Annotated in this window: 52 protein-coding genes (1 of these 52 running past the window's edge); 27 read left to right on the top strand and 25 right to left on the bottom strand. The window is 68.6% G+C overall.

The window, feature by feature from the left end:
* The 3 genes from holB to hemJ form a co-directional block, all read left to right on the top strand.
* Nucleotides 1–909, top strand: partial view of a DNA polymerase III subunit delta' gene (holB, locus tag D6682_04265; protein ID RMH51605.1) — the 3' portion only. It extends 24 nt beyond the left edge of the window; 909 of the gene's 933 nt are visible here — the last part of the coding sequence; its start codon lies off the left edge, out of view; it ends in the stop codon at nt 907–909.
* A 243-nt stretch (nt 910–1,152) separates the two neighbouring features.
* Nucleotides 1,153–1,977 carry a hypothetical protein gene (locus tag D6682_04260; GenBank protein RMH51604.1) on the top strand — a complete coding sequence of 275 codons (825 nt, stop codon included), beginning with the start codon at nt 1,153–1,155 and terminating at the stop codon, nt 1,975–1,977.
* 313 nt (nt 1,978–2,290) lie between these two features.
* Nucleotides 2,291–2,716: a protoporphyrinogen oxidase HemJ gene (gene hemJ / locus D6682_04255; protein RMH51603.1), complete on the top strand. Its 426-nt coding sequence runs from the start codon at nt 2,291–2,293 to the stop codon at nt 2,714–2,716.
* A gap of 97 nt (nt 2,717–2,813) precedes the next feature.
* On the opposite strand, the gene phoU is transcribed toward hemJ, so the two are convergent.
* Together phoU and D6682_04245 are read right to left on the bottom strand one after the other, a co-directional pair.
* Nucleotides 2,814–3,563 carry a phosphate transport system regulatory protein PhoU gene (gene phoU, locus D6682_04250; GenBank protein ID RMH51602.1) on the bottom strand — a complete coding sequence of 250 codons (750 nt, stop codon included), beginning with the start codon at nt 3,561–3,563 and terminating at the stop codon, nt 2,814–2,816.
* Entirely contained in the window at nt 3,547–6,315 is a 2,769-nt protein-coding gene (locus D6682_04245) for a bifunctional [glutamate--ammonia ligase]-adenylyl-L-tyrosine phosphorylase/[glutamate--ammonia-ligase] adenylyltransferase (protein ID RMH51601.1), read from the bottom strand. The genes phoU and D6682_04245 overlap by 17 nt, the downstream gene beginning before the upstream one ends.
* A 93-nt stretch (nt 6,316–6,408) precedes the next feature.
* Here D6682_04245 and D6682_04240 point away from each other — a divergent pair, with 93 nt between their 5' ends.
* Nucleotides 6,409–7,779 (top strand): cysteine--tRNA ligase, encoded by a 1,371-nt coding sequence (locus D6682_04240; GenBank protein RMH51600.1) that lies wholly within the window; start codon nt 6,409–6,411, stop codon nt 7,777–7,779.
* Nucleotides 7,780–7,787: 8 nt separating this feature from the next.
* Here the strand turns inward: D6682_04240 and D6682_04235 are convergent, their stop codons facing one another.
* The 11 genes from D6682_04235 to erpA all read right to left on the bottom strand — a co-directional run bounded on the left by D6682_04235 (nt 7,788) and on the right by erpA (nt 18,910).
* Nucleotides 7,788–8,120, bottom strand: a complete 333-nt coding sequence (locus D6682_04235; GenBank protein RMH51599.1) for a hypothetical protein — start codon at nt 8,118–8,120, stop codon at nt 7,788–7,790.
* 202 nt (nt 8,121–8,322) lie between these two features.
* Complete coding sequence (gene hisB / locus D6682_04230) at nt 8,323–8,919, bottom strand: imidazoleglycerol-phosphate dehydratase HisB (protein RMH51598.1); 597 nt, start codon at nt 8,917–8,919, stop codon at nt 8,323–8,325.
* 173 nt (nt 8,920–9,092) lie between these two features.
* Complete coding sequence (locus D6682_04225) at nt 9,093–10,124, bottom strand: histidinol-phosphate transaminase (GenBank protein ID RMH51597.1); 1,032 nt, start codon at nt 10,122–10,124, stop codon at nt 9,093–9,095.
* Nucleotides 10,121–11,446 carry a histidinol dehydrogenase gene (gene hisD, locus D6682_04220; GenBank protein RMH51612.1) on the bottom strand — a complete coding sequence of 442 codons (1,326 nt, stop codon included), beginning with the start codon at nt 11,444–11,446 and terminating at the stop codon, nt 10,121–10,123. Before hisD ends, D6682_04225 begins: the two co-directional genes overlap by 4 nt.
* A gap of 192 nt (nt 11,447–11,638) precedes the next feature.
* A complete protein-coding gene (locus D6682_04215) occupies nt 11,639–12,289 on the bottom strand; it encodes an ATP phosphoribosyltransferase (GenBank protein RMH51596.1) in 651 nt (216 codons plus the stop codon).
* On the bottom strand, nt 12,282–13,574 hold the full coding sequence (gene murA, locus D6682_04210; protein ID RMH51595.1) for a UDP-N-acetylglucosamine 1-carboxyvinyltransferase: 1,293 nt from the start codon (nt 13,572–13,574) through the stop codon (nt 12,282–12,284). The genes D6682_04215 and murA overlap by 8 nt, the downstream gene beginning before the upstream one ends.
* 3 nt (nt 13,575–13,577) lie before the next feature.
* The gene (locus tag D6682_04205) at nt 13,578–15,803 is read right to left on the bottom strand and encodes a PAS domain-containing sensor histidine kinase (protein ID RMH51594.1); all 2,226 of its coding nucleotides are present in this window, start codon (nt 15,801–15,803) and stop codon (nt 13,578–13,580) included.
* Nucleotides 15,800–16,300, bottom strand: a complete 501-nt coding sequence (locus D6682_04200) for a hypothetical protein (GenBank protein ID RMH51593.1) — start codon at nt 16,298–16,300, stop codon at nt 15,800–15,802. The genes D6682_04205 and D6682_04200 overlap by 4 nt, the downstream gene beginning before the upstream one ends.
* 260 nt (nt 16,301–16,560) lie before the next feature.
* The gene (leuD, locus tag D6682_04195) at nt 16,561–17,208 is read right to left on the bottom strand and encodes a 3-isopropylmalate dehydratase small subunit (protein ID RMH51592.1); all 648 of its coding nucleotides are present in this window, start codon (nt 17,206–17,208) and stop codon (nt 16,561–16,563) included.
* Between the two features lie 385 nt (nt 17,209–17,593).
* Nucleotides 17,594–18,514: an ABC transporter ATP-binding protein gene (locus tag D6682_04190; protein RMH51591.1), complete on the bottom strand. Its 921-nt coding sequence runs from the start codon at nt 18,512–18,514 to the stop codon at nt 17,594–17,596.
* A gap of 42 nt (nt 18,515–18,556) precedes the next feature.
* Entirely contained in the window at nt 18,557–18,910 is a 354-nt protein-coding gene (gene erpA, locus D6682_04185) for an iron-sulfur cluster insertion protein ErpA (protein RMH51590.1), read from the bottom strand.
* Between the two features lie 168 nt (nt 18,911–19,078).
* Here erpA and D6682_04180 point away from each other — a divergent pair, with 168 nt between their 5' ends.
* From D6682_04180 to prmC, 18 genes are all read left to right on the top strand, one after another.
* The gene (locus tag D6682_04180; protein ID RMH51611.1) at nt 19,079–20,074 is read left to right on the top strand and encodes an FAD:protein FMN transferase; all 996 of its coding nucleotides are present in this window, start codon (nt 19,079–19,081) and stop codon (nt 20,072–20,074) included.
* Nucleotides 19,998–20,753: a DNA repair protein RadC gene (radC, locus tag D6682_04175; GenBank protein RMH51589.1), complete on the top strand. Its 756-nt coding sequence runs from the start codon at nt 19,998–20,000 to the stop codon at nt 20,751–20,753. The genes D6682_04180 and radC overlap by 77 nt, the downstream gene beginning before the upstream one ends.
* Nucleotides 20,738–21,214, top strand: coding sequence for a hypothetical protein (locus D6682_04170; GenBank protein ID RMH51610.1), 477 nt, complete (start codon nt 20,738–20,740; stop codon nt 21,212–21,214). Before radC ends, D6682_04170 begins: the two co-directional genes overlap by 16 nt.
* 58 nt (nt 21,215–21,272) lie before the next feature.
* Nucleotides 21,273–22,661 carry a DegQ family serine endoprotease gene (locus D6682_04165; GenBank protein RMH51588.1) on the top strand — a complete coding sequence of 463 codons (1,389 nt, stop codon included), beginning with the start codon at nt 21,273–21,275 and terminating at the stop codon, nt 22,659–22,661.
* A 25-nt stretch (nt 22,662–22,686) separates the two neighbouring features.
* Nucleotides 22,687–24,705 (top strand): NAD-dependent DNA ligase LigA, encoded by a 2,019-nt coding sequence (gene ligA, locus D6682_04160; protein RMH51587.1) that lies wholly within the window; start codon nt 22,687–22,689, stop codon nt 24,703–24,705.
* Between the two features lie 6 nt (nt 24,706–24,711).
* Nucleotides 24,712–25,404 (top strand): PAS domain S-box protein, encoded by a 693-nt coding sequence (locus tag D6682_04155; protein ID RMH51586.1) that lies wholly within the window; start codon nt 24,712–24,714, stop codon nt 25,402–25,404.
* 28 nt (nt 25,405–25,432) lie between these two features.
* Nucleotides 25,433–27,271, top strand: coding sequence for a hypothetical protein (locus tag D6682_04150; protein RMH51585.1), 1,839 nt, complete (start codon nt 25,433–25,435; stop codon nt 27,269–27,271).
* A 16-nt stretch (nt 27,272–27,287) separates the two neighbouring features.
* Complete coding sequence (locus tag D6682_04145; protein ID RMH51584.1) at nt 27,288–27,596, top strand: DUF4398 domain-containing protein; 309 nt, start codon at nt 27,288–27,290, stop codon at nt 27,594–27,596.
* A 182-nt stretch (nt 27,597–27,778) separates the two neighbouring features.
* A complete protein-coding gene (locus D6682_04140) occupies nt 27,779–29,032 on the top strand; it encodes an NADP-dependent isocitrate dehydrogenase (GenBank protein RMH51583.1) in 1,254 nt (417 codons plus the stop codon).
* A 144-nt stretch (nt 29,033–29,176) separates the two neighbouring features.
* Complete coding sequence (locus tag D6682_04135) at nt 29,177–31,180, top strand: sodium-translocating pyrophosphatase (GenBank protein RMH51582.1); 2,004 nt, start codon at nt 29,177–29,179, stop codon at nt 31,178–31,180.
* Nucleotides 31,177–31,611 (top strand): hypothetical protein, encoded by a 435-nt coding sequence (locus D6682_04130; protein ID RMH51581.1) that lies wholly within the window; start codon nt 31,177–31,179, stop codon nt 31,609–31,611. The genes D6682_04135 and D6682_04130 overlap by 4 nt, the downstream gene beginning before the upstream one ends.
* The gene (locus D6682_04125) at nt 31,595–32,125 is read left to right on the top strand and encodes a hypothetical protein (GenBank protein ID RMH51580.1); all 531 of its coding nucleotides are present in this window, start codon (nt 31,595–31,597) and stop codon (nt 32,123–32,125) included. The genes D6682_04130 and D6682_04125 overlap by 17 nt, the downstream gene beginning before the upstream one ends.
* Nucleotides 32,126–32,174: 49 nt before the next feature.
* A complete protein-coding gene (locus D6682_04120; protein RMH51579.1) occupies nt 32,175–33,119 on the top strand; it encodes a TonB C-terminal domain-containing protein in 945 nt (314 codons plus the stop codon).
* 158 nt (nt 33,120–33,277) lie between these two features.
* Nucleotides 33,278–34,120: an A/G-specific adenine glycosylase gene (locus D6682_04115; GenBank protein ID RMH51609.1), complete on the top strand. Its 843-nt coding sequence runs from the start codon at nt 33,278–33,280 to the stop codon at nt 34,118–34,120.
* A 98-nt stretch (nt 34,121–34,218) separates the two neighbouring features.
* The gene (locus tag D6682_04110; protein ID RMH51578.1) at nt 34,219–34,566 is read left to right on the top strand and encodes a hypothetical protein; all 348 of its coding nucleotides are present in this window, start codon (nt 34,219–34,221) and stop codon (nt 34,564–34,566) included.
* A gap of 4 nt (nt 34,567–34,570) precedes the next feature.
* Nucleotides 34,571–35,941 carry a glutamyl-tRNA reductase gene (locus tag D6682_04105; protein RMH51577.1) on the top strand — a complete coding sequence of 457 codons (1,371 nt, stop codon included), beginning with the start codon at nt 34,571–34,573 and terminating at the stop codon, nt 35,939–35,941.
* Nucleotides 35,919–37,001, top strand: a complete 1,083-nt coding sequence (gene prfA / locus D6682_04100; protein RMH51576.1) for a peptide chain release factor 1 — start codon at nt 35,919–35,921, stop codon at nt 36,999–37,001. Before D6682_04105 ends, prfA begins: the two co-directional genes overlap by 23 nt.
* On the top strand, nt 36,982–37,917 hold the full coding sequence (prmC, locus tag D6682_04095; GenBank protein ID RMH51575.1) for a peptide chain release factor N(5)-glutamine methyltransferase: 936 nt from the start codon (nt 36,982–36,984) through the stop codon (nt 37,915–37,917). Before prfA ends, prmC begins: the two co-directional genes overlap by 20 nt.
* Here the strand turns inward: prmC and D6682_04090 are convergent.
* The 4 genes from D6682_04090 to D6682_04075 all read right to left on the bottom strand — a co-directional run bounded on the left by D6682_04090 (nt 37,875) and on the right by D6682_04075 (nt 43,538).
* Entirely contained in the window at nt 37,875–39,263 is a 1,389-nt protein-coding gene (locus tag D6682_04090) for a peptidylprolyl isomerase (GenBank protein ID RMH51574.1), read from the bottom strand. The two genes, prmC and D6682_04090, sit on opposite strands and share 43 nt — an antisense overlap.
* On the bottom strand, nt 39,254–40,792 hold the full coding sequence (locus D6682_04085; GenBank protein RMH51573.1) for a glutamine-hydrolyzing GMP synthase: 1,539 nt from the start codon (nt 40,790–40,792) through the stop codon (nt 39,254–39,256). Before D6682_04085 ends, D6682_04090 begins: the two co-directional genes overlap by 10 nt.
* 4 nt (nt 40,793–40,796) lie before the next feature.
* Nucleotides 40,797–42,269 (bottom strand): IMP dehydrogenase, encoded by a 1,473-nt coding sequence (gene guaB, locus D6682_04080; GenBank protein RMH51572.1) that lies wholly within the window; start codon nt 42,267–42,269, stop codon nt 40,797–40,799.
* A gap of 330 nt (nt 42,270–42,599) precedes the next feature.
* Nucleotides 42,600–43,538, bottom strand: coding sequence for a potassium channel protein (locus tag D6682_04075; GenBank protein ID RMH51571.1), 939 nt, complete (start codon nt 43,536–43,538; stop codon nt 42,600–42,602).
* Nucleotides 43,539–43,794: 256 nt separating this feature from the next.
* On the opposite strand from D6682_04075, the gene D6682_04070 reads away from it, so the two are divergent.
* The 3 genes from D6682_04070 to D6682_04060 all read left to right on the top strand — a co-directional run bounded on the left by D6682_04070 (nt 43,795) and on the right by D6682_04060 (nt 45,338).
* Complete coding sequence (locus D6682_04070; GenBank protein ID RMH51570.1) at nt 43,795–44,322, top strand: glycine zipper 2TM domain-containing protein; 528 nt, start codon at nt 43,795–43,797, stop codon at nt 44,320–44,322.
* A gap of 5 nt (nt 44,323–44,327) precedes the next feature.
* On the top strand, nt 44,328–44,984 hold the full coding sequence (locus D6682_04065) for an electron transport complex subunit E (GenBank protein ID RMH51569.1): 657 nt from the start codon (nt 44,328–44,330) through the stop codon (nt 44,982–44,984).
* Between the two features lie 159 nt (nt 44,985–45,143).
* Nucleotides 45,144–45,338, top strand: a complete 195-nt coding sequence (locus D6682_04060) for a hypothetical protein (GenBank protein ID RMH51568.1) — start codon at nt 45,144–45,146, stop codon at nt 45,336–45,338.
* Nucleotides 45,339–45,552: 214 nt separating this feature from the next.
* On the opposite strand, the gene D6682_04055 is transcribed toward D6682_04060, so the two are convergent.
* From D6682_04055 to ppk1, 8 genes are all read right to left on the bottom strand, one after another.
* Entirely contained in the window at nt 45,553–46,620 is a 1,068-nt protein-coding gene (locus D6682_04055; protein ID RMH51567.1) for an LptF/LptG family permease, read from the bottom strand.
* Nucleotides 46,621–46,670: 50 nt separating this feature from the next.
* Nucleotides 46,671–46,958, bottom strand: a complete 288-nt coding sequence (locus D6682_04050; GenBank protein RMH51566.1) for a ferredoxin — start codon at nt 46,956–46,958, stop codon at nt 46,671–46,673.
* 3 nt (nt 46,959–46,961) lie between these two features.
* The gene (locus D6682_04045) at nt 46,962–47,972 is read right to left on the bottom strand and encodes a fructosamine kinase family protein (protein RMH51565.1); all 1,011 of its coding nucleotides are present in this window, start codon (nt 47,970–47,972) and stop codon (nt 46,962–46,964) included.
* Nucleotides 47,870–48,379, bottom strand: a complete 510-nt coding sequence (locus tag D6682_04040) for a DUF2062 domain-containing protein (protein RMH51564.1) — start codon at nt 48,377–48,379, stop codon at nt 47,870–47,872. The genes D6682_04045 and D6682_04040 overlap by 103 nt, the downstream gene beginning before the upstream one ends.
* 10 nt (nt 48,380–48,389) lie before the next feature.
* Complete coding sequence (gene metG, locus D6682_04035) at nt 48,390–49,928, bottom strand: methionine--tRNA ligase (GenBank protein RMH51563.1); 1,539 nt, start codon at nt 49,926–49,928, stop codon at nt 48,390–48,392.
* Nucleotides 49,925–51,214, bottom strand: coding sequence for a serine--tRNA ligase (locus D6682_04030; protein RMH51562.1), 1,290 nt, complete (start codon nt 51,212–51,214; stop codon nt 49,925–49,927). The genes metG and D6682_04030 overlap by 4 nt, the downstream gene beginning before the upstream one ends.
* Nucleotides 51,211–53,769 (bottom strand): DNA gyrase subunit A, encoded by a 2,559-nt coding sequence (gene gyrA, locus D6682_04025; protein ID RMH51561.1) that lies wholly within the window; start codon nt 53,767–53,769, stop codon nt 51,211–51,213. The genes D6682_04030 and gyrA overlap by 4 nt, the downstream gene beginning before the upstream one ends.
* Before the next feature lie 161 nt (nt 53,770–53,930).
* On the bottom strand, nt 53,931–55,952 hold the full coding sequence (gene ppk1, locus D6682_04020) for a polyphosphate kinase 1 (GenBank protein ID RMH51608.1): 2,022 nt from the start codon (nt 55,950–55,952) through the stop codon (nt 53,931–53,933).
* Nucleotides 55,953–56,158: 206 nt separating this feature from the next.
* Between ppk1 and D6682_04015 the strand changes: the two genes are divergently transcribed.
* Nucleotides 56,159–57,118 (top strand): transcriptional regulator, encoded by a 960-nt coding sequence (locus D6682_04015; protein ID RMH51560.1) that lies wholly within the window; start codon nt 56,159–56,161, stop codon nt 57,116–57,118.
* A gap of 151 nt (nt 57,119–57,269) precedes the next feature.
* Nucleotides 57,270–57,668 carry an HIRAN protein gene (locus D6682_04010; GenBank protein RMH51559.1) on the top strand — a complete coding sequence of 133 codons (399 nt, stop codon included), beginning with the start codon at nt 57,270–57,272 and terminating at the stop codon, nt 57,666–57,668.
* The last annotated feature ends 3 nt before the right edge of the window (nt 57,669–57,671 follow it).

Raw genomic sequence — 57,671 nt, 5'->3', positions numbered from 1 at the left:
GGCCACACGGCGGTGCGCGACACGCTGTGCAACGGGCTGGGTGCGCGGGAAGGAGGCCACCACGCCTGGCTCCTCTACGGCCCCTCGGGCATCGGCAAGGCGTTGCTCGCCCGAGAGGCGGCCTCCGCCTTCCTCTGCCGCGGCGCCGCCCCCCCATGCGGCGCGTGCCACAGCTGTCGACTGGTGCACGCCGGAACCCATCCTGACCTCCGGCTGTTGCAGCGCCCGGAGGGCAAGCGCGACCTTCCGGTGGAGGCGGTACGGGAAGCGCTCGCCTTCCTCAGCCTCACCGGTCATGAGAGCAGCCGACGGGTGCTGATCATCGATGATGCCGAAACGATGAACCGGTCGGCGGCCAACGCCCTGCTCAAGGGGCTGGAAGAGCCGCAGGAGGGGGCGGCGATCCTCCTGGTCTGTGGCGAACCGAACCGGTTGCCGGCCACCATCCGTTCCCGCTGTCTGCTGCAGCCGTGCCACGCCCTCGGCGAAGAGGAGTGTCGGCAGGTGCTGCAGCGCATGGGGATCGCGGAGGCAGCCCTGCCGCTGGCCCTGCGGCTGGCCCGCGGCAGACCGGGACGGGTGGCGCTGCTGCGGGATGAGGGGTGGTGCCGGTCGTTGCAGCAGTGGGAGCGGCTGCTCGAAGACCTCCCCCGCTGTGACCTCGCCGAGGCGCGCCGCCTGAGCGGAGGGAAGTGGAACGCGGCGGCACTGCAACTGGTGGTCGAGCTGGCGGTCGAGGCCGCCTGCCGGCGGATTTCCAGGCTCGATTTCGCACGCGGCGAAGCGCTGCTCGACGGCTGCCGCCGGCTGGCCGAGCTGCCCCGCCGGGCGGAACGGCAGACGCTGCGCGCCGATCTCGCCCTCTTCGGCGCGGTGGTCGAACTGCGCCGGCTGTCGGCAGGACGTTGAACCGGCCATACGATCCCTGATGCTCTTTTTGTGAGGGGAGTATTCTCAATCGAATCGCAAAACGTCCGTCCATGGACGTTTTGCTTGAAGGCAATCGAAGAGCGCGCTCTTCGATTGCCCTACAAATCGATCGCTTGCTTCGCAAGCTCTTGATTTGCGCGGCACGCCAACGCCGCGGATGCCACCTTCTTGCGAAGCCGTCATCCTTGATGCCGGTTGCGCGATCCGCGATCATCGCGACCGATGTCCGCCACCCTGATCCTCTTCCCGCTGGCCGGCGCCGTCTCGCTGGTCGCCGCATGGCTGCTCTGGGCCCGCGCGCTCGATCGTCCCTTGCCGACCAAAGAGCCGCAGCCGCTGATCGCCACCTGTGTTTCGATCTCGCTCTTCTTCACCCTGATCGGGGCGATCGGAGCCGCACCGAGCAGCCCGCTCGGCATTCGTTTCACCCTGATCGATGCCGCGGCCAGCGCCTCATTCCTGGTGCAGTTGATCTACCTGATCGGGCTGCTGCGCCATGGCATCCACGGGCTGGGCATGATCCTGCTGCCGGTGACCGGCCTCGCCCTGATCCTGACGCCGCTGCTCCCCACCGGCCACCGGGGAAGCTGGCTGGAGACCGACTCCTGGCTGGAGGCCAGCCACCTGGCGCTGTCGATGAGCGCCTATGCGGTGGCGACCCTGTCGGCGCTCCATGCGGTGATGCATCTACTGCTCGACCGGGCGCTGAAAGCGAAACGGATCCATCCGCTCATCCGTGCCATGCCGCCGTTGACCGACATCGAACGGCACATGTTCGCCCAGGTACGCGGTGCGCTGTGGCTGCTGGGGGCGGGCATCCTCACCGGCCTGAGCTGGCAGTGGGTGGCATGGGGGCACTTCGCCCTGCTCAGCCACAAGGTACTGCTCTCCTTCCTCGCATGGATCCTGTTGCTGATCATCGCGTTGGCGCACCGCCGGGGATCGTGGCGCAACAAGACCTCGAGCTACCTGGTGATCGGCACCTACCTCACCATGCTGCTCGCCTACTTCGGCTCGCGCTTCATCATGGCCGAACTGCATCCATGACGGCCGCCTGCGGAGCCGACATCGCGACCAGGACGGCCGCGCGAATCCGGAGGTTGCAGACGCAACCGACGGATTTGTAAGGGGATCTAAGACCGCGCTCTTCGATCCCCGTGAAGCCAAAACGTCCACGGACGGACGTTTTGCGGTCGAATCGATGCTGGCTTCGCAAGAAACCAGCATCGCGGCCATGGACGGCCGCGCAAATCCGGAGGTGGCAGATGCAACCGACGGATTTGTAAGGGGATCGAAGACCGCGCTCTTCGATCCCCGTCAAGCAAAACGTCCACGGACGGACGTTTTGCGGTCGAACAATATGTATCTCTGGATCAAGGCGCTGCACATCATCGCGCTGGTGGCCTGGTTCGCCGGCCTCTTCTATCTGCCGCGCCTCTTCGTCTACCACAGCCGCCACCCCGAAGGGGTGTTGCACGAGCAGTTCTGCATCATGGAACGCAGGCTCCACCGCTTCATCATGTGGCCTGCGATGGTGATCACCCTGATCTGCGGCGCCACCATGGCGTCGATGAACTGGGCGTGGCTGGTGGATGCGGGCTGGTTCCACGCCAAGATGGCGGTGGTGCTGGGGCTGATCGTCTTCCATCTGCACTGCGGTCGGATGACGACCGGCTTCGCCCGGGGCGCACCGCCCCACAGCGAGCGCTTCTTCCGCATCTACAACGAACTGCCGACGCTCGGGCTGATCCTGGCGGTGGTGTTGGTGGTGGTGCGCCCCTTCTGACTCTCTCCTTCCGGCCGACTCTCCTTCCGGCCGACTCCCATCCGGACCGAACCCATCTCGGGCCGCCGCGGCCGGCCCGGTCAGCCCCCGACCCCTCCTACCAGCTGGTCGGCGGGCTCCACTCCCCCTCCTTCAGATCGAGCATCTTCAACGCCTCCTCCTGGCTGACATGGCGGATGTCGTGGCCGAGATGGATGTAGATCACCATCTCGCAGATGTTGGTGGCGTGGTCGGAGATGCGCTCCAGCGCCTGCGCCACATTCATCAGCGCCAACGCCGGCGTGATCAGCCGCTGATCCTCCATGATCACGGTGAGCATGTTGCGCTCGTAGTTGCGGCAGAGGGTATCGACATGCTTGTCGAGGTCGATCACGGTCAGCGCGCGGCGGTGGTCGCGGCTGGAGTAGGCGTCGAGCGCCTGGGTCACCTGCCGTCGCACATGGTCGGCCATCACCTCGAGGTAGTTCTCGAACTTGCGCGTGCGCACCTCCATCTCGAGGCTCTGGCGACAGATCTCCGCCGCGCGGTCGCCGATCCGCTCCAGGTCGGTGACGATCTTGAGCGCCCCGGTGATGGCCCGCAGATCGCTGCCCACCGGCTGGCGGCGGATGATGGTGGTGCGGGCGAAGGTGTCGGTCTCGATCTCCATGCGGTTGATCTCGCCGTCGCGCTCGATGGTCAGCCGGGCAAGCTCCTCGTCGCACTCGATCAGGGCGCGGATGGCGTCGCGGATCGCCCGCTCCACCCAGCCGCCCATCACCAGGATCAGGTCGCGCAGCCTGGCCAAATCGTGGTCGAGCGGCCGGAAGTGCTTCCCTCCGATGGTTCCTTCAGCGGTCTGCAGCATGGTGTTCCGGCGCGACGAGACCCTCCATGGCCTCGTGCGCAGCAGCGGGCGATCCACCCACGGTACCCTCCTCCCGGCCGGAGGAGCCGCCCGCCTCCGACAACAGCAGCTCGAACGCCCGCCGCACCGCCGTCATCGTCCGCCGCAGCTCCTCCGGCCCGTCGAACACCCCGTGGCGGCGCAGCGTCTCCCACTCGGGCCGCGCCGGATCCCACGCAAGTGTGGTGATCGCACAGGAGAGTTCCACCCGCAGCAGCAGATCGGCCGTCCGGTAGCGCCGGTGGGCGGCGGTCAGCATCGCCGCCTCGCGCCGCCACGGATCGGGCAACCGCGCCGAATCCCCCTCCAGCATTGCGGCGACCGAACAGCCGCCGGTGCCGAAAGCCAGGCGCGCATACTGGGCGAGGAACTCGATATCGACCATGCCGCCGGGATCCTGCTTGAGGTTGACCACCCGATCGTCGCGGCTGGCCAGGTGGCGCACCATCTTCGCCCGCATCGCCACCACCTCGTCCGCCAGCCGGCGCCGGTCGCGCGGCAGGGCCAGCACCTCCTCCACCACCTGCATCACCCGCGCCGCCGCCTCCCCGTTGGGGGCCAGAGCCCGGGCGCGGCAGAGGGCCTGGTGCTCCCAGACCGCGGCGTGGTGGCGCTGGTAGTCGGCGAATCCCGCCAGCGTAGTGACCAGCACACCGCTGCCGCCGGAGGGGCGCAGCCGGGCGTCGAAGGCGTAGCCGGCGCCGAAGGGGGGCGCGGCGGTGAGGATGCCGATCACCCGCCGCCCGAGCCGCTGCGCCTGCTCCAGCATCCCCATCCGCTCCTCGCCGTCTGCCACCAGCACGAAGACCATGTCGAGGTCGGAGCCCAGCCCCATCTCCCGGCTGCCGTGCTTGCCCATGGCCAGCAGCACCAGCGGAAAGTCGTCGGGCAGCCCCATCCGGGCGCAGGCCAGCCGCAGTGCCGCCCGCGCCGCCTCGTCGGCGACACCGGACAGCCAGCGGCCGATCCGATCGGCATCCGCGCTGTGGGCATCCACGGCCAGCGCGCAGTGCAGCCGGGCGCGGTCGACCTGCCGCCCAAGCTCGGCCAGCGCCGCCTCGCCCTGCTCCGGGGTGATCGCGGCCAGCGCGTGGCGGATCCGGTCGATGTCGCCGTCGCCCTGCTCGCAGGCCAGCGGCCACTCCAGCCACGACGGATTGCGCACGATCGCGCCGGCGATGTAGCGGCTTGCAGCCAGCACCCCGATCAGCCAGTCGCGCGTCCCCTCGTGGGTGGCGAGCAGGTCGATCCAGGTGGCTCTGCCTGCGATGGCGCGCAGCAGCTCGGCAAACGATTCGAGCGCCGTCACCCCGTTGGCGTCGTCGAGCCAGGCGGGCATGGCCCGCTGCAGGATACGGCGCACCTGGTCGGTGCTGCGCTCGGGCAACAGGCCGCGCCGCAACTGACCGGCGATCGCATCGAGCGCCCGGGTGATGCGCACGCCCGCCTCCGCATCGAGCCCTTCGGGCAGCGGCGGCGGGCGCTGCTCCAGCCAGTCGACCCCCTGCGCATCGTCGTCCATCTGCTCCATGTGACGGACGAAGAGGGCGTGAACCCACGATGCATGGCGGCAGGCGGTGTCGTGCGGATCGTCGATGGCCAGCGCCCGAGCCAGCCAGCGGCGGTAGTCGTCGGGCAGCCGCTGGGTCTGCTCGCCGCGACGCGCCTGCACGGCGTGCTCCACCCGGCGCCAGAAGCGGTAGGCGCAGGCCAGCCCTTCCGCCTCCCCGGCAGCGATCAGCCCCGCCCGATCGAGCGCGGCCAGCGCCTCGATCGTGCCGCGCGCACGGATCTCCGGCCGGCGACCGCCGAAGAGCAGCTGCCGCGACTGGACCATGAACTCGATCTCGCGGATCCCGCCCCGACCGCGCTTGACATCGAAGCCCGGCCCCGGCGCCCCCACACCGGCCTGACGGTCGATGCGCCGCTTCATCGCCGCCAGCGCATGGACCAGCGTATAGTCGAGATGGCGCAGATAGATGAATGGAACAAGGCCTGCGCACAGCTCCTCGCCCAGCGCCCGGTCGCCGGCGACGAAGCGCGCCTTGGAGAGCATGGCCCGCTCCCATGTCTGGCCGTAGTTGTGGTAGTGGTCGAGGGTGGCCGTGAGCGAGAGCACGATCGGCGCCGCCGCCCCGCCCGGCCGCAGCCGCATGTCCACCGGCCAGATGGCGCCGTCCTCGGTCTGCTCATCGATCAGCCGGATGACCATGCGTGCCAGCTGCGCGTAGTAGTCGGCCAGGGCGCATACGCGCCGCCCACCCCGGGTCTCTCCCTCGCCGTCCCAGACCATCATCAGATCGATATCGGAGGCGAGGTTGAGCTCGCGGCCGCCGAGCTTGCCCAGCGCGATCAGCGCGAAGCGACCCTGCTCCGGCCGGCCGAAGCGGGGGGCGAGCAGCGCCTCGGCCGCGGTCAGCGCCGCTGTCAGCAACGCATCGGCGAGATCGCTGATCGCCCGCCAGGAGCGCGCGATCTCCCCGTGCAGGGCCAGCTCCCACCAGATGATGTGGCACATGGCCCAGGCGAAATGGCGCCGCAGATGGCGCTGCGCCTCGGCCACGGAGTCGGCCGGCGCCGGCGCGGGCGGTGCCATACCGGCGACCAGCGGCGACTCCTCCTGCCTGCCGGCCATCGCCGAACGATCGAGCCCGGCGCGCCGGGCCAGCTCCCGCCAGTAGCGGGTGGCGGCAACCTCCTCGTCGATCTCCATCCGCTCAGGATAGCGCCATCGCCGGGCGCCGTCCAAACGCGCCCCTGCCGGGGGCGGTGTTCATCCTCCCACCCCCTCCCTAGCATCGGCGCCATGGCCGATTCCCTCCTGCTCTACAACACGCGCAGCCGGCGCAAGGAGCGCTTCGTGCCGCTTCACCCCGGCCGCGTCGGCCTCTATCTGTGCGGCGTCACCGTCTACGACTACTGCCACATCGGCCACGCCCGGGTGATGGTCGCCTTCGACCTGATCGTCCGCTGGCTGCGCGCGCTCGGCTACCAGGTCGATTTCGTGCGCAACTTCACCGACATCGACGACAAGATCATCGCCCGGGCCAACGCCTCGGGGGAGCCGATGGCCCAACTCACCCGCCGCATGATCGATGCCTTCCATCAGGACATCGACGCGCTCGGCTGCCTGCGCCCGTCCCGTGAGCCGCGCGCCACCGCCCACATGGCGGAGATCATCGCCATGATCGAGGCGCTGTTTGCGCGCGGCCACGCCTATGTCGCCGACTCGGGCGATGTGCTCTACTCGGTGCGCAGCTTCCCCGACTACGGCGCGCTCTCCGGCAAGCGGATCGACGAGCTGGAGGCGGGCAGCCGGGTGGAGGTGGACACGAACAAACGCGACCCGCTCGACTTCGTGTTGTGGAAGATGGCCAAGCCGGGGGAGCCCTCCTGGCCCTCACCGTGGGGCGAGGGGCGGCCGGGGTGGCACATCGAGTGCTCGGCGATGAGCTGCGCCCATCTGGGCGATACCTTCGACATCCACGGCGGCGGCATGGATCTGCGCTTCCCCCACCACGAGAACGAGATCGCCCAGGCATGCGCCGCCACCGGCGGCGGATTCGCCCGCTACTGGCTGCACAACGGCTTCGTCAACATCAACAGCGAGAAGATGTCCAAATCGCTGGGCAACTTCTTCACCATCCGTGAGGTGACCGGGCGCTTCCATCCCGAGGTGGTCCGCGCCTTCATCGTCGCCAGCCACTACCGCTCGCCGCTCGACTTCTCCGATCGGGCGTTGGAGCAGACCGAATCCTGGCTCGACCGGCTCTACGAAACCCGCGCCCGCCTGGGCGACTGCCCGCCCGGGGCGCTGCCCGAGCCCTTCCGCGCTGCGATGAATGACGACTTCAACACCCCGGAGGCGCTGGCCGTGCTGTTCGAGGCCGCCCACCGCATCAACCGCGCCCTCGACCGGGGGGAGGATGCCTCGGCCGACGGCGGCGCCTTCGTCGCAATGGCCGGCCTGCTCGGGCTGGTGCAACAGGATCCGACCTCCTGGTTCCAGCGGGGCGATGCGGAGGAGACGGCGGAGATCGAGCGGTTGATCGCGGCGCGCGACCGGGCGCGTTCGGCACGGGACTTCGCCACCGCCGACCGGCTGCGCGACCAGCTCACAGCGATGGGCATCGTGCTGAAGGACACGCCCGACGGCACCCGCTGGCAGCGGAAGTAGCTTTCAGTTCACCCCTTGTTCAAATCATCCAGCGCCTTGTAGAGGGCATCGCGGGTCTTGATGGCATTGAGGTTGGCGGTATAAGCCGCCTCATTGCGCCGCATACGGACCTGCTCGGTCGCGGCATCGCTGGGCGACGGAGCGGCGCTGCTGGCCGCTTCGTTGCGCTGGATCGCGGCGCGCATCTCCGGGCTGACCGTCACCCGGTCCCCCTGCTGCAGCGCCCGCGCAGCCCGATAGCCCCGGGTCAGCAGGTTGGCGACATTGTTGGCCGAAACCTCCTGCTGGACCGTGATGTTGCTCAGCGCTGCAAGGTTCGCATTGTTGACCTTCATCGCCACTCCTGATCACACCGCAAAAAGTCCGTCCATGGACTTTTTGCTCGGCGGCAATCGAAGAGCGCGGTCTTCGATTGCCTTACAAATCCATCGGTTGCAAGAGCAACCTCCGGATTTGCGCGACCGTCCTGGTCGCGTATGATGGCTGCTTGCGAAACCATCATACCTCCGTTCGTTTCGCCAGTGTACTTGAACGCCGCCACGGTCACAGCGCCCCCTTGGTCGACGGGATCCCCTGCTGCCGCGGATCGGGTGCCACCGCCATGCGCAACGCCCGGCCGAAGGCCTTGAAGACGGTCTCGATGATGTGGTGGTTGTTCTCCCCGCGCAGGGCATCGATATGGAGGGTCAACCGGCCGTGGTTGACCACCGCCTGGAAGAACTCGCGGAACAGCTCGGTGTCGAAATCCCCCACCTTGGGACGGGGAAACACCACCTGGTAGTGCAGCCCCGGCCGACCGGAGAGATCGAGCACCACCCGGGAGAGGGCCTCGTCCAGCGGTACGAAAGCGTGGCCGTAACGAACGATCCCCGTCTTGTCGCCCAGCGCATCGTGCAACGCCTCGCCGAGGCAGATGCCGATATCCTCGACCGTGTGGTGGTCGTCGATCTCACGATCCCCGCGCGCCTGCAGGGTCAGGTCGATCAACCCGTGGCGGCTGATCTGCTCCAGCATGTGGTCGAGGAATGGGATCGAGCTGTCGATGCTGCTGCTGCCCGTGCCATCGAGATCGAGCGACAGCGTGATGCGGGTCTCTTTGGTGGCGCGTTCGATCGTGGCGCTGCGTGATTGTCGAATCATCTCGGATCGAATCGCAAAACGTCCGTCCATGGACCTTTTGCTTGACGAGAATCGAAGAGCGCGCTCTTTGATTCCCTTCCAAAGCCGTCGCTTGCATTCGCAAGCTTCGGTTTTACGCGGCACGCCGACGCCGCGATGATGGGTTCTCGCGAAACCATCACACCCCCGTCCGGTCAGACCGCCTGCATCAGCGCCCGGATCAGCGCGTCGTTCTCTTCCGGCGTGCCGATGGTCAGCCGCAGGCAACCGGCGAGCGGCCCGTTGGGCTGGTGCAGATTCCGGACCAGAATCCCGCTCGACTTGAGGAAGGAGAAGGTGCGCTCGGCGTCGGCCACGCGAATGAGCAGGAAGTTGGTCTGCGAGGGGAAGAGGGTGATGCCGTTGATCCCCTCGAGGATCCCAGCCACCCGCTCGCGCTCCTCGACGATGCGCCGGCATTGCGCGGCGAAGAGCTCGCCGTGGCGCAGCAGGAAGGAGGCCGACGCCTGGGTGAGCGCGTTGATGTTGTAGGGCAGCCGCACCTTGTTGAGCTGGGCGATGGTGTCGGGATCGCCGATGGCGTAGCCCAGCCGCAATCCGGCCCACCCCATCTTGGAGAAGGTGCGCAGGATGACCACATTGGGCGCGATCAGCGACAGATGGGTGCGGTCGGTGAAGGGGCGGTAGGCCTCGTCGATCACCACCAGCCCGTTGAAGCCGCGCGCCACCGCCTCCACCTCCTCCATCGGCCAGAGGTTGCCGGTGGGGTTGTTGGGACAGGCGAGAAAGATCACCGCCGCCTTCTCCCGACCGCTGGTGCGCAGCAGCTTCTGCGCGCTCAGCTCGAAATGGGCATCGAGCGCGACGGTGACCACCGGCCGCCGAAGCCAACGGGAGATCAGCTCGTACATGGAGAAGGTGGGGGAGGGAATGGCGCAGGCACCGGGATCGGCGGCCATCAGGATCATCTGGATCAGCTCGTCGGAGCCGTTGCCGAGCAGGATCTGCGCCGGATCCACGCCGTCGAGCTCGGCGATCTGCGCGCGCAGGCCCGCCATGTCGGCGTCGGGATAGCGGTGCACCTCGGTGCGGGCGAGCAGCTGCTGCCACCCCTCGTGCAGCGCCCGCGGCATGGGATAGGGATTCTCCATCGCATCGAGCTTGATCAGCCCGGTGGCATCCTCGACGCGATAGGGCTCCAGCATCCGGATATCTTTACGAATCATTGGACACGACGCTCCAGCCGCAGTTCGATCGTCCGCGCATGGGCATCCAGCCCCTCACGGTGGGCAATGTGGGCCGCCGCCGGCCCGATCGCGGCCAGCGCATCGGCGCTCCCGCGAATGATGCTGCTGCGCTTCTGGAAATCATACACCCCGAGCGGCGAGGAGAAACGCGCGGTACGGTTGGTCGGCAGCACATGGTTGGGGCCGGCGACATAATCCCCCAGCGCCTCGGGCACATGGTGTCCGATGAAGACGGCGCCGGCGTGGCGGATACGCGCCAGCAGCGCATCGGGCTGCGCCAGCACCAGTTCCAGGTGTTCCGGCGCGATGCGGTTGACCACCTCCGCCGCCTGCGACAGATCCTCCAGCGCGATCAGCGCGCCGTGCGCCTCCAGCGAGGCGCGGGCGATCTCCGCCCGAGGGAGCGCGGCCAGCTGGCGAGCGATCTCCGCCTCGACCCGATCGAGCAGGTCGGCGTCGTCGCTGATCAGAACGGCCTGCGCTGCGGCGTCGTGCTCGGCCTGGGAGAGCAGATCGGCCGCCAGCCAGCACGGATCACCGCCATCGGCCACCACCACGATCTCGGACGGCCCGGCGATCATGTCGATACCACAGACGCCGAAGACCTGCCGCTTGGCGGCGGCGACGAACCGGTTGCCCGGGCCGACGATCTTGTCCACCGCCGGCACCGACTCGGTACCGAAGGCGAGCGCAGCCACCGCCTGCGCCCCGCCGACGGCGAAACCGCGCCCCACCCCGCCGATGAAGGCGGCGGCCAACACCAGCTCGTTGACCACACCGTCGGGAGTAGGCACCACCATGACCAGATCCCCCACCCCGGCGACCCTCGCCGGGATGGCGTTCATCAGCACCGAGCTGGGATAGGCCGCCGTCCCCCCCGGCACATAGAGCCCCACCCGGTCGAGCGGCGTCACCCGCTGGCCCAGCTCCATGCCCGCCGCGTCGCGGTAGCTCCACGACCGCTCGCGCGCGGCCTGCTGCTCATGGAAGGCACGCAGCCGCTCGGCGGCCATGGAGAGCGCCTGCCGATCCTCCCCGGAGATCCGCCTCCACGCCTGCTCCATCCGCGCGCGATCGATCACCATCGCCTCGGGCGTGCAGGGCCAGCGGTCGAAACGCTCGGTCAGCCGGCAGAGGGCGGCGTCGCCCTCTCGCCGCACCTGTGCGATGATGTCGCCGACCTGCCGCTCCACCTCCGCCCCGCTGTCGCTATCGCCCCCACGGGCCAGCAACGCCTGCAGCCGCTCGTCGAAGTCGGCCTCTCCCCATGCCAGTCGTCGCATCTTCCAGCTCGTCTGCATCGCCACACGCCTATCCTTACGAAAGTTGCCCGTCAGCGTTGATCGAATCGCAAAGAGTCCGCCCGTGGACTTTTGCTTGACGGGGATCGAAGTGCGCGCTCTTCGATCCCCCTACTAAATCCGTCGCTTGCCTCTGCAGCCTCCGGATTTCGCGACCACCCATGGCCGCGCTGACGGCTTCCTGCGAAGCCGTCACCATTGCTCCACGCATCGGCGCAGACGGTCGATAACCGGCTCGATCTCCGCCCGCCGCAGCACCGCACTGACCGGATTGACCACCAGCCGGCTGGAGATCTCGAACAGCGTCGCCCGCTCGACCAGGCCGTTGGCCCGCAGCGTGGAGCCGGTCTCGACCAGATCGACGATGCAGTCGGCCATCCCGACCAGCGGCGCCAGCTCCATCGAGCCGTAGAGGTGGATGATCTCCGCCTGCAGGCCGCGCTGCATGAAGAAGCCGGCTGCCAGCCGGTCGTACTTGGTCGCCACACGTACCACGCTGCCAGGAGGCCGGGCCAGCGGATCCCCGCCATGCTCGGGCACCGCCACGCAGAGCCGGCAGCGGCCGATCCCCAGATCGAGCGGCTGATGGAGATCGGGGTCGCTCTCGAGCAGCAGGTCACGGCCGACGATGCCCAGATCGGCGGCTCCGCGGGCGACGAAGGTGCAGACGTCGGCCGCCCGGATGATGAGGAAGCAGTACCCCTCCGGCCCGGGGAGGATCAACCTGCGGCTGCGGATCCCCTCTCCGTCGGGGGCCAGCCCCGCCGCTTCGAGCAACGGCACCACCTGCCCCAGCAGCCGCCCCTTGGGCAGCGCGATGCGGATGGGTGTGGAATCAGCCAAACTCCTCTCCCGTCAACATCCGGTTGGCGCCGCTGCGCCGCTCCACCGCCGCGCCCAACCGCTCCAGCTTCTCCTCGATCCGCTCGTAGCCGCGATCGATGTGGTAGATGCGGCTGATCTCCGTCGTCCCCTCCGCGGCCAGGGCGGCCAGCACCAGTGAGGCCGAGGCGCGCAGGTCGGTGGCCATCACCGGCGCCGCCGAGAGGTACTCCACCCCGCGCACCACCGCGGTGTTGCCGCTAAGCTGGATGTCCGCGCCGAGGCGCACCAGCTCCTGCACGTGCATGAAGCGGTTCTCGAAGATGGTCTCCCGAATGGTGCTCGTCCCCTCGGCCAGCGTCATCAGAGCCATGAACTGCGCCTGCAGATCGGTGGGGAAGCCGGGATGGGGCATGGTGCGCACATCGGTGCCGCGCAGCCGCCGCCGGGCGTAACAGCGGATGGCGTTGCCTTGCACCTCGACGGTTGCGCCGGCCTCGCGCAGGTGGGAGAGGAAGGCCTCCAGCGCCCCGGCGTCGGTATTGGTCACCCGCACGTCCCCGCCGGTGATCAGGCCGGCCGCCAGATAGGTGGCGGTCTCGATCCTGTCGGGGATGACGGTGACCGCCCCGCCGCGCAGGGCGTCGACCCCGCGGACGGTCACCGTGCCGCTCCCCTCCCCGGAGATGTCGGCGCCAAGCGAGCGCAGCGCCACCGCCAGGTTCTCCACCTCCGGCTCACGCGAGGCGTTCTCCAGCACCGTCTCACCGTCGGCCAGCACCGCCGCCATCATCAGGTTCTCGGTACCGGTGACCGTCACCCGGTCGAAGCAGATGCGTGCGCCGGTCAGCCCGTAGGGGGCGCTGGCGCTGACGTAGCCGTGTTCGACGGTGATCGCCGCCCCCATCGCCTCCAGCCCTTTGAGATGCATGTCGATCGGCCGGGCGCCGATGGCGCAGCCACCGGGCAGGCTGACCCGCGCCTTGCCGAAGCGGGCCAGCAACGGACCGAGCACCAGCGCGGAGGCGCGCATCGTCTTGACCAGCTCGTACGGCGCCTCCGGCAGGATGGCGGAGCGGCTGTCGACATGGAGGCAGTTGCGGTCGTCCACCGCCACCTTGGCCCCCTGATGGACCAGCAGCGACATCATGGTGGCGACGTCGCGCAGATGGGGAACGCGGTGGTAGCTGACCACACCGTCGACCAGGATCGATGCGGCCAGCAGCGGCAGGGCGGCGTTCTTGGCGCCGCTGGCCTCGATGCTGCCGTGCAGCGGCCGTCCCCCCTCGATGATCAGACGATCCACCGCCTACCCCTCTCCAACCCGCCGGCGGGCGGCGGCGACACGGCGCATCACCTGCTGCAACCGCTCGGGATCGAACGGCTTGTGGACGAAATCGGCCAACGCACCCTCCTCGAAGCTGCGCAGCACCTCCTCCTCGGAGTAGCCGCTGGTCACCACCACCGGAACGTCGTCGCGGATGGCACGCAGCTGCCGGAAACACTCGCTGCCGTCCATGTTGGGCATGGTCATGTCGAGCAAGACGGCGTCGATCCGGTCGCCATGCGCGCGGAACGAGGCCACCCCTTCGACACCGTCGGCCGCACAGATGGTGGTGATGCCGCACTCGCCGAGCAGCTCGGCGGCCACCTCGCGCACCACCTCCTCGTCATCGATGATCAGCACCGTCCCGCCGGCGGCCTCCTCCGGCTGCACCTCATCCCCGACCGGCTCCTCCGGCACAGCCTCCCTCTCGCTCGGCGGGAAGAGGATGGTGAAGGTACTCCCCTCCCCCGGTGCGCTCTCCAGCAGCAGCGCTCCATGGTGCCCCTGGACGATGCCGCGGATGGCGCTCATCCCCAGACCGCGGCCGGTGAACTTGGTGGTGAAGAAGGGCTCGAAGATCCGCTTCCGCGTCTCCTCGTCCATACCACAGCCGTTGTCGGCCACCTCCAGCACCACATAGCGACCCGGCGGCAGATCCGACCCGGTGACCGCCTGAGACAACCGCTCCGCATCCACCTCCTCCACTCGGGTGGCGATGGTGATGCGTCCCTCCTCGCGGGGCTGCGCACCGCCGGTGATCGCCTCGCTGGCGTTGGTGATCAGGTTGAGCACCACCTGCTGCAGTTGCGCCCGATCCCCCTCGATCGCAGGGAGATCGTCGGCCAGGGACTGGACGAAGTCGATCCGCTTGTCGATCGAGACCGCCAGCAGCTCGCTCAACCCGCCCACCAGCGCACTCAGATCGACCGGCTCGACCACGAACCGCCCCTTGCCGGCGTAGGCGAGCATCTGGCGGCAGAGGTCGGCCGCCCGCTCGGCCCCCTGCACCGCCCGGCGGATGTAGCCTGCACCATCCTCGTCGGCGTGGCGCAGGGCCAACGCCAGATTCCCCTGGATCGCCGCCAGGATGTTGTTGAAGTCGTGCGCGATCCCTCCGGCCAGCACGCCGAGGCTCTCCAGCCGCTGGGTCGCCGCCAGCCGCTCGGCCCGCGCCCGCTCCTCGGTGACGTCGCGATCGATCCCCACCAGGTAGTCGTGGCCGTCGAGCGAGACGCACGACATGGTGCGGGCGATCACCCGCTCCTCCCCGTCGGCCGAGACCAGACGGTAATCCCCCTGCCACTCCCGCCCCTGCGCCACCGTCGCCCTCATCTCCCGATAGAGGGGGTCGCCGGGGGTGCCGCCGCGCAGCTCGGCGGCGCTACGGCCGACCAGCTCCTCCGGATCCGCCACCCCGTGCATCGCGGCCAGTGCGTCGTTGGCGTATCGCACCCGGCCGTCGCGATCGCAGACCAGGATGCCGTCGGGGGCGGAGCCCATCGCCGCCAGCAGCAGGCGCTTGCCCTCCTGCAGCGCGCTGCGCTCGTCGAGCACCCCCTGCAGGAAGCGGTTGCGCCGGGCGGCGGCGACGAGCAGCACCACCAGGTAGATCAGCAGCGCCACCACCATGGCGATCAACACCCGCTTGCTGATCTCGTGCACCCGCGCCTCGTCGGCGTAATGGCGCTCGTAGGCGCGGCGCAGGCGGGAGAGGGCTGCCGGGATCCGGTCGTCGGCCGCCTCCTCGATCACCACCGCACGCGCCCGCTTCTCCTCCTCGAGCGGGATGGCGAGAAAACGGCGGACCCTCCGCTCCTGCCCGGCCAACGCTGTATCGAGCCCGGCCAGGCTGCGACGGATGGCACTGGCGATCTCCTCGTCGGCGAAGATCCCCTCGCTGGCCTCCTCGAGATCCTCGCGCAGCCCCCGCTCCAGCCGCGCCACCATGGCGCGGAGCCGGCGGACGCGCCGACGAAGCGCCGCCTCGTCCCGCACGCCGCTAAAGAGCTGCACCATCATCTCCCGCGCGATCCCCGCATCCACCCGGGCCGTGGCGTCGATCAGGGCGCTGGTGCGCGCCTCCTCGTCGCCGTCGAAGCGGTCCACCACCACCACCACACCGACCAGCAGCAGCACGAAGAGGGAGAGCAGCAGCAGATGGCGGCGAAACCGCATCCCCTCCCGCAACCGCCCGGACTCCCCGCTCACCAGCGCCCCTCCACGGCGAGCGAGAGGGTCTGGAAGCGGTTCTTCGGCCAGAGGGCGGTGGTCTGTGCCTCTCCGGCGAACTGCTGAATCCGGTAGGCGGCGCGCAGATGCAACGGCATGGCCAGCCACTGCGCCAGCGGGAGATGCAGCGAGGCGCCGGCCCGATAGCCGCGGCGGTTGCGGAACGTATTGGGGATCGACGAGTTTCTGGTCCGCACCCACAGGGGGAGTGCCGCGCGGATCTCCAGCCGGCGGGAGGCGAAGAGCAGGCCGGCCCAGAGGCTGCGGATGGTCTCGGTGATCAACGGATCGGGCAGCGGGGCACCATTCTTCCGGAACCGTTCCCGCGCCTGCTGCTGCCAGCGCGCCGCGGCAAACAGCCCGACCTCCCCCTGCTGCAACGTCCGGCGCAACGTCAACCGCCCGTCCAGTTGACCGATGCGCAAATCGTTGGTCTGCAGAAAATCGGCACGGGGCCAGTGCTCGGTCGCCCGCAATAGCGGCACGATGGAGGAGAGGGTGCTGGACCAGCCCCACCCATCGTCGCCGACGGCCCCCTCCTGGACACACAGTCGAAGCGCAACCTGCTCCGCACGCGAATGGAATGGGGCCCCCGTGTAGCGGGTATCGGAGGCAATCTCCTCATACTGCCACCAGAGCAAGCCGGCGCCCGCCTCCAACGCCTCGGCAACGCCGGCGCCGCAGAGCGACGACAGAGCAAACGACAACGGGGCCAGCAGCGCCCGCGCCGCCCACCTCAAGCGGCGGCTTCCACCAGCCACGGATGGGCAGCGAAGTGGCGCCGCTCGAAGGCACGGATCTCATCGGCGTGCTCCAGCGTCAGAGCGATGTCGTCCAGCCCCTCGACCAGCCGCCGCTTGCGGAAGGGATCGATCCCGAAGGCAAAGGTCGTTCCATCGGGGAGGGTCAACCGCTGGGCCGGCAGATCGACCCGCAGCCGGTAGCCCTCCTGCGCTGCGCACTCGGCAAAGAGGCGGTCGACCACCTCCGCCGGCTGGGTCAGCGGCAGGATGCCGTTCTTGCAGCAGTTGTCGTAGAAGATATCGGCGAAGGAGGGAGCGATGATGCAGCGGAAGCCGTAGTCGAGCAGCGCCCACGGCGCATGCTCGCGCGACGAACCGCAGCCGAAGTTCTCCCGCGCCAACAGGATCGTCGCCCCCCGATAGCGCGGCTGATTGAGCACAAAGTCGGGATTCTTCGGCCGTTTGCTGCAATCCATCCCCGGCTCGCCCTGATCGAGATAGCGCCACTCGTCGAACAGATAGGCGCCGTATCCGCTGCGGCGGATCGATTTGAGGAACTGCTTGGGGATGATGGCGTCGGTATCGACATTGGCCCGATCCATCGGCGCCACCAACCCCTCATGAACGGTGAACGGCTGCATGTTCGATCGAATCGCAAACCGTCCCTCCATGGACCGTATTGCTGATGGGATCGCAAAAAGTCCGTCCGTGGACTTTTTGCTTGAAGGCGATCGAAAAACGCGGTTTTCGATCGCCTTACATAATCCGTCGCTTGCATGCGCAACCTCCGGATTTGCGCGGCCGTCCTGGCCGCTGCTGCCGGCTTCTTGCGAAGCCGTCATTGCTGATCGAATCGCAAAAAGTCCGTCCGTGGACTTTTTGCTCGACGGAGATCGAAGAGCACAGGCGGCAGGATCGCTTCCGGAGGAGGGGCATCCCCATCCGGAACCGGACCGGCACCACAGGTTAGGAGAGCGGGGGCGAAAGGCAAGCAGGGGATCAGCCGCCATCGACAAGCGCGGCGGCTCACCCCCCGGTCAGCCGCAGGAAGACATCCTCCAGATCCTCGTGCTCGATGGTGGCGTCGACCGGTGGGCCGAAACAGGCCGTCGCCGCCTGGTAGGCGTCGTGGAAGTTGGAGGGGTTGCGCATCAGCCGCAGCCGAAGCCGCCCCTCCCCGTCGGCCTCCGGCCCGAACGGCGCCAGCCGCGGCTCGCGCGCCAGCGCCGCCTGCGCCACCCTCTGCCCGAACGAGAGCACCAGCCAGCTGGTCGCCACCTGCTCCATCAAGGTACGCATCGCACCCGCGGTCAGCAGCCGGCCCTGGTCGATGATCGCCACGCCGTCGCACAGCTGCTCGGCCTCCTCCAGGTAGTGGGTGGTGAGCAGGATGGTGGTCCCCTCGCGATTGAGCCGGCGCATGAATTCCCACAGCCGCCGCCGCAGCTCGACATCGACGCCGGCGGTCGGCTCATCGAGAATGACCAGCTCCGGCCTGTGCACCAGCGCCTGGGCGACCAGCAGCCGCCGGCGCATGCCGCCGGAGAGCTGGCGGGTGTTCCTGTCGGCGTGGGCGGCCAGATCGAGCGCATCGAGCAGGGTCTCGATCCAGCGGCGATCGGGCCTGCAGCCGTAGAGGCCGCTGGTGATGGAGAGGATCTCGCGCGGGGTGAAGAAGGGGTCGAAGGCCGCCTCCTGCGGCACCACCCCCATCCGCCGCTTGCAGCGGATGCGGTGGCGGAACAGATCGTCGCCAAAGAGCCGCACCCGCCCGGATGTGGGGCGGACGGTGTCGGCCAGGATGTTGATCAGCGTGCTCTTGCCGGCGCCGTTGGGGCCGAGCAGGGCGTAGAAGCCGCCGCGCGCCACGGTGAGCGACAACCCCTCCAGCGCCACCCGCCCGGGGCGGTAGCACTTGCGCAACTCATCGACTTCCAAGGCGTTCATCCGCGGTAACCACCCGGCACCCGGCTTGCACCATTCGCCGGGCTATCCCGCGTGGGCGCAACCTCCGCGCTCGGATGGGGTGAACGACTTGCCGCAGCCGCAGGTCGAGGCGGCGTTGGGGTTGCGGATGACGAACGACTCGCCGTTGACATCCGAACGGTAATCGACCTCGGCGCCGCGCAGCAGCTCCAGGCTCATGGCGTCGATCAGCAGCTTGACGCCGCCCGACTCGGCGATGGTGTCGTTCTCGTTGATCGCCTCATCGAAGGTGAAGCCGTACTGGAAGCCGGAGCAACCGCCGCCGCTGACGAAGATGCGCAGATGCATATCCTGATAGCCCTGCTGTTTGAGCGCGGCGATCTTCTCGGCGGCGGCCGGGGTGATGGTGATCGGCATGCGGATGCCTCCGTGGAGTTGATTTGTCAGGGAAAGGCGGCGACCGTGCCTGTCCCTTCCCTCGGGCGGAACGCCCCGCAGGTCGAACCGTTGGCGATCCGACCCGAAGCTCATCCTACCCCCGCCGGAGTGGCGCGGCAAGCCGCAGGCGGTGAGAGTGGCGCCGTGATGCGTTCGTTCATACTCCTGCTCACCCTCTCCCCCGCGCTGCTTTTCGGCGGCTGCAGCGCCGATGCGCCGCCGCCGGTCCACCAGACACGCTACATGATGGGCACGCTGGTCGAGTTCACCATCTTCGGCGCGCCGCGCAATGCGGCCGAGCGGGCCATCGCCGCCGCCGCGCGCGAGATGGGCCGGGTGGAGGCGCGCTTCACCACCGCCCACGACAGCCCGGTGCGCCGCTTCAACCGGGACGAAGCCCCGCTGCCGGACGAGGTGGGCCGGCTGCTGGCCATCAGCATCGAGATCCAGCGCCAAAGCGGCGGCGCCTTCCACCCCGGCCTCGGCGGACTCAACGCGCTGTGGGGCTTCTCCTCCGACCGTCCGCGCAACCGGCCGCTGCCCACCGCCCGGCAGATCGCCGCACAGCGCCCGCCGCGCCGCTGCTTCGACCGGCAGGGCGACCGCTGGCGGCGGCGCGATCCCCGCTGCCGGCTCGATTTCGGCGGCATCGCCAAGGGCTACGCCATCGACCGCGGCATCGCCGTGCTCAAGGCACACCACATCGCCAACGCCATCATCAACGCCGGCGGCGACATGCGCATCCTCGGCCGCCACGGCGCGCGCAAATGGCGCATCGGCATCCGCCATCCGCGTCGGCCCGGCGCGGTGGTCGCCGCCCTCGAGTTGGAAGGAGATCGCAGCGTGGTAACCTCCGGCGACTATGAACGGTTCGTCATCGTCCACGGCAGGCGCTACCACCACATCCTCGACCCGACCAGCGGCCGGCCGGCGCGACGGGCGATGAGCGCCACGGTGATCGCCGACGATGCCACCCGCGCCGACGGCTGGAGCACGGCGTTGTTCGTTCTCGGCCCGGCCGGCCTGCCGCTGATCGAGCGGCTGGGCATGGAGGGGATGGTGGTCGATGGCCACGGCCAGATCCACCAGACCCCCGGCCTTCGTCGCTACCTCGCCCGACGCTGGAGGGAAAATGCCGAATAGTGCCGCCGACACCAGCGTCCACGGCCACCGCCGACGGCTGCGGGCGCGCTGGCTGGAGCACGGGCTGGCTGGATTCCACGACTACGAGGTGATCGAGCTGCTGCTCACCTACGCCATCCCGCGGCGCGACGTCAAGCCGATCGCCAAGCGACTGCTGGCCCGCTTCGGCACACTGGCCGGGGTGTTCGACGCCGGCCTCGACGAGCTGCGCCAGGAGGAGGGGATGGGGCTGCAGGCCGCCTCCTTTCTGCGCCTGATCCGGCAGGCGGCGTGCCGCTATCTCGCATCCGGGCTCCCCGAGCGGCCGGTGTTCGACCGGCCGGAGCGGGTGCGCGACCACCTGCGCCTGCTGCTGCAGGGGCGCACCATGGAGTGCTTCGGCGCCATCTTCACCGACCAGCGCCACCACCCGATCGCCAGCGAGATCCTCTTCGAGGGGACCGTCGATCGCGCCGCCGTCTACCCGCGCAACCTGCTCAAGCGGGCGCTGGAGCTCGACGCCCGCGGCATGCTGCTGTTCCACAACCACCCGGCGGGAACTCCGCAGCCGAGCGAGGCCGACCGCGCGATCACCCGCCGCATCGCCCAGGCGGCCGAACCGCTCGAGCTGCAGCTGCTCGACCACTTCATCGTCGCCGGGAAGATGGTCGTCTCGCTGCGCGAATCGGGTTGGATGTAGCTGTGCGCAGCAGGCTGCGGGTGATCGCCGTCAAGGGCACGACGGCGCTGCTGCAGGGGGTGCGTCAGTCGGCCTGCGGCGGTTGTGCCGGGGAGTCCTCCTGTTCGACGCTGGGCGCGTGGAGCACGCGGACGCTCAGGCTGCGCACCACCAACACCCTCGGGGCGGTGCCGGGTGATCTGGTCGAGGTGGAGCTGCCCGACCGCACGCTGCTGATCGCCGCGTTGCTGCTCTACGGACTGCCACTGACCGCGCTTTTTCTCGGTGGCGGGCTGGCCGTCTGGACGGCCGGCGCACTCGATCTGCCGGCCAACCCCGCCTTTCTGCTTGGCGCCGGCGCGGGGGTCGCCGCCGCCTGGCGGGCCGCCCGCGCCATCCATCCGACCGGCGCCATCCGCATGGTGGCGCGCTGCGGGCCGCCTTCCGGGGGCAAAGGGCACGAGAGCCCCCCGCTTCATTGACGCTTCACCCGGAAAGGCCAAGGGTTGCGCCCAACCGACACGAAGAGGGGATGCCATCGTGAGACCTGCACCGCTGCTCTTCCTCACCGCCCTGCCGGTCCTGCTTCCGGCGCCGGCCGCCCATGCCCTGCCGAACAGCTTCGCCGACCTGGCCGCCGCCCAGTCCAGATCGGTGGTCAACATCAGCACCACCAAGCTGGTGCGCCCCCGCCTGCCGGGCCACGGCTTCGGCCCCTCCCCCTTCCGCGGCACGCCGTTCGACCAGTTCTTCCAGCAGTTCTTCAACCAGATGCCCCCGCGGGAGACCCATGCCCTCGGCTCTGGATTCATCATCTCACGCGACGGCTACATCCTGACCAACAACCATGTGATCGAGGGCGCCGACGAGATCATGGTCAAGCTCAAGGACGAGACCGAGCTGCCGGCGAAGGTGATCGGCACCGACGCCAAGCTCGACGTCGCCCTGATCAAGGTGGAGGGGCACAACTTCCGGCCGGTGACCATGGGTGACTCCGACAAGCTGCGCGTCGGCGACTGGGTGGTGGCCATCGGCAACCCGTTCGGCCTGGAGCAGACGGTCACCGCCGGCATCGTCTCGGCCAAGGGGCGGGTGATCGGCGCCGGCCCCTACGACAACTTCATCCAGACCGACGCGGCGATCAACCCGGGCAACTCCGGAGGGCCGCTGTTCAACATCGAGGGCGAGGTGATCGGCATCAACACCTCGATCATCACCCGCAGCGGCGGCAGCAACGGCATCGGCTTCGCCATCCCGATCAACCTGGCCCGTTCGGTGCTCGACGATCTCAAACGGACCGGCCATGTCGAGCGCGCCCGGCTCGGCGTGGTCATCGCCGACATCGACAAGGAGACGCAGAAGGCGCTCGGCCTGCCCAACCGCGAGGGTGCACTGGTGCCGCAGGTCGAGGCGGGCAGCGCCGCCGACCGCGCAGGTCTGCGCGCCGGCGACGTGATCGTGGCGCTCGACGGCAAGCCGGTGAAGCATGCACACGATCTGCCGATCCGCATCGCCCGCCACCACCCCGGAGACCGGGTGATCGTGCGCATCATCCGCGACGGCCGGCTGCTCGACCTGCCGGTGGAGCTGGAGGAGATGCCCGAGGATCAGACCACCCCGGGCGGCGCGGCGGGCGGACGCCACCCGGTGGGGGTGGCGGTCTCCACCCTCGATCGCGACACGCGCGAGCGGCTGCATGCCCGCGTTGACCACGGCGTGGTGGTGGAGCGGGTGCTGCGCGGCTCGCCGGCGGCACGCGCCGGCCTGGAGCGAGGGGACGTCATCTACCGCATCAACGGCACGCCGATCGACGACGTGCGCGACTTCCGCCGCTTCGAGCGGCTGCTGGAGAAGGGGGAGGCACTGCGCGTACTGATCGACCGCAAGGGGGACCAGGTCTTCGCCGTGGTCCAGCCGCCGAGGAAATAGCCCCCCCGCAGCGGATCCCGACCGGGTGGCGGAACGCGGAGGGCTGGAGCGGGAGATCATCGAGCTGCGGCGGCAGCTGCAGGAGCACAACCACCGCTACTACATCGACGACGCACCGACGATCAGCGACGCCGAGTACGACGCGCTGCTGCGCCGGCTGCAACGGTTGGAGACGGAGGCGGGGCTGCCGATCCCTCCCGATTCGCCGACGCAGACGGTCGGCGCGCCGCCTTCAACCCGATTCACCCCCCGCCGCCACAAGGTGGCGATGCTCTCACTGGAGAACGCCTTCAGCGACGCCGAGATGGCCGCCTTCGACCGGCGGCTGCGCACCCTGCTCGGCGACGGAGCCGATTGCGAATACGTCGTCGAGCCGAAGATCGACGGGCTGGCCGTCAACCTGACCTACATCGACGGGCGGCTGGTCTGCGCCGCCACCCGCGGTGACGGCACGCAGGGGGAGGATGTCACCGCCAACGCCCGCACCATCGCCGACATCCCCTGGCGGCTGCGGGGCGAGCCCCCTCCGGAGCTGGAGATACGCGGCGAGGTGCTGATGGACCGCCCCACCTTCACCCGGCTCAACCGGGAGCGCCGGGCGGAGGGCGCCGCCCCGTTCGCCAACCCGCGCAACGCCGCCGCCGGCTCGCTGCGCCAGCGCGACCCCCGCGTCACCGCCGGGCGCGGCCTGCGCTTCTTCGCCTACGCGGTGGGCGCGGGGCTGGAGGCGATCCCGGCGGCCAATCAGGAGGGGCTGCTTGCCTGGCTGCGGGGGTGTGGCCTTCCGGTCCAGCCGTGGCAGAAGTGCGCCACCATCGACGAGATCGTGGCGTTGGTCGCCCGCTGGGAGCGGGAGCTGCGCCACAGCCTCCCCTACGACATCGACGGGCTGGTGTTCAAACTCAACGACTTCGCGCAGCAGCAGCGGGTCGGCGCGCTGGCCCGGGCGCCGCGCTGGGCGATCGCGCGCAAGTTCGCCGCCGAGGAGGCGACCACCCGCGTGGCGGCGATCCGCTGGCAGGTGGGGCGCACCGGCGTGCTCACGCCGGTGGCCGATCTCGATCCGGTGGCGGTGGCCGGGGTGACGGTGACCCACGCAACACTGCACAACATCGACGAGCTGCGGCGCAAGGATGTCCGCCCCGGCGATCGGGTGGTGGTGCGCCGCGCCGGCGAGGTGATCCCGGAGATCGTCCGCTCGCTCGGCCGGGAGGGAACGCGCGCCGAACCACCTGACGCGCCGGAGACCTGCCCCGCCTGCGGCGCCCGCACCCGGCGCGCGACCGGCGAGGTGGCGATCCGCTGCGACAACATCTCCTGCCCGGCGCAACTGCTGCAGCACTGCCGCCACTTCGTCTCGCGCGAGGCGATGGATATCGACGGGCTGGGTAGGAAACTGCTGACCCGCCTGGTGGACGAGGGGATGGTGACCTCGATCGCCGACCTCTACCGGCTGCCGTGGAGCCGGATCGCCGAATGGGAGGGGATGGGCGAGAAGAAGATCGCCAATCTGCGGCAGGCGGTCGAGGCGAGCAAGAGCCGGCCGCTGGAACGTTTTCTCTTCGCGCTCGGCATCCGCCACGTCGGCGCGGCCACCGCCCGTGCGCTGGCCGGCCGCTTCCCCTCGCTGGAGCGGTTGCAGGCGGCCCCGATCGATGCGCTCACCGCCATCGACGGCATCGGCGAGGCGGTGGCCCGGGCGATCCGGGACTTCTTCTCCGAGCCGCGCAACCGGCGCCTGCTCGACGAGCTGGCCGGGCTCGGGGTGCGTCCACAAGTGGCCGAAGGGGGCGCCGACGCCCCCCGACCGCTCGCCGGCAGGCGGATCGTGGTCACCGGTACCATCGAAGGGTGGAGCAGGCGCGCGCTGGAGCAGCGGCTGCGCGCCCTGGGCGCGGCGCTCTCCTCCTCGGTCTCCGCCCGCACCGATCTGGTGATCGCCGGGGAGCGGGCGGGGGGCAAACTGACCCGTGCCCGGGAGCTCGGGGTTAGTGTCCTGAACAGCGCCGATCTGCCCAACTGGCTGGAAGCCATGGAGGATTAGCATCCCATGCGCAACAATGGGCTCCGCCCGCCGCCGCATGGATGCGGAGGAGCCCCTGTCGTCGGCGGCCAAGACGGCGGCCGGGCTCCATTTCCCCCGGCCGTTCGGGGTGTTGAAGTTGCGCCGCCTTCACGTATGGTTGCAGCCCGATCAACCCAAGGAGGGTCGTCCATGCGCGTGAATCTTCCCGTCACCAACAAGGTCAACGACTCGATGCGTGACGACGAGTGGATCTGCTCCAAGACCGACCTCAAGGGGGTCATCACCTACGCCAACGACGTCTTCTGCCGCATCTCCGGCTACTCCGCCGACGAGCTGGTCGGCGCGCCCCACAGCATCGTCCGCCACCCCGACATGCCCTGCATCGCCTTCGCCTGGTGTTGGGACACCCTCGCGCAGGGCAAGGAGTGGCGCGGCCAGGTGAAGAACCGCTGCAAGAACGGCGACACCTACTGGGTCGACGTCACCATGACCCCGCAGCGCGACGCCGAGGGGCGGATCACCGGCTACTTCGCCGTGCGGCGCAAGATGACTCGGGAGAAGATCCAGGAGATGGACGCCCTCTACAAGAGCCTCTCCGCCGCCGAAGGGACGCTCGAGGAGCGCGCCCGGCTGACGCCGGAGCAGATCGACAAGATGTACCGGGAGAGCCCGCTCTACGCCCTGGCCCATCCCGAGGCGGCGAAGCAGGCCGGTTGAACGACCGCAGACCGACGGGGGGTACCCGATGAAGTTGATGCGCAAATGCAGAAAGATCCTGAGGGAGGAGGGGCTGATCGGCTTCCCGCTGCGCATCCCGCTGCGCCGGATGACCGCCATCGCCTTCACCTTCATCACCCTGGTCATCGTCGGGCTCACCCTCCTCTCCATCCACGAAGCCAAGGAGGTGACCGTGGAGATGCACGAGGCCAAGGAGTCGTCGATCGGCGACATCATGGCCACCACCAGGTTGCAGATGCATGTGCTCGAGGCGCAGAACCAACTGGCCCTGGCCGCCACAACCGGCGACGAGAAGATCGGCGACGACGCCGATACGGTGGTGGAGAAGTTCTACGACGACATCGGCGAGATGCTCAACCGCTACGGCGACATGGAGATGAACGACAACATCCAGGCGGCGCTCGGCCGGCTGCAGGATGTGGCCACCGAGTTCAACAACCTGGTCGAGCTGGCCGATGCGGTCGGCGAGGCGCGCGAGGCGGGAGATGCCAAGGCGCTGTCGGAGGCGATCGCCAGGCTCAACGAGAAGGGGCACGATCTGGTCGGCTCGCTCTCGCGGGTGGTCAAGTTCCAGAAGGATGAGATGGACCGCCGCTTCACCGGCGTGGACGCCGGCATCGGCGACATGCTGCACAACCTCTGGGGGATGATCGTCGCCGTCATCCTGGTCGGGCTGATCACCCAGATCACCTTCAACACGGTGATCGGCCGCCGCATCAGCCGGCTGCTGGCGGTGATGGACGAATGGGCCCACAGGCTGATGGCGCCCCGGGTGCAGCCGATCATGTGCAACGACGAGATCGGCCAGCTCTCCCACCGGATCAACCGGCTGGGGGACAACATGGAGGCCTTCATGATGGAGATCACCTCCAGCCTCGAGGCGATGAGCAGAGGCGATCTCGATCGCCGCGTCGACACCCGTGGCCTCTCGCTGGAGATGAAGCGCACCGGCGATGCGGTCAACGCCAACCTCAACTCGGTGGCCGACTTCACCCGCAAGGCGCAGGAGACGCAGAAGGCGCTGGCCGACTTCGAGGAGCGGATCAAGGGGGTGGTGGAGGAGATGGCTCAGGTCTCCGGCGCGATCGAGCGGCAGGCGGGCCATCTGGCCGAAAGCGCGGAGAACTCGAAGAACCGCGCGGCCAGCTCGACCGAGGGGGCGCAGGTGGCGGCGAACAACGTCGGCACCGTCGCCGCCGCCGCCGAGGAGCTGACCGCCTCGATTGCGCTCGAGGGGGAGCACATCGTCGAGGCGGGCAAGATTGTCAACCGGGCGATCGAGCAGGCCAACGCCACCCGCGCCACCGTCGGCGAGCTGGGCAAGGCGACCAAGGAGATCGGAGATGTGGTGGAGCTGATCTCCGAGATCGCCGAGCAGACCAACCTGCTGGCGCTCAACGCCTCGATCGAGGCGGCACGCGCCGGCGAGGCGGGGCGCGGCTTCGCCGTGGTGGCCGGCGAAGTGAAGGACCTGGCCAACCAGACGGCGCAGGCCACCGATCAGATCTCGCGTCAGATCAAGCGGCTGCAGGCGGAGAGCGATCAGAGCACCGAGGCGATCCACGCCATCGCCGACACCATCGCCGAGGTGGTCAATATCACCGGGCAGATCACCTCCGAGGCCGACCAGCAGCAGGAGGCGACCCAGGAGATCGCCGCCAGCATCGCCAACGCCAACGACTCGGTGGTGCAGGTGACTGAGAACATGGCCGATGTGACCCGCGCCGCCGAGGAGACCGGGGAGGCATCGCAGGAGATGCTGACCGCAGCCAAAAGGCTGGAGGAGACCACCACCAAGCTCAACGATTTCGTCTACGACTTCCTGCAAAAGCTGGAGCAGCGCTGAGCGGGACGGTCGGCCGATGGCCCGATACCCCCTGCTGATCGCCGCCCTGCTGATCGCCGCCGGCTGTGTCAAACACCAGCCGCCGGTACAGATGATGGCCGAGGCGCGGGCGGCGCTGCAGGCGGCCCACCGGCTCCACCCCCCCGCGGAGAGCGCCGCGGCCGGGATGGTGAAGAAGGCCGACGCCGCTCTGCATCAGGCGAGCCTGCTGCTCGCAGGCCACCGCTTCGACGAGGCCCGTGCCAAGGCCCGTGTCGCCCGCAACCTGGCCCGTCGCGCCATCCGCATGCAACAACGTCGCGCCACCCGCATGCAACAACAATGACGGCTTCGCAAGAAGCCATCATCGCGACCATGGACGGCCGCGCAAATCAAGAGCCTGCGTAAGCAAGTGATTGATTTGTAAGAGGATCGAAGAGCGTGCTCTTCGATCGCCGTACAGCCAAAGAGTCCACGGACGGACTTTTTGCGATTCCATCAACACTCCGAGGAAAGGAAACCCGACCGATGAGCCAGAGCGTCACCCCCCCGCCGTTCGGCGAGAAGATCACCATGGGCCGCGATGGCCGGCTGCAGGTGCCCGAGAAGCCGATCATCGCCTTCATCGAAGGGGACGGCACTGGGCGGGACATCTGGGCGGCGGCGCAGCGGGTGCTCGATGCCGCGGTGGCCGCCGCATACGGCGATCGACGCAAGATCGCCTGGATGGAGCTCTTCGCCGGTGAGAAGGCGTGGGAGCGCTCCGGGCGGCGGGACGACGGCTGGCTGCCCGCCGAAACCCTGGAGGGCTTCCGCGAATACCTGGTCGGCATCAAGGGGCCGCTGACCACCCCGATCGGTGGCGGCATCACCTCGCTCAACGTGGCGCTGCGCCAGCAGCTCGATCTCTATGTCTGCCTGCGGCCGGTCAAGTACTTCCCCGGCGTCCCCAGCCCGGTGAAGCACCCCGAGGCGGTGGACATGGTCATCTTCCGCGAGAACACCGAGGACATCTACGCCGGCATCGAGTGGCCGGCCGAGAGCGATGATGCCCGCCGGGTGATCGACTTCCTGCGGCGGCAGATGGGTGTGGCCAAAATCCGCTTCCCCGAGAGCAGCGCCATCGGCATCAAGCCGGTGTCGCGCGAAGGCAGCGAGCGGCTGATCCGCGCGGCGATCCGCTACGCCATCGACAACAAGCGCAAGAGCGTCACCCTGGTGCACAAGGGCAACATCATGAAGTTCACCGAGGGCGGCTTCCGCAACTGGGGCTATGCGCTGGCCAAACGGGAGTTCGATGCTGAAGAGATCGACGGCGGGCCGTGGTGCCGGCTGCCCAACGGCATCGTGATCAAGGATGCGATCGCCGACATCACCCTGCAGCAGGTGTTGACCCGACCGGCGGAGTTCGACGTCATCGCCACGCTCAACCTCAACGGCGACTACCTCTCCGACGCGCTGGCCGCGCAGGTCGGCGGCATCGGCATCGCGCCGGGGGCCAACATCAACTACGATACCGGCCACGCCATCTTCGAGGCCACCCACGGCACCGCGCCCAAGTATGCCGACAAGAACATGGTCAACCCCTCTTCGGTGATCCTCTCCGGCGAGATGATGTTCCGCTACATCGGCTGGCACGAGGCCGCCGACGCCATCTTGCATGCGATCAGCGCCACCATCGCCGCCAGGACGGTGACCTACGACTTCCACCGTCAGATGGAGGGGGCGACCAGGCTCTCCACCTCGGAGTTCGGCGACGCGTTGATCCGCCACATGGGGTGACGCCGCCGAAGGGCGGACGGTAGCCGCTGCGATGGCGCAGTTCGGTCTGGCTGATCGGGGCTTCGCTCAACAGTGAAGGCCGCGCTCTTCGATTCCCGTGCGGCCGGAAAGTCCATGGACGGACTTGTTGCGATCAGGTAGCAGATGACGGAACTTCTTCCCCCACTTCTCGGCATCGTCGGCTTAGGCTGCGCCTACTACTACTACCGCAGGATCATGGCCCTGCCCGCCGGCAGCGGCAGGGTGGTCGAGATCGCCCGGGCGATCCATCAAGGCGCCATGGTCTTCCTCAAACGGGAATACTCCATCCTCCTCTTCTTCGCCGCGGCGATCGCCATCGCGCTGTGGCTCTCCCCGCTGGGGGCCGCGACCATGTTCGCCTTTCTGCTCGGAGCCGGCTGCTCGGCACTGGCCGGCTACTGCGGCATGTTCGCCGCCACCCAGGCCAACGTGCGCACCACGGTGGCCGCCCACGGCGAGGGCTCGGCCCGTGCGCTCAATGTCGCTTTCATGGGTGGTTCGGTGATGGGGTTGACCGTGGCCGCGCTCGGCCTGCTCGGCCTGGGCTGCCTCTACCTGCTCTTCGGCGGCGATCCGGAGACGGCGCACGCCATCCACGGCTTCGGTATGGGCGCCTCCTCGGTGGCGCTCTTCTCCCGCGTCGGCGGCGGCATCTACACTAAGAGCGCCGATGTCGGCGCCGATCTGGTGGGCAAGGTGGAGGCGGGCATCCCCGAGGACGATCCGCGCAATCCCGGAGTGATCGCCGACAATGTCGGCGACAACGTCGGCGACGTCGCCGGCATGGGCTCGGACATCTTCGAGTCCTACTGCGGCGCGATGATCGCCTCCATCGCCATCGCCTCGACCATGACCGTCGAGGCGGTCGCACCCCTGGGCAGGCGCGAGGCGCTGATGTTTTTGCCGTTGGCCCTCTCCTCCGCCGGGATCGTCTGCTCGCTGCTCGGCATCGCGCTGGTCAACCGCAACGCCGACAAGCGGCTCGACGTGGCGCTGCGCATCGGCACCATCGGCGCGGCGGTGCTCTTCATCGTCGCCGCCTTCGCGGTGATCGCCGCCTCCGGCATCACCCCGGCGGTGTGGGGGGCGGTGCTCGCCGGCGCCATCGGCGGCATCGTCGTCGGGCTGGTCACCGAGTACTACACCGGCGGTAAGCCGGTCGACCACCTCGCCAAATCGGGGGAGACCGGACCGGCCACGGTGATGATCACCGGCCTGGCCACCGGCATGGAGTCGGTGGCGCTGCCGGTGTTGACCATCTGCGTGGTCATCTTCACCGCGTCACAGCTGTGCGGACTCTACGGCGTGGGCATCGCGGCGGTCGGCATGCTGGCCACCGTCGGTATCACCATGGCCATCGACGCCTACGGCCCGGTGGCCGACAACGCCGGCGGCATCGCCGAGATGGCCGGCTTCGGCGAGGAGACCCGCCGCATCACCGACTCGCTCGACGAGATGGGCAACACCACCGCCGCCATCGGCAAGGGCTTCGCCATCAGCGCGGCGGCGCTGGCCGCGCTGGCCATCATCACCGCCTACGCCCAGACCGTCGCCCACCACCGCCCCGGCTTCACGCTGGAGATGACCAACCCGCGCATGCTGATCGGCATGTTCCTCGGTGGCATTCTGCCCTACTTCATCGGCTCGATCACCATGACCGCGGTGGGCGACGCCGCCTTCGACATGATCAAGGAGATCCGCCGCCAGTTTCGTGAGATCCCGGGATTGATGGAGGGAAGCGCCCGGCCGGACACCGACCGCTGCGTGGACATCGCCACCACTGCTGCGCTCAAGCGGATGATCCTGCCCGGGCTGCTCGCGGTCGGCGCGCCGGTGGTGGTCGGCTTCGGCCTCGGTGCCGAGGCGCTCGGCGGGATGCTCGGCGGCGCGCTGCTCTCCTGCGTGCTGCTGGCGTTGACCATGGCCAATGCCGGCGGCGCCTGGGACAACGCCAAGAAGCATGTCGAGAAGGGCCACTACGGCGGCAAGGGGTCGGAGGTACACGCGGCGACGGTGGTCGGCGACACCGTAGGCGACCCGTTCAAGGATACCAGCGGCCCGGCGATGAACATCCTGATCAACGTCATGGCCATCGTCTCGCTGGTGATCGCGCCGCTTCTGTCGTGAGCCTGGGGCCGCGCCGCGGCCACGCCTCCCCCTCCTTCTCACCCCTGGGCAACCGTGCCGACCGCATCCTGCTGCTGCTGGTGCTGCTGGCCATCGCCGCCGGATTCCGACTGGCCGCGCAACAGGCCGCCGCGCTACCGCAGAGCGTGCGCATCTACCACGGCAACCGACTGATCGCCCGCTACCCATATCCGCAACCGGGCACACCGGCGCGCATCGTGGAGGTGACCGGCGATCTCGGCTCGGCCCGCATCTCCATCGCGCCGGAGGGGGTGCGCATGATCCATGCCCCGTGCGGCAGCCAGCAGTGCGTGGCCAGCGGCGTGCATCGTCAGAGCGGCGACATGATCGTCTGCCTGCCCAACCGCATCTCGGTGCTGATCATTGGTCGCGCCGACCGCCAACCACCCTTCGATGCCCTCGGCCAGTAGTGGTGCGGAGCGGCTCGATCTGCTCCGGCGGCGCTACCGCTGGCTGGCACTGCTGGTGCTCGCCGCAGCACTGCAGCTGTTCGAGTCGCTGCTTCCCTCGCTCGGGCCGTGGTTCAAGCCGGGGCTGGCCAACATCGGCACCCTGCTCGCCCTGGCCATGCTCGGCGCCCGCGCCGCCTTCTCGCTCGCCCTCGCCCGGGTGGTGCTCGGCGCACTATTCCTCGGCACGCTGCTCACCCCCACCTTCCTGGTCAGCCTCGTCGCGGCACTGGTCGCGGCGGCGGTGATGGCTGCGCTGTGGCGGCTGCGCTGCGGCCTCTCGCCGGTCGGCATCAGCCTCGCCGGCGCCGTCGCCCACATGGCGACCCAGGTGGCGGTGGTCGAGACGTTGATCGTGCAACAGCGCGCCCTCTTCTACCTGCTGCCGCCGCTGCTGTTGCTCTCCACCGCCACCGGCTGGATCAACGGGGTGATCGCCGGCTACATCGACGCCCGACTGGCGGCCGTGAGGTGAGACGACCGTTTCGGGCGGATCGCCACCTTTCGCCCTAGCATTGCGCCTTGTGAACGCGACCGCCCTGCCCCCCTCCTTCCCCCGGTGGCGCCGCCGTGATCCGCTGCTGCTGCGCGCCCTGATCGCCTCCATCCTGCTCCACCTGCTGCTGATCGCCATCATCGGCCTGCGCCACGGCCACCCCCCCAAAGAGGTGCGGCGCGAGCCCCGGATCATGGATGTGGTGCTGTTCCAACAGCCGAAAAGGCAGAAGAGGTTGCGCAACGACCAGGCGCGGATCATCGCCAACCAGACGGTGAAGGGGGCCGCACCCAAGCTGCACGATACCATCGACCGCATCGCCCGCGCCCCACAGGTCACCCCACGCCCGCAACCGCCGTCCCCGCCCCGACCGCTGCCCGCACCGCGCGTCCCGCCGCTGCCGACCCCGAGACGGCGCAACAAGCCGGCACCGAAGGCGGAGCAGAGGCAACCGCGACTGCACCGACACAAAAAGGCCGAGCCCCTGCCGCCGCCGAAGCCGGCGCCCAAACCCAAGCCGATGCTGCGGCCGATCCCGCTGGCGCAACTGATGCCATCGGCACTCCCCTTCGCCCGACGCTCCCCGCAACGGGATCGCACCCGCGCGCGCCACCTCCCCCGGCGCGAGGCCAACATCCCGATCAACACCCGCGAGGAGAAGTACGCTTCCTACGCCCACGCGCTGGTCGATGCGCTCGAGGAGCAGTGGCGCCCCGGACAGGCCGACTACGCCGACCACCCGGAGCAGGATCGCCGCGTGCTGCTCAAGCTGAGCATCGACCGCGACGGCTCGCTCGCCGCGGTGGAGATCCTCCGCCCCAGCCCGATCGCGGCGCTCAACGACAGCGCGATCCGGGCGATCCACGACGCAGCCCCCTTCCGCCCGCTCCCCTCGGCCTGGGGGTTGGATCGGGCCAGCTTCTTCCTCACCTTCGAGGTGGTGGCCGGAGGCTTCGTCTTCCGTGGCATGTGACGCTTCGAATCGCAACACGTCCATGGAGGGACGTTTTGCACTCTGATCAATACGACACCGATCCGGAGACGGCGCTGCCGGCGTGGTACCGCCGCCACCGACGCGACCTGCCGTGGCGCCGCACCCGCGACCCCTACCGCATCTGGATCTCCGAGGTCATGCTGCAGCAGACCCAGGTGGCCACCGTGCTGCCCCGCTTCGATACCTGGCTGGCGCGGTTTCCCGACCTACCGACGCTGGCCGCCGCCGACGAGGCGGAGGTGCTCAAGGCGTGGCAGGGGCTGGGCTACTACCGGCGGGCGCGGCTGCTCCACGCCGCGGCCGGGCAGATCATGCAGCGCCATCACGGGCGCTTCCCCGAAGCGTTCGCCGAGATCCTCGCCCTGCCCGGCATCGGTCGCTCCACCGCCGGCGCCATCGCCTCGATCTGCTTCGGACAACGCCGGCCGGTGCTCGACGCCAACGTACGCCGGGTGCTGACCCGCTGGCATGATGCCGCAACGGCCGCAGACAGCACGTTGTGGCGGCTGGCCTCACATGCCATCGGGCGCGCGCCCGACCCCGCCGAGTGGAACCAGGCGATGATGGAGCTCGGCGCCACCCTCTGCCGGGCGCGCACCGCCGCCTGCGGCGCCTGCCCGCTGCGGCCCGTTTGCGCCGGCGCCGACCGGCCGCTCCAGCCCGCGCCGGCGCGGGCTGGAGCGGCCGTGCGCGATCTGCACTGGCGCGTTTCCATCCACCGCCATCCCGAGCGCGGCATCTGGATGGTGCGGCGCCCGGCGGATGCGATCTGGGGCGGCATGTGGACACCGCCGATCGAGCCGATCACACCGACGGCGGATCGCCGCCCCGACCTGCTCCACCGCCTCACCCACCGCCGGCTCCACCTCTATCTCCTCTGCACCGATGCTCCGCCCGATCCCCCGGGGCGGTGGGTCCACCCGGACGAGGTCGCCCTTCCCACCGGCATCCGGCGGCTGCTGGAGCGCGCCCCCCAGTAGCCCCCAGTAAGGAGGGCGCAACGCCGCGCCGGCGCGTTGACCGGGGCGGGGGAAGAGGGGAAGATTCGCCAATGGCCCATTGCGACGCCGGAGCACCGTTGACCATCACCCGCACCGCCGCCCAGCGGCTGATGCACTACGGCCTGACCGGCATGAACGACCGGGCGATCCTGCGGGGGCGGTTCCACATCAGCGCCGACCGCTGCATCGATCGGATCCGGCCGCCGGAGGAGGAGGCCCGAAGACCGGATGAAGGCATCTGGCTCTGCCACCGCGCCCATCCGTCCGAAGCGCTCTACCGCGAGGTGCAACACGAACAGGACGGCCAGCTTCTGCTTCTGCTCGATGTCGCGACCAAGGGAAGGCTCGACTTGACCGCCGCCTGTTGCGACCACCCCTCCGCCGGGCTGAGGCCGGTGCCCCTCACCCTGGTCGAGCAGGGCTGATCCGATGCGCATCTGCCACATCGGCCTCAACCACAAAACCACCCCGATCACCCTGCGCGAACGGCTGGCCACGCCGGAGGCCGAGATTCCGGAGGTGCTGCGCCGGCTGGTCGACCACGAGGCGGTGCGCGAGGCGCTGCTGCTCTCCACCTGCAACCGGGTGGAGATGACCCTGGTCACCCACAATCCCGAGGCGGCCATCGCCATCGCCCACCGCTGGTTCGCCGACCGGGCCGGAGTCTCCCTGGCCGCCATCCAGCCCCACCTCTACTCCTACACCACCGAGCAGGCGGTGCGCCATATCTTCCGCGTCGCCGCCGGGCTCGATTCGCTGGTGCTGGGCGAGCCGCAGATCCTGGGGCAGGTGAAGGCGGCCTACGACCAGGCGCTCAACGCCAAAACCGCCGGCCACATCCTCCACCGCCTCTACCAATCCACCTTCGCCGCCGCCAAACGGGCGCGCAGCGAAACGGCGATCGGGCGTCAGTCGGTCAACGTCGCCGCCTGCGCCGTCGAGCTGGCCCGGCAGATCTTCGGCGACCTGGAGAACAAGACGGTGATGCTGCTCGGCGCCGGCGAGATGGCCGAGCTGGCCGCCCGCCACCTCTACAGCCACGGCTGCAAGCACATCCTCGTCGCCAACCGGACGCTGGCCCGCGCCGAGGCGCTCGCCGCCGGGTTCGCCGGCCACGCCTTGACGCTCGATCAGCTGGGGGATTTCCTCGACGCCGCCGACATCGTCATCTCCAGCACCAGCGCCTCCACCTACGTGCTGATGCCCCACATGATCGAGGCCGCCCTCGACAAGCGGCACGGCCGGCCGATGCTGCTGCTCGACATCGCCGTGCCGCGCGACATCGATCCGCGCATCGACGAGATCGACGACGTCTACCTCTTCGACGTCGACGACCTGCAGCAGGTGGCCGACGGCAACCGGTCACAGCGCGAACGGGAGTCGCTGCAGGCCGCCCATCTGCTGGACGAGGAGGCGGCTCGCTTCTTCAACTGGCTGAAGTCGCTGGAGTCGGTGCCGCTGATCCGCGCCATCCAGCAGCAGAGCGACGCCGCGCGCCGCGAGGAGCTGGCCAAGGCCGCCCGCCACCTGAAAGGGCTCGACGAGGCGCAGATGCAGGCGGTGGAGCGCTTCAGCATCGCGCTGACCAAGCGGCTGCTCCACCCCACGCTGAGCGCGCTCAAGCACCTGCCCGAGGACATCGAGGGGGACATGCTGATGGGGGCGGCCCGCACCCTCTTCGACCTTCACCCCGTCCGGGAGGAGTCGCAGGGTGGAGACGGGCGAACCAGAGCCGCCGCCGGGGGACGAATCGCCCCTGCACACCCACGGGAGGGGGATGAACGCGCAACACCTCGATGAGCTGCTCCGCCGCCATCGTGCGCTGACGAGCGACCTCGCCGATCCGGAGATCACCGCCGACCCCAAGCGATACACCGAGCTCTCCCGGGAGTATGCACAGCTCGAGCCGGTGGTGGCGGCGATCGAACGGCTGCGCGCGCTGGAGCGGGAGCTGGCCGAGAATCGCGCTCTGCTCGACGACCCCGAGTGCGACGGCGAGCTCCGGGCGCTGGCCACCGACGAGATCGAGCGGCTCAAGGGGGCGCTGGAGGAGCAGCGGCGGTCGCTGACGCTGCTCTTGCTGCCCAAGGATCCCAACGACGAACGCAACGTCATCCTCGAGGTACGCGCCGGTACCGGCGGGGAGGAGGCGGCGCTGTTCGCCGCCGACCTCTTCCGCATGTACAGCCGCTTCGCCGAACGGCGCGGCTTCCGCCGTGAGATCCTCTCGGCCAACGAGACCGGCATCGGCGGCTACAAAGAGATCGTCGCCCAGTTCTCCGGCGCCGGCGCCTACGCCGCCTTCAAGTTCGAATCGGGGGTCCACCGCGTGCAGCGGGTGCCGGCCACCGAGACCCAGGGTCGGATCCACACCTCCGCCTGCACGGTGGCGGTGCTGCCCGAAGCCGACGAGGTGGAGGTGGAGATCCGGCCCGAGGAGCTGCGCATCGACGTCTACCGCGCCTCCGGCCCGGGCGGGCAGTGTGTCAACACCACCGACTCGGCGGTGCGCATCACCCACCTGCCCAGTGGCATCGTGGTCACCTGCCAGGACGAGAAGAGCCAGCACAAGAACCGCGCCAAGGCGATGAAGGTGCTGCAGGCCAGGCTGCTCGACAAGCTGCAACGGGAGGCGCGCGACGCCAGGGCCGAGGAGCGCAAGGGGATGGTCGGCAGCGGCGACCGCTCCGAGCGGATCCGCACCTACAACTTCCCCCAGGGGCGGGTGACCGACCACCGGATCAACCTCACCCTCTACAAGCTGGAGCAGATCCTCGACGGCGAGCTGGACGAACTGGTCGAAGCGCTGCTCGCCCACCACCAGGCGGCGCAGATGGCCGGTGGCTCCAAGGCCGGATAGCGACCGCCCGCAGCCGACCCTGCGCCGGGCGCTCGCCGCCGCGACCGAGCGGCTGATCGAGGCCGGCTGCGAGACCGCCGCGCTCGACGCCCGCCTGCTGCTGCAGGCCGCCTGCGGCCTCGGCCACGAGGCGCTGATCATGCGGATGGAAGAGCCGCTTCCCCCGACGGCCGCCGACCGGCTGGAGGCGATGGTCGCCCGCCGCGCCCGGCGCGAGCCGATCGCCTACATCCTCGGCTACCGCCACTTCTGGAAGCAGCGCATCCGCTGCGACCGGCGCGCGTTGATCCCCCGGCCGGAGACGGAGCTGCTGATCGAGGCGCTGCTCGCCCGGCTGCCCGAGCGCCAAGCCCCGCTTCACCTGTGCGACATGGCCACCGGCAGCGGCTGCCTGGCGGTGGCGATGGCGATGGAGTATCCCCACGCCACCGTCCACGGCTGCGACCTGTCCAAGGAGGCACTGGAGCTGGCCGGGGAGAACATCACCGCGTACGACCTGCAGGCGCGCGTCAGCCTGCACCACGGCGATCTCTTCGCCGCCCTGCCGCCGGCGACCCCGCCCTTCGACGCCATCCTGTGCAACCCCCCCTACGTGGCGCGCGACGAGCTGGCGGCGCTGGCGCCGGAGCTGGCCTATGAGCCGCGCATGGCATTGACCGACGAGAAGGATGGCGCCTCCATCCTCCGGCGGCTGCTGCATGAGGCGCCGCGCTGGCTGCGCCCCGGCGGCTGGCTGATCGTCGAGACCGGCGCATGCGGCCTGCCAAAGCCTTCGCCCGATGCCTCCTTGCGGCTCGATGAGCGGATCTTCGACCTCGCCGGCCTGCTGCGCGGCGGCGTCTGGCGACGGGTGGAGCAGGAGGAACGGCCGGTTCAGCCGTCGGCCGGGGCGGCGCTCCTCCCGCCGGATGCGTGATGCGGGGTGTGGTCCGGAGCCACACCGCAGCTCCTGCGCTCGACCACGGTATTCTGCCGCAACGAGGCCAGCCAACGCGGCATCTGATCGCGCAACTCCAGTGCACGCAGCTGCTGCTCGATCTTCGGCTTGTGCACCTCGAAGGCATTGGGATCGACATGGCGCCGTCCCACCACGCGGATGATGTGCAGCCCGAAGGAGGTCTCGACCACACCGCTGGTCCCCCCCACCGGCAGCGAGAAGGCGGCCTGCTCGAAGGGCTTGGCCATCTCGCCTCGGCGGAACCAGCCGAGATCGCCTCCGCGTTCGCTGCTCGGCCCCTGGGAGATCTCCTTCGCCCGGGTGGCGAACTCCTCGTCGCTCGCCTTCTTCATCTCCTGCGCGATCTGCTCGGCACGGTAGCGGATCCGCGCCCGCGTCGCCTCGTCGGCCCCCTCCGGGATCCGCAGCAGGATATGGCGGGCGTGCACCTCGTCGTAGGGCTTGCCCACCTTCGGCTTGTGCCACCGCTCATCGGTGATCTGGATCAGGTTCATGCCGTCGGCAAGACGGATCGGAGCACTGACCGACCCCACCGGCCCCTCGAGGAACTTGCGCAACGGCTTCGGCATCGCACCGGGGAAGTGCCAGCCGAGATCGCCGCCGCTGGAGGCGCGCGGCCCGTCGGAGAGCAGCGGCGCCAGCGCGGAGATCTTCTCCCCCCCGATGATCCTCCGCCTGATCCGCTCCAGCCGGCGACGGGCGCGCTCCACCCGCTCCGGTGTCGGCTCGGAGGGCAGCGCCAGCAGGATGCGCGCCAGACGGACCTCCCGCATCGGCTCGGGATTGGCCAGGTACTTGCGGTAGTACTCACGCATCGACTCTTCGCTCACCTGGATCTTGCTGCGCAGATCGACATCGACCACCTTGTTGATCAGCAACTGCCTGCGCAACTGCTCCCGATAGTCGGCGAAATCGACCCCCTGCATTCTGAGCACGTCGGGCAGTGAGCCGGCGGGGATGTTGTTGCGCTGCTCGACCTCGGCCATCGCCTGCTCGATCTCGTCATCGTCCACCTTCAGCTTCAACTGGCGCGCCCGCTGCAACTGGAGCTGTTCGTCGATCTTCGCCCGCAATACCCGCCGCTCCACCTGCGGCCGCGGCGGCACCGGCGAACCTGCCATCTTCAACTGGCGGATCATGGTGTCGACCGCCTGTTCGAACTCATAGCAGGTGATCGCGCCGGTGCCGACCACCGCCGCCAGCGCGTCGAGCCGTTCGGCGTCCGCGGGGGGGGCGGACAGACCCGCCACCACCGCTCCAAAAAGCGCCGCCAGCCCCCTCCTCCGCACCATTGCTACTCCCATTCGATCGTCCCCGGCGGTTTGCTGGTCACGTCGTACACCACGCGATTGATCCCCTTGACCTCGTTGATGATGCGGTTGGCGATGCGGGCGAGCAGGGCATGCGGAAGCTCGGCGAAATCGGCGGTCATCCCGTCGGTCGACTCCACCGCACGCAGCGCGATGCACTCCTCATAGGTGCGCTCATCCCCCATCACCCCGACCGAGCGCACCGGCAGCAGCACGGCGAAGCTCTGCCAGATGCGGTGGTAGAGGCCGGCCGCCTTGATCTCCTGCAGCACGATGGCGTCGGCCCGGCGCAGCCGATCCAGCTTGTCCCGATCGACCGCTCCCAGGCAGCGGATGGCCAGCCCCGGCCCGGGGAACGGCTGACGCCCGACGATCTCTTCGCTGATGCCCAGCTCGCGCCCCAACTCGCGCACCTCATCCTTGAACAGCTCGCGCAGCGGCTCGACCAGCTCCAGCCGCATCCGCTCCGGCAGGCCGCCGACGTTGTGGTGGCTCTTGATCACCGCGCTCGGCCCCTTGAAGGAGACCGACTCGATCACATCGGGGTAGAGGGTGCCCTGGGCGAGGAAATCGACCCGGCCGATCCGCCTGGCCTCCTCCTCGAAGAGAGCGATGAACTCCCGTCCGATGATCTTGCGCTTTCGCTCGGGATCGGTCACCCCGGCAAGCCGCGCCAGGAAGCGGTCGCCGGCGTCAACCACCCGCAACGGGATGTGGAACTGCTCGCGGAAGAGCTCCTCCACCTGCCGGGCCTCGCCCAGGCGCAACAGTCCGTTGTCCACGAAGACACAGACGAGCTGATCGCCGATCGCCGCATGGATCAGCACCGCCGCCACGGTGGAGTCGACCCCGCCGGAGAGGGCGCAGAGCACCCGCCCCCCGCCCACCTGTTTGCGGATCCGGGCTCTGGCCCGCTCGATGTAGGAGCCCATGGTCCACGAACCGCTGCACCCACAGATCACGCGGGCGAAATGGGAGAGCAGCGCCCCCCCCTCCGGGGTGTGGACCACCTCGGGATGGAACTGGATGCCGAAGAGCCGCCGGCCATGATCGGCGATCGCCGCGTGGGGGGCGTTGCCGGTATGGGCGACGGTGACGAAGCCGGCCGGCGGCTGCTCGATGCGGTCGCCGTGGCTCATCCACACCTCCATCTCCGCCGCCCCCCGCCAGGGGGCGAAGAGGTCGGAGGCGTCGTCGATCACCACATGGGCGCGGCCGAACTCGCGCCGCTCGGCGTGTCCGACCCGGCCGCCGAGCAGGCGGGTCATCAACTGCATGCCGTAGCAGATCCCGAGCACCGGCACGCCGAGATCGAACAGCGCGGGATCGACCGTCGGAGCATCCTCGGCCAGCGCCGAGGCGGGCCCGCCGGAGAGGATGATGCCACGGGCGCCGAAGTCGCGGACGAAATCGAGCCCCACCGTGCAGGGGTGGATCTCACAATAGACGCGGGCCTCACGCACCCGCCGCGCGATCAGCTGGGTGTACTGCGACCCGAAGTCGAGGATCAGCAACCGCTCCATCGGGCTACTCCTGCCGGTAGTTGGGCGCCTCTTTGGTGATCGTCACGTCGTGGACATGGCTCTCACGCAGGCCGGCGCCGGTGATCCGGACGAAACGGGCGCGCCGGTGCATCTCCTCGATCGACGCAGCACCGATGTAGCCCATCGCCGCCCGCAGCCCGCCGACCAGCTGATGAATCACCTCTGAGAGCGGCCCGCGGTAGGGAACCCGCCCCTCGATCCCCTCCGGAACCAGCTTCATCGCCTCGTCGACATCGCCCTGAAAGTAGCGATCCTTGCTGCCGCGCTCCATCGCGCCGATCGACCCCATACCGCGATAGGCCTTGAAGGTGCGCCCCTGGTAGAGGATCTTCTCCCCGGGCGCCTCCTCGGTGCCGGCGAACATCGAGCCGAACATCGCCGTGCGCGCGCCGGCGGCGATCGCCTTGGCGAAGTCGCCGGAGAACTTGATGCCACCGTCGGCGATCACCGGCACGCCGGCCGCCTCCGCCTCCCGGGCGCACTCCATCACCGCGGTGAGCTGCGGCACCCCCACCCCGGCGACAATGCGGGTGGTGCAGATCGATCCCGGGCCGATCCCCACCTTGACCGCATCGGCTCCGGCGTCGACCAGATCGCGCACCGCCTCAGGGGTGGCGATGTTGCCGCCGATCACCTGCACCCCGTCGCCGTAGCGCCGTTTGATCTCGCGCACCTGGCCGATCACCCCGGCCGAATGGCCATGGGCGGTGTCGACCACCACCGCATCCACCCCCTCGGCGCAGAGCGCCTCGAGCCGCGCCAGCTCCCGCTCACCGACACCGATCGCCGCCGCCACCAGCAACCGGCCGTGATCGTCGCGCACCGCGTTGGGATGGGTGGTCGACTTGACCAGATCGCGCACCGTCATCATCCCCTGCAACCGGCCGAACTCGTCGATGATCGGCAACTTCTCGATGCGATGTTTGTGGAACAGCGCCTTGCACTGCTCCGCCGATGTCCCCGGCGGTACGCTGACCAGCCGCTCCTTCGGGGTCATCAGCTCGGCCACCCGCTTGCCCAGATCGGTTTCGAAACGGATGTCGCGGTTGGTGATGATGCCGCACACCTTGCCGTCGCCATCGAGCACCGGAAAGCCGGAATAGCCGTGGTCGTGCGACAGCGCCAGCACCTGCTCCAGGGTCATCCCCAGCGTGACGGTCAGCGGATCCTGCACCACGCCCGCCTCGAACCGCTTGACCCGCCGCACCTCCCGGGCCTGCTCGTGCACACTCATGTTCTTGTGGATCACCCCGATCCCCCCCTCCTGCGCCAGGCAGATGGCGGTGGAGGATTCGGTCACCGTGTCCATCGCCGCCGAGACCATCGGGATATTGAGCCGCAACCTGCGGGTGAAGCGGGTGGTCAGATCGACGGCGCCGGGCAGCACCGAGCTGGCCTGCGGCACCAGCAGCACGTCGTCGAAGGTCAATGCCTCGCGGATGGTGGAAACGGTCATGGTGGTCGGTTACTCCTAATGGAACCGCAAAAAGTCCATCCGTGGACTTTTTGCTTGACGGGGATCGAAGAGCGCGGTCTTCGATCCCCTTACAAATCCGTCGCTTGCATGCGCAAGCTTCGGATTTGCGCGGCCGTCCTGGCCGCGATGATGCTTTCTTGCGAAACCATCACTCCTGATCGAATCGCAAAAAGTCCGTCCGTGGACTTTTTGCTTGACGGCGATCGAAGAGCGCGCTCTTCGATCGCCTTACAAATCCGTCGCTTGCATGCGCAACCTCCGGATTTGCGCGACCATCCTGGTCGCGGATGCCGACTTCTTGCGAAGTCGTCATTTCCGATCCGATTGCGTTGCCTCCCCCCGCGGAGCCTCCGCCCGACCGGCGGCCGCCTCAACCCCTCTGTCCCGTCGATGGAAATCGGGCTTCTCATCGACCGGATCACCGATCTCCAGCCTGATGCCGCAATGCGGGCAGTAGATGTGATCCTCGGCCACGCTGTGGTTGCAGGCGGGGCAGTGGATCTGCTCGTAGAGGTGGCGCCCGACCCGGACGGAGACCACCGCCGTGGCCATGGCGAACATGGTGATGCCCGAGAGGATCACCGCCACCGCGATCAGACGCCCCGCCGCCGTGGTGGGGTAGAGATCGCCATACCCCACCGTGCTCATGGTCACGAGGCTCCACCACGCCCCCTCGAAGGCGGTATGGAAGGTCTCCGGCTCGACGATGTAGATCAGGTTGCCGGCGAAGAGCGACATCAGGATGATGACCGAGAGCACCGCCAGCATCAGATGCACCACGTCGGTGAGCGAGCGGAAGAGGGCGGTCAGCGCCGGCAGATAGCTGGTCAGCTTGATCAGGCGGACCACACGCAGCAGCCGGATCACCAGCGTCGAGTCCTCGCCGATCAGCAGCGGCAGGACGGCGGTGAGATCGACGATGCCGTTGAAGCTGAAGATGTAGGTGAAGGGGCGCCGGGCGGAGTAGACCCGCAGGAGATACTCCACGGCGAAGACGAAGGTGACCAGATCCTCGAACAGCCCCAACGGCCGGGCGTAGTGGTCGTGGTAGTAGGGCACCGAGTCGGTCATCGAGATCAGCACCGCCGAGAGGATGAAGACTCCGATGGTGTAGTTGACGATCCGCCCGATACGGCAGGTGAAATCGAACAGCATCACGTTGAGCCGCTGCCGCCAACTGCGGGCGGCCCACCAGCCGGGAACACCCGGCGGCGGAAGATGCGCCGTCTCTTCGGGGTCGATCACCACCGCCCAATGCTAGCCGGGCCGAAGGGACCTGAGAATGGCGCGCCGCCCCCGGTCGGAGGGGCGGCATCCGGTTGACAGCGGCACGGACCCGTGGGACCATTCCCCTGCGTCCGGCCACGCCGCTGCAAGGAGGCTGCGGTACAGCGTGCCGGGCCTGCGGCCGCAGCCGCGGCCGCCAGATCCGAAGGGGTCGAGCAGACGCCTCGATCCACCGTGATGCTGCAGGCTCCATGGACGGACGTTTTGCGACTCGATCATGACGGATTCTGTCCCCATCCTCCCACGCATCGCCGCCGCCGTGCTGGCGCTCTTCGCCCTGCCCTCCCTGCCCGCGCCGGCGACGGCGGCCGACAGCGGCGTGCTCGGCGCCCTGATCGGCGCCGGTGCCGGTGCGGTCATCGGCCATCAGGTCAACCGCCGCGGCGGCGCAGGTCAGGGCGCGATCATCGGCGCCCTGGGCGGTTACCTGCTGGGCAAGCAGATCGGCAAGGGCAACGCCCGGCCGCCGGCGCAGGCCGCGCCGCGCAGCTTCGACGATTGCGCCGCCGCCGAACGGCAATACAACGCCGCGCTCAAGACACGCGATATCGAACGGAAGGTCTACCTGCTGCAGAACAGCGTCCGCCTCTGTACCGGCAGCGCCCTCTACCACAACGACCTCGGCGTCGCCTACTACCAACGCAACCGCCCCTACGACCGCGACCGCGCCCGTGCCGAACTGGAGCAGGCGCTGCGCATCGATCCCGACTACCAGGTGGCACGGCAGAACCTGAACGCGCTGTAGCGGCGATGCCCTCCCCCGGCCACCACGGCGGCGCCGCCAGCGCAACACCCCTGCCCACCGCCGGAGGCAGGCGGGCGATCCTGTTCGACGGGCTGTGGCACAACAACGCCGTCTTCGCCCAACTGCTCGGCATGTGCCCGCTGCTCGGCGTCACCACCACCGCCGCCAACGGCTTCTGGATGGGGGTGATCACGCTGGCGGTGCTGCTCGCATCGAACAGCGCGGTCTCGCTCATCCGCGGCTTCGTGCCGCGTGAGGTGCGCATCCCGACCTACATCACCATCATCGCCTCCTTCGTCACCGTCTCCGGCATGGCGATGAACGCCTGGATGCACGACACCTACCTGGTGCTGGGGCTCTTCATCCCGCTGATCGTGGTCAACTGCACCATCCTCGGCCGCGCCGAGGCCTTCGCCAGCAAGAACCGCCTCTCCGACGCGGTAATCGACGCCTTGGGAATGGGGCTGGGCTTTACGGGGGCGCTGGTCACCCTGGGCGCGCTCAGGGAGCTGCTCGGCAAAGGGAGCCTCTTCGGCATCAACCTGCTCGGCGCCGACTACCCCGGGGTCATCATGTTCATCCTGCCGCCGGGCGCCTTCATCGCGCTGGGGTTGATCCTCGCACTGGTCAACCGGATCAATGCCCGCCGCACCGCTGCATAACGGGGGAACGGGAACGGCAACGCAGAACCGGCCGCCGATACGGAACATCCAGCCTGCCGACTTGCACTTCTCCCCCCGGCCGCTATGGTTCGGCGCCCCTCTCCGGACCCCCTGCCATTCCTGGGGGAATCTCCTCTCCTTCCCCGACGGAGTCTCACCGTGAGCAACAAGAAAGTGACCAAGGCCTTCCTCATCACCATGGCCAAGGCGCTGGGCATCAAGGGTGCCCACGCCATGCGCAAGGCCGACCTGATCCACGCCATCCAGCGTGCCGAGGGAAACAACGACTGCTTCGGTCGGATCAAGAACTGCGCCGTCGATCCCTGCCTCTTCCGCAAGGAGTGCCAGGGCTGACGACCGCTTCGCGGGGGGCGTAGGAGCACCCGAAGCGCACCGCCCCTCCCGATTCCCGCCCGAACACGATCCGGGCTGGGCCTTCTTCGCGGCGGCATCGGGGCCGGCGTACGCCACCGGGTCCGGCTGCGCCCTCATCCCCCCTCTTGCAGAGGCGGTCCCCACGATCGAATCGCAAAAAACCGTCCGCGTCCGTCCGTGGACGTGTTCCGATTCAATCCTCCATCCGCTGCAACAGCAGGAACACCGCCAGACCTCCGAAGAGCAGATCGGGCAACCAGGCGGCGAAGGCCGGCGGCAGCCGCCCCCCGCCCGCCAGCATGGAGACGGCGTTGCCGCTGATGTAGAGCAGCAGGCCGAAGCACAGCGCCCCCAACGACGCACGGTACTCCCCCACCCCACGGCCGCTCCGTGGCCGGCCGCAGAAGGCGAGCGCCACCACCGCCATCACCAGGCAGGAGCAGGGGTGGGCGATCCGCCGATGGAGCGCGTAGCGGTACCCCTCGCTCTCCAGCCCGAGTGCATCGAGCCGCCGGGCGAAGCGGAACAGCTCCAGGCTGTTCATCTCGTTGGGCCACGGCCGGCGCAGTTGCGGCCCGCCGTTGCCGGCGGGGAGCTCCATGGCGTCGAGTCGGGTCACCGTCACACCATCGTGCGCATCAGGCGCGCTGATCACCACGTCACGCATCCGCCACACACCCTCCCGGTAGCGCGCACGGCCTGCGTCGATCCGCCGCCGCCACCGTCCGGCGCCGTCGGTCTCGATCACCAGCAGGCGCATCGACCCATCGCCGCGCGGCGCCATCCGGAAGAAGCGGTTGCCGTCGCGGTACCAGTGCATCCGCCTCCCCTCCTCCGGCTCGCGGCCGTGGACATGGACCCGCTCGATGTAGTTGAGCCGCACGTTGGTCACCGGCGTCACCCATTCGTCGAGCAGCACCATCACCCCCATGCCGGCCAGCGCCACCGCCGCCATCGGCAACGCCACCTTGGCCAGCCCCAGACCGCCGGCGTGGAGCGCCACCAGCTCGCGGTGGCGGGCCATCAGCAGCAGATGGACCACCGAGGCGATCAACAGGGTCAGCGGCATGAACTCCGCCACCATCATCGGCGCCTTGAGCAGGATATACTCCACCAGCACCGGAACGGTCATGCCGTGGTGGCCGAGCAGGCGCGACTTGTCGAACGCCTCGATCACCACGAAGAGGGAGAGCAGCGCCGCCTGGACCAGCAACAGCCGCATCGAGAGCGTGAGGAACTGCCAGCGAAAGAGGATCGGCAAGAGCCAGACTCAGCGCCCTTGCGGCGGCAGCGCCGCCGCCATCACCCCGGTCAGGAGGGGATCTCCACGGTGATGTTGCGTGTCACCTCCACCTGGCAGGCGAGGCGGGAGTTGGATTGCACATCGACCACCGCATCGAGCAGCTCCTCCTCGTCCGGGCTCGGCCCCGGCAGCCACCAGTTGCCCTTGCGCACGATCACATGGCAGGTGGTACAGGCCAGGTTGCCGCCGCAGGAGTGGGGGATCTCGATGCCGTGATCGAGCGCCGCCTGCAGCAGCCGGGCCCCCTTGGCGACCTCGATCTTGCGTCCGGAGGGGAGGAAGGTGACCGTCGGCACCGCCTAGACCGACATCAGGATACGGTCCATCGCCTTCTCCGCCTGCCGGACGTAGCCGCCGCCGAACATGTTGGCGTGGTTGAGCAGGTGGTAGAGGTTGTAGAGGTGGAGCCGCTGCTCGAAGCCGTGGTCGATCGGCCAGGTGTCGTGGTAGGCGCGCAGGAAGGAGTCCGGCACCCCGCCGAAGAGGCGGGTCATGGCCAGATCGCACTCGCGATCGCCGTAGTAGACCGCCGGATCGAACAACACCGCCCGGCCCTCGCCGTCCACCGCCAGATTGCCGCTCCAGAGATCGCCGTGGAGCAGCGACGGCTTGGGCTGATGCCCCTCCAGCATCCGGTCGCACGCCTCCAGCACCAGCTCTCCCTTGCGCAACAGCGCGATATCGAGGCGGTTCTCCTCGGCCATCTTCAACTGCCGGGCCAGACGCTGCTCGCGAAAGAAACTGGCCCACCGATCGTCGGGGGTATTGACCTGGCGTGAGGAGCCGATGGCGTTGTCCCGATCCCAACCGTAGTGCGGCCCCAGTTTGCGATGCACCTCGGCCAGCGCCACCCCCAGCCGGGCGGCGCTCTCATCGGTCACCGGACGCAGCGTGATGAACTCCAGCACCAGCCAGGAGCGATCCTGTGCACTGCCGGTGCAGACCACCTCGGGCACCCGCAGCGCGCCGCTCGCCGCCCGCAGCAGGTCGAGCCCGGCGCGTTCCGCCTCGAAGGCCCAGAGCGCCTCGGCTCGATGGAGCTTGACCAGATAGGCGGTGGTGCCGTCGTCCACCTTGAAGGTGGAGCAGATGCTCCCGCCGCTCACCTTCATCCGCTGCCGGATGACGAACGGCTCCCCCACCGCCTCGGAGATGGCATCGACGATGAACGACCAGACGTTGCGCTGCCGGGTTTGTGTGATGAACATCAACCTCTCCTTCGCTTCCACTTGTGTGCCACCATCGCCCGCCAGGCGATGTGGATGGCACACCAGGATAGCAAAGCAAAAACAATACCACAAATCAGGCATCCGAGCAGGAAGGGCTGCCACGCCTGCATCATGCTATGCACCAGCCAATCGAGATTGGCCTCGAAGGGGAGTTCCGATGCCGGCAGGCCGAGCAGCCACGCCCCCACCCGATAGCAGAAGTAGAAGACCGGCGGCATGGTGATCGGGTTGGTCAGCCAGACCAGCGCCACGGCGATGGGGATGTTGCAGTGGAAAAGGATCGCCCCGCCGGCGGCCAGGACCATCTGGAACGGAACGGGAATGAAGGCGCAGAAGACCCCGACGGCGAAGGCCCGTGCCACCGAACAGCGGTTGACGTGCCACAGCCCGGGGTTGGCCAGCAGGGTGCCGAAGCAGCGCAGATGCTTGTGGTTCCGCACCGACTCGGGGTCGGGGAAGTAGCGGGCCAGCAGCTTCTTCGGCGTCAAGGCCTGCCCGTTACTCCATCCGGGGGAAGACCGGCCTCGGCCTGGCGCAGGTGTGGCCGGGGGAGAGCAACCCCCATCCCCCCTGTTCCGCCAGGGTCATCGGCGGTAGGGGGGCACCATCCCCCATGATCTGCCGCATCATCTCGGCGCACTTGCCCGGCATGAACGGGGAGAGCTGCAACACCACCAGCCGCAGCCCCTCGATCAGATGGTAGAGCACGCAATCCAGCCGCGCATCGTCGCCCGACCTGGCCAGTGTCCACGGCGCATTCTCCTCGACGTAGCGGTTGCCGTGGCGCACCACCTGATGGATCCGCTCCAGCGCCAGATGAAACGCCTGTCGCACCATCAGTTCATCCACCTCGCGCTGCATCCCCTCGATGTCGGCGATCCATGCACGATCGGCCTCCTCCTCCCGCCGCACCTCCGGCATCACGCCGCCGCGGTACTTGTGCAGCATGGAGAGCGAACGGTTGAGCATGTTGCCCAGATCGTTGGCCAGCTCGCTGTTGTAGCGCCGCGTAAGCGCCGCGAACGAGAAGTCTCCGTCCTGGCCGAAGGGAACCTCACGCAACAGGAAGTAGCGCAACACATCGGCGTCGGCACGATCGAGCATCTTCTCGGGGGCCAGCGCATTGCCCTTGGACTTGCTCATCTTCTCGCCGTCGACCGTCCACCAGCCGTGGGCGAAGATCCGCTCGGGCAGCGGCAGCTCGGCGGCCATCAACATCGCCGGCCAGTAGACGGCGTGGAAGCGGAGGATGTCCTTGCCGATCAGGTGGACCGAGGCGGGCCAGAAGCGCATCCGCTCGCTCTGCTCGTCGGGGAAGCCCAGCGCCGAGAGGTAGTTGGTCAGCGCATCGATCCAGACATAGACCACATGGCCCGCATCGTCGGGCACCGGCACGCCCCAGTCGAAGGTGGTGCGCGAGACCGACAAGTCGTTCAGCCCGCCGGCGACGAAGCTGCGCACCTCGTTGCGTCGCACCTCCGGGGCGATGAAGTCGGGATGGCTGTCGTAGTGGTCGAGCAGCCGTTGCTGGTAGTCGCTCAGCCGGAAGAACCACGACTCCTCCCGCACCCGCTCCACCGGCCGGTTGCAGTCGGGACAGCGGCCGTCATCGCCGTGCTCCATCAGCTGCGTCTCGGTCCAGTAGGTCTCGCACGGCACGCAGTACCAGTCCTCGTACATCCCCTTGTACAGCGCACCGCGTTCGGCCAGCCGACGCCACATCGCCGCCACCGCCGCCTTGTGGCGTTCGGAGCTGGTGCGGATGAAATCGTCGTTGGAGATGGCGAAACGGGGCCAGAGATCGCGGTAGCGCGCCACCACCTCGTCGGCCAGCGCGATCGGCGCCACCCCGCGCGCCTCCGCCGCCTGCTGCACCTTCAGCCCATGCTCGTCGACCCCGGTGAGGAAGAAGGTGTCGCGACCACACATCCGCATGTGGCGGGCGAGCACGTCGGCGGCCACCGTGGTGTAGAGGTGGCCCAGATGGGGGGTGTCGTTGACATAGTAGATCGGCGTCGTGACATAGTAGCGGTTCACCGCAACACCTCCGCCGGCAGCCGTTCCATGCCGCCCATGTAGGAGTGCAGCACCTCCGGCAGCCGCACCGAGCCGTCCGGCTGCCAGCCGTTCTCGAGCAGCGCCACCAGGGTACGGCCGACGGCCAACCCGGAACCGTTGAGCGTCGCCACCGGCTCCGGCCGAGCGCCGGCGGAGGGGCGGTAGCGGATCCGCGCCCGCCGCCCCTGAAACTGACCGAAGGAAGAGCAGGAGGAGATCTCGCGGAAGGCCTGCTGCCCCGGCAACCACACCTCCAGATCGAAGGTCTTCTCCGCCGAGAAGCCGACATCCCCGGCACAGAGCGCCACCACCCGGTACGGCAGCTCAAGCGCCTGCAGTACCGCCTCGGCGTGGCCGGTCAGCTCGTCCAGCCGGTCGAGCGCCTCCGACGGCTCGATGAGCTGCACCAACTCCACCTTGTCGAACTGGTGCTGGCGGATCAGACCGCGCACATCCTTGCCGGCGGAGCCCGCCTCCCGACGGAAGCATGGCGTCCAGGCGCAGTGGCGGATCGGCAACCGTTCGCCATCGAGCACCTGATCGCGGTAGAGGTTGGTCACCGGAACCTCGGCGGTCGGGATCAGGTAGAGCCCCTCATCAGCCAGGCGGTAGAGATCCTCCTCGAACTTGGGCAACTGGCCGGTGCCGGTCATCGTCTCGCGGTTGACGATCGCCGGCACCCAGACCTCCTCGTAGCCATGGCGCGTGGTGTGCAGGTCGAGCATGAACTGGATCAACGCCCGCTCCAGCCGGGCCAGCGGGCCGCGCAGCACCGAAAAGCGGCTGCCGGCAAGGCGCGCGGCGGCATCGAAGTCGAGCAACGCCGGTGCGATCTCCCAATGGGGGGGGACCACATCGCCGCGCGGCACCCCCCAGCGGCGCAACTCCACGTTATCCGACTCGTCGACCCCGTCGGGCACCGACTGGTGCAGTGGATTGGGGATCTCCAGCAGCAGCGCGGCGAACTCCGCCTCCGCCGCCCGCGCCTCGGCCTCGGCCTGTTTGATCGCCCCGGCCACCTCGGCCATCCGGGCCAGCTCCTCGGATGCTTCCATGCCGGCCCGCTTCTTCCGGCCGATCTCCCGGGAGACCCGGTTGCGCTCGGCCTGCAGCGCCTCGGCCCGCCGTTTGTGCGCCCGCTGAACCCCGTCGAGTGCCAGCGCCCTCCGCCAGGGCGAGCCCTCGGCGACCAGCGCCGGATCGCGCCGGGCCAACGCCTGCTCCAACCGCGCGGCATCACCCCGCAGCGCGCCGCGATCGATCATCCCAGATCCAGCTCCCCCTGCATCGAGCCGGGCGCACCGCCCCTCCCGGCCGATGCCTCCCCATGCGCCCCGCCGTCGCCGCCGCCCTTCTCGTCACCGGCCGCATCGGAGATCTCAGAGCCATCGTCGCGCTCCGGCATCCGTTCCACCGCGATCACCCGCTCGTTCTCGTCCGGGCAGTGGATCAGCGTCACCCCCTTGGTGTTGCGGCCGATCACCGACACCTCGCTCATGCGCAGCCGCACCAGCCGCCCCAGGTTGGTCACCACCATCACCTGATCTTCGTCGACCACCTGCACCGCCGCCACCATCGCCCCATTGCGGCCGCCGGTCTTGAGGCTGAGCACCCCCTGCCCGCCGCGCCGCTGCCGCTTGTATTCGCACACCCGGCTGCGCTTGCCGAAGCCGCGTTCGGAGACCACCAGCAGCGTGGCACGGTCAGCCACGCGGGTCAGCCCGATCACCCGATCCCCCCGCGGCATGCGGATGCCGGTGACCCCCTTGGTGTTGCGTCCGGAAGGCCGAACCTCACGCTCGTGGAAGCGGATCGCCCTTCCCCCGCTGGTGGCCAGCAACAGATCCTGATCGCCGTCGGTGCAAACCACCGAGACCAGCCCGTCATCCTCCTCCATGTTGATGGCGATGATGCCGGTCGAGCGGATCTTGCCGTAGGCGGAGAGCACCGTCTTCTTGACCAGCCCCTTGCGCGTGGCCATGACGATGTAGTGCCGGTCGTCGAAATGGCGCACCGCCAGCGTGGCGGCGACGGTCTCTCCCTTGGCCACCGGCAACAGGTTGACCAGCGCCTTGCCGCGCGCCGCCCGCCCGGCCTGCGGGATCTCGTAGACCTTGCGGCAGAAGGCCCGCCCGTGGTTGGTGAAGAAGAGCAGGTAATCGTGGGTCGAGGCGACCATCAGCCGGGCGACGAAATCCTCCTCCTTGGTGGTCATCGCCCGCTTGCCCTTGCCGCCGCGACGCTGGGCGCGGTATAGGCTGGCGGCGTTGCGCTTGATGTAGCCCTCGTTGGAGATGGTCACCACCATGTCCTCTTCGGTGATCAGATCCTCCACCGTCAGCTCGGCCGACTCGACCACGATCTCCGACCTGCGCGGCGTGGCGTATTTGTCGCGCACCGCGACCAGCTCCTCCTTGATCACCCCCATCAGCAGGGCATCGTCGGCGAGGATCGCCTTGAGCCGGGCGATCTCCCGCCGGATCTGCTCGAACTCCTCCTTGATCTTGTCGCGTTCCAGGCCGGTCAGGCGATGCAGCCGCATGTCGAGGATCGCCTGCGCCTGCTTCTCCGACAGACCGAAACGCTCCATCAACCCCGACTTGGCCTCGGCGGCGGTCCGGCTGCCGCGGATCAGCTTGATCACCGCATCGATGTTGTCGAGCGCGATCAGCAGCCCCTCGAGGATGTGGGCGCGCGCCTCGGCTCGGGCCAACTCGAACAGGCAGCGGCGGGTCACCACCTGGCGGCGATGGTCGATGAAGTGGAGCAACAGCTCGCGCACACCGCACAGCTTCGGCTGGCCGTCGACCAGCGCCAGGTAGTTGCAGCCGAAATTGCACTGCATCTTGGTGTGTTTGTAGAGGTTGTTGAGCACCACCTCGGGGATCTCGTCGCGCTTGAGCTCGATGACGATGCGCATGCCGTCGCGGTCGGACTCGTCGCGCAGATCGGAGATGCCGGTGATCGTCTTCTCGCGCACCAGTTGGGAGATGGACTCGATCAGCTTCGCCTTGTTGACCTGATAGGGCAGCTCGGTGATCACCAGCGCCTCGCGCTTGGTGCGGCGGTGGACCTCGACCACCGCCCGCGCCCGCATCGTGATCGAACCACGCCCGCCGAGGAATGCCTGACGCAGCCCCCGTCGGCCGTAGATGAAGCCGGCGGTGGGGAAATCGGGGCCGGGCATCAGCTCCATCAACGCATCGTCGTCGATGTCGGGGTCATCGATCAACGCCACGGTGGCATCGATCGCCTCCCCCAGGTTGTGCGGCGGGATGTTGGTCGCCATGCCGACGGCGATCCCCTGGGAGCCGTTGACCAGCAGGTTGGGGAAGCGGGCCGGCAGCACCTTGGGCTCGGTGAGGGATTCGTCGTAGTTGGGGCCGAAGTCGACGGTATCCTTGTCGATGTCGGCCAGCAGTTCGGAGGCCAGCCGGCTCATGCGCGCTTCGGTGTAGCGCATCGCCGCCGGCATATCGCCGTCGACCGAGCCGAAGTTGCCCTGACCGTCGACCAGCACATGGCGCATGCTCCAGGGCTGGGCCATGCGCACCAGAGCGTCGTAGACCGCGGAGTCGCCGTGGGGGTGGTATTTGCCGATCACGTCGCCGACCACGCGCGCCGACTTCTTGAACGGCTTGTCGAAGGTGCACCCCAACTCCTGCATGGCGTAGAGGATGCGCCGGTGGACCGGCTTGAGCCCGTCACGCGCATCGGGCAACGCCCGGCCCACGATCACGCTCATGGCGTAATCGAGGTAGGAGCGCTTCATCTCCTCCTCGATCAGCACCGGCACCGCCGGGTTGAGGCTCTCGTCCATGATGATGCAAACCTTCCGTAAGAGATCGGGCGAACCGGCGCCCCCGCCGCAACAGGGTGGTGCATGGTAGCGATCGGCGCATCGATTGTGAAACGATCAGCGGCGGCGGTGCAAACGACCGGCCGCTGCCCGGCCCCGGAGCGGGGCGGGCGCGCGCCGCCCTAGCCCAGCCGGCCGAACTTGCGCATCAGGATCTCCTGGGCGCTGCGCCGCTTCTTGCGTGCCTGCACCCGGTGGTAGCTGCCATCCTCACGCAGCCGCCAGGAGCCGCAGTTGTCCTGCAGGTAGAGGCGCAGGCCGTCGTGGATCAACTGGCGGGCCATCTTGCGGTCGTAGATGGGAAAGCAGCTCTCCACCCGGCGCAGCAGGTTGCGGATCATCCAGTCGGCGCTGGCGCAGAGCAGCTCCGGCCTGCCGCCGTTGTAGAAGTAGAAGATGCGGGTGTGTTCGAGGAAGCGCCCCAACACCGAGCGGACGCGGATGTTCTCCGAGACCCCCTTGATCCCCGGACGGAGGCAGCAGATGCCGCGCACGATCAGATCGATCTCCACCCCGGCCTGCGAGGCCCGGTAGAGGGCACGGATGATCTCCGGCTCCTCCAGTCCGTTCATCTTGGCGATGATCCGCGCCTTGCCGCCGTCCTGGGCGTTGGCCGCCTCCAGATTGATCCGCTCGATCAGGCCGCTGTGGAGGGTGAAGGGGGCCTGCAGCAGCCGCTTCATGCGCGTCGCCTTGCCCATGCCGGTCAACTGCTGGAAGAGGTGGTGCACATCCTCGCCCAGGTCGGGATTGGCGCTGAGGATGCCGATGTCGGTGTAGTAGCGGGTGGTGATCGAGTGGTAGTTGCCGGTGCCGAGATGGACATAACGCCGGATTTGCCGCCCCTCGCGCCGGACCACCAGCAGCATCTTGCCGTGGGTCTTGTAGCCGACCACACCGTAGACCACCTGCACCCCCGCCTTGGAGAGGCGGTTGGCCAGCGCGATGTTGTCCTCCTCGTTGAAGCGGGCGCGCAGCTCGATCACCGCCACCACCTGCTTGCCGGAGAGCGCCGCCTTGACCAGCGCCTCGACGATCGGGCTGTCCGGCACCACCCGGTAGAGGGTCTGCTTGATCGCCAGCACATCGGGGTCGGTCGCCGCCTGACGGAGGAAATCGACCACCGGCCGGAAGCTCTGGAAGGGGTGGTGCAGCAGCTGGTCGCCCTTGCGCAGCAGAGCGAACATGTCGACCTCACCGCCGTGCATCGCCTCGGGCATCCCCTGCTCGAAGCGGGGATACTTCAGATCGGGACGGTCCACCTCCTCGTAGATGGTCTCCAACCGGGAGAGGTTGACCAGCCCGTCGACGAAATAGAGATCCTGCTCCTCCAGCTCGAACTGCCGCAGCAGGAAGCGGGCCAGCTCCGGTTTGCACTTGGTCGACACCTCCAGCCGCACCGCCTGGCTGAAGCGGCGGTCGCGCAGCTCACAGGCGAGCGCACTCTTCAGATCCTCCACCTCGTCCTCGTCGACGAGCAGCTCGGCGTTGCGCGTCACCCGGAACTGATGGCAGCTCTTCACCTTCAGCCCGGGGAAGAGCTCCCCGACATGGGCATGGATGATCGAGGAGAGCAGCACGAAGCCGTCGGCGCACTCCACCAGCTCCGCCGGCAGGCGGATCAGCCGCGGCAACACCCGGGGGGCCTGCACCACGCCGAAGTGGGTCTGGCGGCCGAAGGCGTCGCAACCGTCCAACTCGACGATGAAGCTGAGCACCTTGTTCACCAGCATGGGGAAAGGATGGGCGGGATCCAGGCCGATCGGCGTCAACAGCGGCAACAACTCCCGCCGGAAGAAGCCGCGGATCCAGTCACGCTGGGCATCGCTCCACTCTCCGCGCCGGATGACCCGAACCCCCTCCGCCTCCAGCGCCGGCAGCAGCGTATCGTTGAGCAGGCGGTACTGGTCGGCGACCAGCCGCTCCACCTTGTCGCGGATCGCCGCCAGGAGCTCGGTGGCCCGCAGACCGTCGGCGCCGGTGCGGGTCGATCCGATGGAGAGGCGGTGTTTGATGATCGCCACCCGCACCTCGAAGAACTCGTCCAGGTTGGAGCTGCTGATGCAGAGAAAGCGCAGCCGCTCGAGCAGCGGGATGGAGGGATCGGCGGCCAGCTCGTAGACCCGGCGGTGGAACTCCAGCATGCTCAGGTCACGGTTGATGTAGTAGGCGCTGTTGGTCAGATCGTCGCCGTCGTGCCGGGCCAAGGGCTTGCTCCTTCGTCGAACCGATTGCAACGCAGCATAGTGCAACGGGCCGGCGCGTCAATCGCCTCCGCCCCGGCCGTCCCGATTTGCACTGCAACACGCAACAATTACCATTCGTCCAACAGGGGGTTGCAGGAGGAGCCATGGACAAGCTCGACCGCATCTACGACCTGCACCACATCTTCCGCGCCCGGCGCCATCCGGTCTCGATGGGGACGCTGTGCGATGAGATGGAGTGCAGCCCGGCCACCGTCAAGCGGCTCATCCGCACCATGCGCGACCTCTTCGGCGCCCCGATCTACAACGTCCGCGGCCGAGGCTGGCGCTACGACCCGACCCAACGCTTCGAGCTGCCGGGGATGTGGTTCAACGCCGACGAGTTGGCCGCGCTGCTCACCATCCAGAAGCTGCTGCGCGAACTGCGTCCCGGCCTGCTCGACGAGCCGCTGCGGCCGATCCGCCGGCGCATCGACACCCTGCTGCAGCGGGCCGCCCCCGGTGCGGAACGGGAGATCGGACGGATCCGGCTGCTGACCATGATGCCGCGCGCCCGCAATCTGCCACGATTCCCGGCCGTGGCCGGCGCGGTGCTCTCCCGCACCCGGCTGCGCATCACCTACCACGCCCGCAGCGACGATGCGACCCTCCAGCGTGAGGTCTCGCCCCAGCGGCTGGTCTACTACCGGGACAACTGGTACCTCGACGCCTTCTGCCACCTGCGCGGCGCATTGCGCAGCTTCGCCATCGAGCGCATCACCCGGGTGGAGAAGCTGAAACAGCCGCCGGTGGAGATCGACGACGAAAGGCTGGATCACCACTTCGCATCCGCCTACGGCATCTTCGCAGGCACGGCCGAGGCGACTGCCCATCTGCGCTTCACCGCCCTGCGCGCCCGCTGGGTTGCCGACGAGATCTGGCATCCGGCGCAGGAGCAGCGATGGCTGGAGGATGGCCGGCTCGAATTGCTCCTCCCCTACCACGATCCGACCGAACTGATCCTCGACATCTGCCGGCTCGGGCCGGATGTGGAGGTGGTCTCGCCCGAAGCGCTGCGCCGCGCCGTCGCCGAGCGGCTGCGCGCCGCCGCCGCGCAGTATGATTGAATGACAGCCCCGCAAAAAGCCGGCATCCGCGACCATGAACGAACGCCTTGCGGCCCGGTTCAGTGGCGAATACAACCGGGGATCATGTTTTGAGCCTTTCACCCCCCAGCATGCGCCGGGTGACGAAGAAAACACCACCCCGGGAGGCACCATGAACCGACGAACCTTCTTCTCCCTCCTGCTGCGCGGTGCGGCCACCCTGCCTTGGATCAGCCTCGGCGGAATCAAAACCGCGCAGACGACGGGCGGAGTGCGCATCCAGCAATCGCCGCTGGCCGGGTTCCAATACCACGACGGCGCGCGCTGCTTTGAGCACCTGCGTATCGGCGCGCCGCTGGCGCTGGTCCGTGAGCCGGACAATCCGTTCGATGCGCGTGCCGTGCGGGTGGAGTGGCGTGGCCGCAAGCTGGGCTACGTCCCGAGAATGGAGAACACGGCGGTGGCGCAAATGTTGGACCGCGGGGCACAGCTCTCGGCCCGCATCGTCGAGCTGCGCCAATCCCGCGACCCCTGGCAGCGCATCCGCTTCGAGGTGGTGCTCGATGGGTGAGGG

The organism is Zetaproteobacteria bacterium (assembly GCA_003696765.1).
GTDB lineage: Bacteria > Pseudomonadota > Zetaproteobacteria > Mariprofundales > J009 > RFFX01.
The sequence above is the reverse complement of the archived record's forward strand: the minus strand, read 5'-3'. Positions and strand labels throughout refer to the sequence as shown.

Coding starts and splice junctions, on each gene's coding strand:
- D6682_04260 (RMH51604.1), top strand. CDS start 1,153: ATGTCCGCCACCCTGATCCTCTTCCCGCTGGCCGGCGCCGTCTCGCTG.
- hemJ (RMH51603.1), top strand. CDS start 2,291: ATGTATCTCTGGATCAAGGCGCTGCACATCATCGCGCTGGTGGCCTGG.
- phoU (RMH51602.1), bottom strand. CDS start 3,563: ATGCTGCAGACCGCTGAAGGAACCATCGGAGGGAAGCACTTCCGGCCG.
- D6682_04245 (RMH51601.1), bottom strand. CDS start 6,315: ATGGAGATCGACGAGGAGGTTGCCGCCACCCGCTACTGGCGGGAGCTG.
- D6682_04240 (RMH51600.1), top strand. CDS start 6,409: ATGGCCGATTCCCTCCTGCTCTACAACACGCGCAGCCGGCGCAAGGAG.
- hisB (RMH51598.1), bottom strand. CDS start 8,919: ATGATTCGACAATCACGCAGCGCCACGATCGAACGCGCCACCAAAGAG.
- D6682_04225 (RMH51597.1), bottom strand. CDS start 10,124: ATGATTCGTAAAGATATCCGGATGCTGGAGCCCTATCGCGTCGAGGAT.
- hisD (RMH51612.1), bottom strand. CDS start 11,446: ATGCAGACGAGCTGGAAGATGCGACGACTGGCATGGGGAGAGGCCGAC.
- leuD (RMH51592.1), bottom strand. CDS start 17,208: ATGCAGCCGTTCACCGTTCATGAGGGGTTGGTGGCGCCGATGGATCGG.
- D6682_04190 (RMH51591.1), bottom strand. CDS start 18,514: ATGAACGCCTTGGAAGTCGATGAGTTGCGCAAGTGCTACCGCCCCGGG.
- erpA (RMH51590.1), bottom strand. CDS start 18,910: ATGCCGATCACCATCACCCCGGCCGCCGCCGAGAAGATCGCCGCGCTC.
- D6682_04180 (RMH51611.1), top strand. CDS start 19,079: ATGCGTTCGTTCATACTCCTGCTCACCCTCTCCCCCGCGCTGCTTTTC.
- radC (RMH51589.1), top strand. CDS start 19,998: ATGGCCACGGCCAGATCCACCAGACCCCCGGCCTTCGTCGCTACCTCG.
- D6682_04155 (RMH51586.1), top strand. CDS start 24,712: ATGCGCAACAATGGGCTCCGCCCGCCGCCGCATGGATGCGGAGGAGCC.
- D6682_04150 (RMH51585.1), top strand. CDS start 25,433: ATGAAGTTGATGCGCAAATGCAGAAAGATCCTGAGGGAGGAGGGGCTG.
- D6682_04145 (RMH51584.1), top strand. CDS start 27,288: ATGGCCCGATACCCCCTGCTGATCGCCGCCCTGCTGATCGCCGCCGGC.
- D6682_04140 (RMH51583.1), top strand. CDS start 27,779: ATGAGCCAGAGCGTCACCCCCCCGCCGTTCGGCGAGAAGATCACCATG.
- D6682_04135 (RMH51582.1), top strand. CDS start 29,177: ATGACGGAACTTCTTCCCCCACTTCTCGGCATCGTCGGCTTAGGCTGC.
- D6682_04125 (RMH51580.1), top strand. CDS start 31,595: ATGCCCTCGGCCAGTAGTGGTGCGGAGCGGCTCGATCTGCTCCGGCGG.
- D6682_04115 (RMH51609.1), top strand. CDS start 33,278: ATGCTGCAGCAGACCCAGGTGGCCACCGTGCTGCCCCGCTTCGATACC.
- D6682_04105 (RMH51577.1), top strand. CDS start 34,571: ATGCGCATCTGCCACATCGGCCTCAACCACAAAACCACCCCGATCACC.
- prfA (RMH51576.1), top strand. CDS start 35,919: ATGAACGCGCAACACCTCGATGAGCTGCTCCGCCGCCATCGTGCGCTG.
- D6682_04090 (RMH51574.1), bottom strand. CDS start 39,263: ATGGGAGTAGCAATGGTGCGGAGGAGGGGGCTGGCGGCGCTTTTTGGA.
- D6682_04085 (RMH51573.1), bottom strand. CDS start 40,792: ATGGAGCGGTTGCTGATCCTCGACTTCGGGTCGCAGTACACCCAGCTG.
- guaB (RMH51572.1), bottom strand. CDS start 42,269: ATGACCGTTTCCACCATCCGCGAGGCATTGACCTTCGACGACGTGCTG.
- D6682_04070 (RMH51570.1), top strand. CDS start 43,795: ATGACGGATTCTGTCCCCATCCTCCCACGCATCGCCGCCGCCGTGCTG.
- D6682_04065 (RMH51569.1), top strand. CDS start 44,328: ATGCCCTCCCCCGGCCACCACGGCGGCGCCGCCAGCGCAACACCCCTG.
- D6682_04045 (RMH51565.1), bottom strand. CDS start 47,972: ATGCCTGATTTGTGGTATTGTTTTTGCTTTGCTATCCTGGTGTGCCAT.
- D6682_04030 (RMH51562.1), bottom strand. CDS start 51,214: ATGATCGATCGCGGCGCGCTGCGGGGTGATGCCGCGCGGTTGGAGCAG.
- gyrA (RMH51561.1), bottom strand. CDS start 53,769: ATGGACGAGAGCCTCAACCCGGCGGTGCCGGTGCTGATCGAGGAGGAG.
- ppk1 (RMH51608.1), bottom strand. CDS start 55,952: ATGCTGGAGTTCCACCGCCGGGTCTACGAGCTGGCCGCCGATCCCTCC.
- D6682_04015 (RMH51560.1), top strand. CDS start 56,159: ATGGACAAGCTCGACCGCATCTACGACCTGCACCACATCTTCCGCGCC.
- D6682_04010 (RMH51559.1), top strand. CDS start 57,270: ATGAACCGACGAACCTTCTTCTCCCTCCTGCTGCGCGGTGCGGCCACC.